Genomic DNA, 57,671 nt, shown 5'->3' on the forward strand with positions numbered 1-57,671 from the left:
AACTCACTGCCGGCGTTGAACACCTTGCCGAACACATCCTGCACGGTGCGGATATTGGCGCCGATGGCGAGCTGCCCGCCCAGCTTCTCTTTGAGATAGGGGGCAGCGGACAGATGGTCGGCATGGACATGGGTTTCCAGCACCCAGTCCACATCCAGCCCCTGCTCGGAGACATAGGCGATGATGGCGTCCGCGCTCTTGCGGCTGGTCCGGCCCGATTTGGGGTCATAATCGAGCACGGAATCGATAATGGCCGCTTTGCGGGTCGCCGGATCGGAGACCACGTAGCTGATTGTGAACGTGTCAGGATCAAAGAAGGCTTTGACTGCCGGGTTCTGAGATTTCGAAGACATCGTCATCACTGTTCGCTCCCCATGGAGCCCTTGGGACCAAACGCGATACAAAGCGCCGACACCAGCTTCTGGATCCGCTCGTCAGCGAGGCTGTAATAGACATGCTTGGCGTCGCGACGCGGCGCGACAAGGCCGGCGTCACGCATGCGCGCCAGATCCCGCGACAGGTTGGGTTGGCGCACGCCGGTGCGGGATTCGATTTCGGAGACCGAGCACTCCCCTTCCATCAGCTCACACGCCACAAGCAAGCGGCCCGGATGAGCCAGGATCTTCATCAGCGTTGCGACTTCGTCCGCCCGCCCTCTGAGTTCGGCCAGCTCAAGTTCGGCCATATCCGTTTCGGCGACCATCAGGACGCCTCCCTGTCAGATCAATAAGTTTCCAGTTTTGATAATTGAAATCTTCGGCTCCGCTGACAAGCCTTCCGCTCAGCAGACGCATCTGATTGTATGACCCGGCCCGCGTTGAGCACAGGTCGCAATCTCCTCTCCGGACAGATGGAGCCTTTTCGTCGCCATGAGCCTACTGGCCCTCTCAACCCTTAATCTCGAAGCTGTTCTTTTATTGTTTTCAGCCCTTTGGCTGATCGCTCAGCTGAACCGGGATCCCAGCTTTGTTGACGCCTTCTGGGCGCTCGGCATCGTGCTGATCGCCCTGATCGGGCATGCGATGACGGCGGGCGCGACATGGCGACACACGCTCATCCTCGGACTGGTTCTGCTCTGGGGAGTGCGGCTGGCGACGCATCTGTTTCTGCGCTGGCGCGCGGAGGGCGCGGACCGGCGCTATGTAAAACTGCTCAGCGATGTGCGTCAGAAGCGAGGCTGGAGCTATGCCCGCACCACCTTGCTGTTCATCTTCCTGCCGCAAGCGGCCCTGCTCTGGCTGACCAGCCTGCCGGTGCAGTTTGGCCAGGCCTTTGGCGCCGATGCCGGGCTGGGGCCGGTCGCCGCGTTCGGCGCGCTGCTGGCAGTGTTCGGGATCGGGTTTGAGACGGTTGCGGATCACCAGCTGCGCCGGTTCCGGCACGAGCCGGGCAATGAAGGCCGGGTGTTGGATGCCGGGCTGTGGGCGTGGAGCCGCCATCCCAATTATTTCGGGGAAGCGTGTGTCTGGTGGGGGCTCTGGCTGATCGCCGCTGAGACCGGCTGGGGCGCGCTGGCGCTGCCCGCTCCGGTCTTTGTCACCTTCACGCTCTTGAAGTTGTCCGGGATCAGCCTTCAGGAGGCTGATATTCAGTCACGCAGGCCCGAGTATGAAGCTTACCGGGCGCGCACGCCGGCGTTCATCCCCCGGCCGCCCCGTCATAGCTGATCAGCCGCGACGCATCGGAGCGGCGTCAAACCCGTCAGGCGCGCTGTCCAGGAACCGTTCGACAAAGCGAATGGCCTCTTCCGTCTGCGCCTTGCAGAGCCCCACTGACAGACCCGACGTCGCGAGGCCCGCAAATCCAAGGCTCAAAACGCCCACACCGAGCATAACCAAAACCAGTCGCATAGCGCCCTCCCCGGCGAATACGACGGAATCCTAACATTACGCGATGTTCATTAACAAGCGGAAAGGTTCGGACTAGAGCGAATCCTGCTCTTGCGCCTCGAACATGTCCGACGCCGTGGGCGAGGCCATGGCCGAGCCCGCCCGCCGCAGCGCCTCAAGCGCTTCCTGGATGCTCGTTTCCATCAGCGCCGCCGCACTTTCCACACGATGGCTGGCCGCATCATAGCGGTCCACATCAAGCTGGCCCACCGCCGCTTCAATCCGCTGCGCCGCGCCATCCACGCGCTGGCCCAGCTCACCGGACAGCGATTCAAGGCTCGACCGGAATTCAGACAGCGTATGATCCAGACCGCCGGATGGGATGGAGCGGGCGATGGCGCGCATTTCCTCGCGGAATGCATTCAGCTCAGCGGCGACATCGAGATTGCTGCCCAGCCGCGTCTCATGCAGGGCAGACGCCGCGATATCGTCGATATCGACCGTATCCACACCCTCATCCCAGATGCCCGGCTGTGCGGGACGCGAGTCCTCGGCGTCCAGATCGAACGTCTCAAGCTCAGGCTCGGGCTCAGCTTCCGGATCAACGGGGTCTGCAAACGCGTCCGCAGGCTCCGCCTCGTCAGCGAGAACCGCGTCCTCGGCTTCGGCTTCGGCTTCGGCTTCGGCTTCGGCTTCGGCTTCGGCTTCTAAATCGACATCAATTTCGGCATCGCTTTCAAACCCGATATCGAGATCCAGATCGTCGTCAGCCTGTTCTGTTTGCGGTTCGGCCTGACCCTCCGCGTCGAGGAAGGCGTCTACCTCCTCCTCGTGGGGCTCGTCAGGCGCATCAAGGGTCTCGGACGCTTCCCAGGCGCTGTCATCCTCGCCCAGCGCTTCCATCAGGTCTTCGGCCGACACATCGCCAACCGGCTCGTCTTCCACAACCATGACGACTTCATCGGCGAGCGGACGCTCAAGCTCCCAGTCATCCTGCTCTTCAGCCGGGGGCACGAAATCATCGAGGTCGATGGAATCCTCGTCCTCATCCAGCGCCGCGAGCGGGTCGGGCGCCTCGGCGCTCGTCTCCGCTTCCGCCTCCGGCTCCAGTTCGATCTCCGGGTCCTCGTCAGCATCGGAACTCATGGCGAAGTCCCATTCATGCTCTTCAAGGTCGGCCATGACCGATTCACCCTCTTCTTCAGAGAGAGACTGGTTCTGGATGCGGAAATCTTCCTGACGGGGATGGTCCGGCTGACGGGCGAGATGCACGGCCGGGCTGGCCGGGTCGCCGAACAGGGTCAGTGCAAGCGCGTCACAGGCGGCGTCCACTTCCTCCACGCTCTCTGACGGCGCACACAGCGCCCAGGTCAGAGCGCCCAGTGGCGTAAACCGCACATGCTCGGCTGTCGCGCGCTCCAGATACAGAGACGTGAAGCGCTCAAGCTCATGCGCCAGCGCGTCCGCGTGCGCCGTCTCCGGCGGGCGCAATTGCAGGATAAACGCCGCCTCCCCGTCACGGGGTTGAACAGCATCTGCGGTGGCCAGCTGCATACATCCCAGCCGAGGCGAATCACCCCGGTCCCTAAGTCATTTAGACTGACACCAGAGCGCACCGACCTTGCGAAGGTCTTAACATAGAGTGAAATGGATTATTCGAAGCCCAACACGTTAGGCGCGCCTTGTGCGCCCGGGGTCATCGCGACACCATCCGCATGGATGATCGCCGTCGTCCCCTGGCCCAGATAGGCGCCCAACATGGAGGGCGCATCATCAATGGCGTGCACGACGAGACCGGGCACATAGACCGGAGCGCCATTGAGCTCGGCGGGTGACAGCTCGGCGCGTGACACCTGCAACAAGGTCAGGTCAGACAGGGCGCGCACATCCACATCCATGCCCTCTCCCGCCTGCATCACCAGCCGGTCGGCATAGACCCGAAGGGGCGATTGCACGTTTGCGGGCGCGTTATTGATCGCCAGGAAGGGGCGGCCCACCGGCTCGGAGCGACCATTGTCGGTCGGCACGAAGCGATAGCTCAGAACCGTATCAGCCGGCGCAAACAGGGCCAGCGTTTCAGCCGCCACACGCGCCATCACCAGACGCTGCTGGGCGCTCATCATGTCCGGCAGACGCACTTCCAGGCCGTTGGCGAAGCTCTGCGGCAAGGCCGTGAAGCCTCGCTCGTTCCGGGCGCCGTCAAACAACAGCGCACTGTCGCTGGACAGCTGCACGGGATAGCGCTGCTGGGAAATCTCGCAGCCGCCATCATCGCGCTGACGCTGCAGCGCCACGGCGATCTCGTTCGTCAGCCCCTGGCCCTGAGCCGGCAGGTCGACGCGATAGCGCACCTGACCGGCGCCAGCGAGACGACGGGAGTCGATCAGCTGACCGTTCAGCGCCACATGGGCCACGGTGGTCACGCCCGACGGACCATCGGGCAGGCGGAAATCAAGGCCGACGCCATCGGCGACGCGGCCATGGGGCGCGTTCGCCAGCTCATAGTCAAAGCGCCATTCGCGACGGTCAGAGACCTGTTGCATGCTGGTGTCCACACCCAGCGCCTCAAGGGTCAGCACGGCGGGGCCCTGCGTGGACAGGAACTGCACCGGATCAACAGAGACCCCGCGGGCGATGGTGGACAGCTCGCTCGTCAGAAAGCGGATAGTGTCGATGCGCTCGGGATCGGTGACAGCGACCATGGTCGCGCCAGCCCGACGCCACAGACTCGCGCCCGCCGGGGCGCCATCGCCCACAGGCTGGAACCCGGCGCGTTGCAGATTCTCCCGCGATGCGGCCAGGATCACGCCTTCCAGACCCGCTTCGACCGCCAACGGCGCGTCCGCGATATCCATCATGGTCACGACAAAGCCGTTGCGGTTGAGACGCGCACCCAGCCGGGTCGCAATCTCGAACCAGTCATCCCCGTCATCCAGGGCGATCACCACATGACGCGGGGTCAGGGCCAGAACGTCGCGCACCGAGGTCAGTGGCCCATCCAGCTCGATCTCGACGCCGGAATTGGGATCCAGGCTCAGCACGGCGCCCATGGAGCGGTCCGAATGGCAAACCTCGGCGGATACATCGCCCGCCAGCTGAACGCCGACACGCGCCTCGGTGGAGCCATCCAGCTGATCGGTCAGATCGAACACCCAGTTGAAATCGCGTTGTCCGGGGGCGAGCACGCGCTCCATCACCCGGCGGCCATTCACCGTGACGCGCAGGGCGGTCACCGCCTCATTGCTGACATCCTGACGGCCATTGAGCACCAGACGCAGGGCGCGGGTTTTCTGGTCGCGGACCAGCGGCAGGGTCGCTGACGCATAGGAGGGGTAACCGGAGACCACCAGGCCATCTTCATGACCGGCATCCGCAAAGCTAACTTCATAGAGGCCGTCACGCCCCAGCGCCGCCTGCGCCGTCGTCAGCCGGTCAAAGACCTGACGCACGAACAGGCCGAACTCGCCATGCCCGGCATTGAGCTGTCCGGATACGAACAGGGTCGCGACGCTGGCGAGCGCGATCACTCCCAGCGAAGCGGAGAACCAGGGGAAGCGGCGTTTGTACTCGCGGTTCGTCTTCATATCCGTATCAACCCCGCTTCAAGATCGTCAGCCATATGCGCGATCCTGAAAGCCTGACCCGCCCGGAAGGCGTGATCACCCAGTGAATCCGTTGCGCTTGCGCGCGTGTGTGTCGTCCAGCTCAGAGCCTGAGCGAAAATCCGGCGCGGAACGTCGCGCCGTCATAGTCACGGGCCTGAATATTGGAGCTGTTGTCGAGATAGCCCGCCGCCACAAAGGCATTCACGTGCTCGGTCAGCTTGCGCTCATAGCGCGCCTCGATCTCGAAGCGCTCGTCCTCGCGCGCGAAGGGCTCCTGGGCCGAGAAAGCCGCGTCGTACTCGCGGTCACGGAAGTCCGCGAGCAGCGCGACCGAGCTGGCCTCATCAATATTCCAGATGACCTCGCCGCGCAGGCGCGTTTCATCAAAGGAGAAGCGGTCTTCATCCGCATCCGCTTGCTCGAAATAGGCGGACAGGCGCACTTGCAGCGCTTCATCCATCGGCCGGAAGAATTGCTCGACGCCTATGCGAACCCGTTCGGAATCCAGCCCCTGAAGATTGGCGCGTTCAAAGTCGTAGGCATTGGCGCGGATGCGGAACACCGTCTCCAGCGCACGACCACCCTCGGGGCGGTAGCGCAGCTGGGCTTCCGCTTCAGGACGGGTCCAGTGGGCATCGCCATCCCGGCTCATCGCGCTATAGCCCGCCGACAGGCGAAGCTGGAGTTTGTTGTCAGCGGTGGTGTTCCAGTACTGGACCCGCGGCGTGACCAGCACCGAGTTGAGTTCATCGCGATCCGAGTATCCCCGCAGGCGAAGCTGCCCTTCAAAGCGCAGGACCTGACGGCCGGAGAGCGGCTGGACACGACGCACCCAGGTGTTGGAATCCCAACCTGTCTCAAGATCGAACACCCCCGCGCCCAGCGCGGTCAGCTCTTCATCCGCCGAGAACGGATCAGCGCGGATCAGCATGTTCGTGGATTGAAGTTCGAAACGACCTTCAGCGTGCGCTAGCCCGGTCGTGGCCGCAGCCAGTCCAAGCGTACAGCAGCAGATGCGCATGTAGTCATTCATCGTGTCACCCCTGATCCATCCCGAACGCGAGATGGAATTGCCCTTCCGGAAACCAAGCTTTAATGCTTCGTTAAACCTGACATTTAATCCAGTACGCGGGCGAACCTGAACGCGTCATGAAGCGGTAAGGCGTCTCGCCCATGCTCAAGGACACAGACCAGACGGTTAGACCGAAGTCAGGCAATCCTTATGCCGCTGACGCCGTTGCGGATTCTGTTCAGAAACGGGACAGTCTGAAACCACGCCTCGACGGTCAGGGTCGTACGGCGGATTTTTTTCGGTCTGTGGATTCCGCTCCGGTTGGCGTCTCTGTCGCCCGCCCGAGATGGGTTCAGGACGTCGCGCTCGTCACTTTCACCTTCCTCGCGATCATCCTACTGGCGCTGCCCGAACTGGCGCGCGCCACACTGGATCTGGCGATACCGCGGGATTTTGTCGGCTTTACGGCTGACCGGATGAATGCGGTCCTGCCGGTCCGCACCTTCCTTCTGAGTTTCTTTCTGACCTATGCGGTGTTCGCTCACGGCACGTTTGGAAAGCGCACCGTGCTCGCCTTCAGCTTCATCGTGAAGTTCGCGATCGCCTGCATCCTGGTGGACCTTGCCGCCTGGGCCAGCTGGCGATGGGCCAGCGCTGTCTGGCCGGTTCACTTCCAGCAATTCCTGGTCGGCATGGCCGGGCTGGCCATCTTCCCGCACACGCTGATCAGTCAGGCGCGCCTTCCCATCTCGTCAGGCACGCCGGTGCTGCGCGGCGGCAAGCTGCATGAGTACGCCATTCTGTTCGTAACCGGGGCCATCGCCGCCCTGATCGCGGTTCTGGTGTCCACGGTCTATGCGCCCGAAGCGGAATATCTGCGCTCGATCGCGCTGCTGGGCGGCATGGGGCCGGGCGTGTTCCTGGCCCAGCAGGTCATGGGCGTTCAACTGGCGCTTATTGGCTGGATCCGGAACCAGCTCTCACGCCGTCGCGCCTTCGCCCCGCCGGTCGCCGTCATGATCCCGGCTCACAACGAGGCCCACCAGATCCGCGAGACCTTGCTGGCCGTGGACGCCGCCGCGGCGCGCTATAAAGGTGATGTTCGGGTGATCGTGATGGAGAACTGCTCCAGCGACGACACCGCCCAGCTAGCGGAGAACACGCTGGCGAAATGCGAGCATCTCGCCGGCTGGCGCGTGGACGCCAGCACGATTCCGGGCAAGGCCCGGGCGCTCAATCGCGGCCTTGATCTGATTGATGAGAGCTTTGTGGTGCGCATTGACGCTGACACGGTGATCGGGCGCGACGCCCTGCGGATCGGGATGCGCCATTTCGCCACTAACGCCGTGGGCGGGGTCGGCGGCCTGCCCCTGCCTCATGAAGGCGAAGGCCTGCTGTCCAAAGTCCGCGCCATCGAAGTGTTGCTCCGCCATGGGTTTGTTCAGGTGGGCTTCGGCGCCTTTGGCGGCGTGTTCGGCCTGCCCGGCATGTTCGTGATCTATCGCAAGACCGCGCTGGATGAGGCGGGCGGTTTCACCGAAGGCATGAATGGCGAGGACACCGACATCACCTTGCGCATGGCGTCGCTGGGCTATCGCATGGTCGCGGACCCCAAGGCGAAATTCTACACCGAGACGCCGGATTCCCTCGCCTTCCTGCGCGAGCAACGCACGCGCTGGTTCCGTTCGCTCTATCACGTGACGGCGCACAATCGCGACGTGCTGTTCCGCCACGGCTCGGTGATCGGCAATGTCTCCCTGCCCTTCACCCTTTTGAACGGCGCGCGGCGGGCGATGATGACCCCGCTCCTGATCTACGGCTTTGTGGTCTTCTTCCTGTTCGGCGGCGTTTACGGCCACCCGGGCTTCGCCACGGTGATCGCGGTGATCATGGGCATGCCCTTTGTGCTGGCGCTGTTCGTGCTGATCTTGTGGAGACGGCTCGATCTCATCCCGATCCTGCCGCTCTATATGGGCTTCCGCTTCCTGCGCTCGTACTACACGCTCGGCTCGACCCTCTCGCTGATCTATCCCGGCAAGGCGATCGAGCGCGCCTTCGACGCGCCCAAGCCTCGTCAGAAACCACCTTTCGCCAGCTAGGCGACGGCAGGCTTGTCCGCCACTTCGTCCGACTTGATGCGGAAGAACAGGGCGTAGAAGACCGGCGTCGCGATCATCGTCAGCACCGTCGCAAAGGCCAGGCCGCAGATGATGGTCACCGCCATGCCCTGGAAGAAGGCGTCAAAGATCAGCGGCGTCATGCCCAGGATCGTCGTGCCCGCCGCCAGCAGCACCGGCCGCAAACGACTGACCGAGCCTTTCACCAGGGAGTCAAAACGCGGCTGACCCTTATTGATGCGCTGATCCACCTCGTCCACCAGGACAATGGCGTTCTTGATCAGCATGCCCGACAGCGACAACAGGCCCAGAAGCGCGGTGAAGGAGAAGGCCACATTGGTGGCCAGCAGTCCCATGGACACCCCGCAAATCGACATCGGCACGATCAGCCAGATGATCAGCGGCTGACGCACGCTCTGGAACAACAGGAAGCTTGTCACCAGCATCACCAGGAAGCTGAGCGGCAGAACGCCCCCAAGGGATTCATTAGCCTCGCTGGAGGCTTCATGCTCCCCGCCCCATTCCAGCGAATAGCCATGGGGCAGCTCGATCTGGGTGACGATTTCAGCAAAGCGCGGGAAAGCCGAGGCCGCTGTGGTGTCTTCCGAACCCGGATTGCCCTGCACCGTCAGGGTGCGCACGCGGTTGCGACGCTGGATCAGGCTTTCATGGGCCTCAAGCTCGAACCCGCTGACAACCTGGCTGATCGGCACATAGGCGTTCTGGGACGGGCTCCAGATCAGACGGTCGGTCAGGCTGTCCGGCGTGGCGCGTTCGGCTTCGGGCGCACGCGCAATGATCGGGATCAGAAGGTCCCCTTCCCGGAAAACGCCCACGCGCGAGCCGGAGGTGGCGTAGCTGAGAGCCTCGGCGACATCGCCGCGCGTCACGCCAATGGTGCGGGCGCGCTCGGGCAGGATTTGCGGGACCAGCACCAGTTCGCGATTGCGCCAGTCGGTGCGCAGGTCGCGGAACTCGCCCGCCTCGTTGAGCCGTCGCATGGCTTCATCAGCCAGCGTGCGCAGCACCTCGGCGTCCGGCCCCATGAAGCGTGCTTCAAGCTGCGCGCCTGATGGCGGCCCGAAAACGATGCGCTCGGACCGGGCCTCAAGCTGGGGATAGGTGTTGGTGATATAGTCCATGATGGCGTCCGCCAGCGGCGGGATCTCGTCCAGCTCTCTCGTCTGCACGATCAGCTGGCCATAGGCCGGGTTCGGCTGCTCGCTCGCATAGGTCAGCATGAAGCGCGTCGCGCCGCGGCCCACAAAGGCGTCCACCGATCGGGCATGCTCCTGCTCGCCGGCGAAACGCGCCACATCGCGGACCACTGCATCCGTGTCCAGAATGTCTGCGCCCTGCGGCATGGTCATGTTCACATAGAACATGGGCGTGTTGGAGTTGGGGAAGAACGCCTGACGCACCGAGCCAAAGCCCATGATCGACGCGATGAAGATCACCACCAGGGCTGCGACCGTGAGAATGCGGTGCTTGAGCGCCAGGATCAGCATGTTGCGATAGGCGCCATACATGCCCCGGTCATGAGGGTCAGCGTCCGGATCCGCCTTTTCACCCTTGAACAAGTGATAGGCGATCATCGGCGCGACCGTGATGGCGAGCACCCAGCTGAGCATCAGGGAAATGCCGATCACCGCGAACAGGGAGAACAGGAACTCGCCGGTCGAGTCCGGCGACAGGCCAATCCCCGAGAACGCCATGATGCCAATGATCGTGGCTCCCAGAAGCGGCCATTCGGTGGAGGAGACGGCGTCCTCGGCCGCTTTCATCCGATCCTCGCCGCGCTGGACAGAGACCTGGATGCCTTCGGTGACCACAATGGCGTTATCGACCAGCATGCCCATGGCGATGATGAGAGCGCCCAGCGAGATGCGCTGCATGGTGATGTCAAAGGCGTTCATGAAGAACAGCGTGCCCAGCACGGTCAGCAGCAGCACGACGCCCACTGTCACGCCCGCGCGCCAGCCCATGAACAGGCACAAGACGCCGATGACGATGCCGACCGACATGGCGAGATTGACGAGGAAGCCGTTTGTCGCCTGGGCCACCACGGTGTGCTGTTCGTAGATCGGCTTGAGCTCGACGCCGACCGGCAGGTCCTGCTCCAGCTCCGCAAGCCGCGCTTCCACCGCTTCGCCCACATCCACGATATTGGCGTCCGCCAGGCCCGACACGCCCAGCGTGAAGGAGCGCTCGCCATTGTGGTAGATATAGTTGTCCGCCCGCTCGACAGGCGCACGGGTAACCGTGGCGATGTCAGACAGGCGCAGGGTCTGGCCCGCATCGCGCGGCGAGATCAACAGATTTTCGATCGATTCCACCCCGCCAATGGACTGGGGCATCTCGATCCGCAACAAGCGGTCGCCCGACGGCGCCTCGCCAGCGGAGACCACCGCGTTTTCGTTGGAGAGCGTGGAGAGCACGGCCTCGACGGGCAGGCCCAGGCGCGCCAGGTCTTCCTGGGAAATCTCGATATAGATGCGCTCTTCTGGAACGCCTGAGACCTGCACTTTGGAGACACCGTCCACGACCAGAAGCTCGCGCCGCAGATCATCGGAGATATCTCGGATTTCCCGGTCCGAATAGCCCGGCGCCACGACCGCATAGAGAATGCCGTACACATCGCCGAAATCATCGAGCACCACAGAATCCTGGACGCCCGGCGGCAGCGTGCTGGCGGCGTCGCGGATGCGTTTGCGCAACTCGTCCCAGATCTGGGGCAGCTCGGCGCCGTCAAACTCGTCGCGCATGCGCACATGGATTTCGCTGACCCCGGGCGAGCTTTCGGAGAACACCTCGTCAAGCTGGCTCATCTGCTGGATCGCGGTTTCCAGCCGTTCGGTGACTTCGTCCTCCACCTCTTCCGCTGTGGCGCCCGGATAGGGCGTCACCACAATGGCTTCCTTGATGGTGAAGGCAGGGTCCTCCAGACGACCGACCGAAGTGAAGCCCTGTATCCCGCCAAACAGGCAGAACAGGATCACCAGCCAGGTCAGGACCGGACGCTCGATGGACAGGCGGGCCAGATTGAACTTGCCGCTCGCGTCAGACTGTGTGCTCGCGCTCATGGATGTCGCTCCCGGACCGGATCAGTCAGCGATTGCCGGAATTGATGGGGCGCACCAGCATGCCCTCATGAAGAGCCGTAACGCCGGCTGTGACGATCTCCTCGCCCGGTTCGAGACCGGAATGGATGACCACCTCGCCGCCCTCGATCGGGCCGGCCAGCACATCACGACGGCTGACCGCGCCAGTCTGCTCATCATAGATCCAGACCGAGAAGGATCCGTCCGGATTCGAGCTGAGCGCAGACAGCGGCGCAACGACGCCCTGCTGCGCATTCATTGTCTGAGGCAGGTTCACCGTCACCGAGGCGGTCATGCCCGGCAGGATGTTCGCTGGCAGCTCCTCGGGCAGAGCAAAGAGCGCCGTATAGGTCTGGGACGCCTGATCGGGTTCCGCCACCAGCTCGCGATACTCAAGCGTGAAGGTCTGGTCAGGCAGGAAAGGGAAGCGCGCGATCATCTCGGGTTTGTCTTCCCGGTCGACCTGGGCGATCAGGCTTTCAGGCACCTGAATGGCGACCCGCAACTCGCTGATGTCCTGAATGCGCACCACCGGCTGGCCCGGCGAGACCGTCGTGTAATTGTCCACCAGACGGCGGCTGATCAGCCCGTCAAACGGCGCGGTAATGGTCGCGTATTCGAGGTTCTGGCGCGCATTGTCGAGCGCGACGGCGCGCAGGTCATACGCCGTCTGGGCGTCTTCCAGCGCGGCGTCTGACGCAATGCCGCGCTCATTGAGCGTGCTCTGACGGTCGAGATTCTGCCGGGCCTGCTGAAGCTGGACCTGAGCCTCGCGCCGGGCGCGCTCAAAATCCTGGGTCTCAAGCCGGGCGACAACCGCGCCCTGCTCGATCAGCTCGCCTTCGGAGACCGGGAATTCCGCCAGCCGCCCGCCCACCTGGAAGGACAGGTCCACCGTCAGGCGCGCCTCGACGCGCCCCACGAACTCGCGCTGGTTGGAAGTGGCCGCCGCCTCAACAGCTTCAATCCGGGCGGCGCGCGGCGGCGCCTGCTCTTCGGGCTCGGCGGGAGAACAGGCCGCAAGAACGCCCATGGCGCATGCAGCGAGGAGAACTGTACGGGCGATCATTGGGGAGACTCCGTCACGAGGGCGATAAGGCGGGCTTCTATGGCGCTGCGCTCATCGGGCGAAAAACATTCAAGACCCAGGATTTCAGCGAAGTGCAGGCCGTCTGCGGCCAGCATCGCGATGCGGGCGATATCGGCATTGGGCGCCTGGGTGAGCACTTCATCGCGAATCTGCATGTGGATGGTGCGGACCGGCTCGATCATTTCCGGGTTTTCAGCCAGAGCGGCGAGAAGGCCCATATAGACCTGCCTGTCCACCGCCTTGTCATCAAAGAAAGCGCGAAACATGGCGCGAAGCATCGGGGCGCCATCCGCTTGAGCGGCGGCCTTGGCCGCCTTGTGGCGCTCCAGGAACCGCCCCGTCATCCGCGCGATCATCCCTTCGATGAGCGCGGTCTTGGACGGAAAATTGTAAAGCACGCCGCCCTTGGAAAACCCGCTTTCCTTCACCACGGCGTCAATCGTCAGGTGTGCGCCGTCGCGCGCGACCACACGCTCGGCCGCATCCAGAATCAGATCGGACGTGCTGACTTTCTCAGCTGCAGCATTCTGGGTGTCTTCGGGTTTCAAACGACGCTCCATGCAAAAGATCCGGGCTTGCTGCACTGCATCTATACCGTCTGGACGGTTTTACAAGAGGCAAACCGTCCAGACGGTACACATAATGTTACACACGAGCGCGAGACAGCTTAGGCGAGCACCTCAAACCTGTTCCGAGGGGTCTTGATGTGACAGAATTTTGAAAAAGGCGGCTTTAACCGTTCCTTTGACTTCCCGCTTCGCTCCGCCCTTGCTATCGGGAGGCGCACGACGGGCAAACACGCTCCGTCAGAGGCCTAACAAACAGGATATGATCTCATGGCGGATCTTGGGCAGCTGGGCATTTTCGGCGTTCCGCTCTTTGGCCTGATAGGCTTTATGTTCGCCGCCTATGCGATCGTTGCGAACGACGTCATCCAGACTCTGGGGACGTTCCTGGCCTCCAACTCCAAACGACACTGGGTGGTGCTGTGGGCCTTCGCGGCCGGCATCATCGTCGCTGTCATGCTCTACGGGTATTTCGGCAATGACGGTGACATCGCCTTCGGGCGCCTGAACCGCATTCCCTATCCCGAGACGGGCATTCACTGGTGGCATGTGCTGCCGCCGCTGGTTCTCCTGATCCTCACGCGCTTCGGCATCCCGGTCTCCACCACCTTCCTCGTGCTCACCATCTTCACCCTGACCGGCGGCTCGGCCACCGCAGGCGTGCTGGGCAGCATGATGATCAAATCGGTGATCGGTTATCTGGTCGCCTTTGGCGCGGGCATGGTGCTGTTCATCTTGATCTCGCGCATGTTCGAGACCTGGGTGTTCAACACGGATGTGGAAGACCACGGCACGCCCAACTGGCACATCCCGATGGTGGGCGGCCTGACCGCGCTTCTGGTCTACCTGCTGGTCAATGGCCCGGTCCTGCCGGACCTGTCGCAGGCCAACTGGGTCGCCACCGGCATCGTCATCGTCGCCAGCGCCGTGGTCGCCCTCGCCACGCACCGCTTCAACACCTGGTATGTGCTGCAATGGCTGTCCACGGGCTTTTTGTGGTCGCAATGGCTGATGCAGGATCTGGCGAACATCTTCGTCTACCTGCCGCGTGAAACCGTGGTCGATCCGGTCAGCGGCGACGTCACTGTCACCTTCTCGATCGGCCTTCTGATCTTCTCCACCCTGCTGATGCTGGGCCTGCATGCGCTGATCTTCGCGGCGCGCGGCGGCGAGATCCAGAAGATCGTCCTGTCCAAGACCAACACTGTGGACGTGCGCGCTGCCACTGTCGTCGACTTCGCCTTCGGCATCATCCTGATGTACTTCAAGGAGATCAACGACATCCCGATGAGCACCACCTGGGTGTTCCTGGGCCTGCTGGCCGGCCGGGAGCTCGCCATCTCCGTGGTCGCCAAGCTGCGCGGCATCAAGGACGCCGCGCTGGACGTGACAACCGACATAATCCGCGCCCTGATCGGCCTGGTCATCTCGGTGGTGATGGCGCTCGGCCTGCCCTTCCTCGCCACGGGCCACCTGCCCAATATTGGCGAAGCGCTCGGCTTTGCCCAGGCGGAACCTGCGAGCGCGGAACAGACCGAGCTCGTTGAACTGCCGGGCGTGGAAGCCGCTTCGCGCTAGCACGTCCAGACGTCTGAAAATCAGACCCCGCCCTCACCGGCGGGGTTTTTTTGCAAGAAGTTCCCCTGAAAACTGTAAAAGTCGCCATTGTGTGATGGCCCCTTCGCTTCGCCGTGCTAAATCGCGTGTGGGCAGGCACTTGATTGAGGGGAAGGATGAGGCATGCAGACCTCCTCCCGGGACAACACGCAAACTGACAGCAAGAACGGCTGGGTGGGCTGGCTGCAAATCGGGGCGATCATCGCGGTCATCATCCTGGCGATGATCCTGACAGCGGTTCTGTCCTCAGGCGGAGACGCCCCCCGTCAGGCGGCGCCCGAGCAACCCGCAACGCCGGTGGAAATCGCGCGTCCGACCCCGCACGACCACCAGATCGAGATCGCCCTGACCGGCACGGTGTCCACGCCGTCCGACATCAGCCTGTCCCCGCAAGTCGGAGGCCGGGTCATCGAAGTGTCTGATGCGGTGCGCGCCGGCGCCTTCTTTGAGGCGGACGAGATTCTCTTTCGCATTGATCCTCGTGATTATCAGGTCGCCGTCTCCCGCGCGCAGGCTGGCCTTGCCGATGCCCGCAGCGCGCTTGATCAGCTCACTGCGGAGGCCGAAATCAACCAGGCCGAATGGCGGCGTGAATATCCCGGACGCGAGATTACCCCGCTGGCGGCGCGCGAACCGCAGCTGGCCGCCGCCCGCGCTGCGGTCGAAGCCGCCCAGGCCGACCTGGCGCAGGCCCGGCTCAATCTCGAACGCACCAATATCCGCTTCCCCTTCCGCGGCCGCGTCATTGAAAGCCGGATCGCCACGGGTCAGCTGGTCAGCGCGGGACAGAGCTATGGCTCGGTCTATGACATTGAAGCGCTTGAAGTGGTCGCTCCGATCCCCCCTGCCGATCTGGCGCGCCTTGATGGCGCTGTGGGTCGCGGGACCCGCCTCGTCATCTCGGAAACCGGACAGGCGCAAAGCGGCGAGATCGTGCGTGAAGGGGCGGACCTGAACGCCCGCACGCGCTTCATCGATCTGTTCATCACCCCAAGCTCGCCCGATCAGCTGCGTCCCGGTCAGTTTGTGGATGTGACTGTAACCGGCCCGGATCTCGACGCCGGACTGTTGATGCCCGGCTCCGCCCTCGCGGGTCTCAATCAGGTCCGTATCGTACGCAATGACCAGATCGAGGAAGTCGAGATCGACGTGCTTGACCGACAGGGCAATCAGGTCTTCGTGGCGCCGTTCGATTTCGCACAGGGCGTCATCCTGACGCCGGTGCCCGGGAACGCGCTCGGCCGCCGCGCCAATATCCTCAACGCGGACGAGGCCCGTCCGTGAGCGAGCCCGTGCTGCCCCCTTCCGCCCATGCCGGCTGGCCCGGCAAGGGGCTTATCGCCTGGTTCGTGAGCAATCCCGTCGCCGCGAACCTTCTGATGATCCTGTTCCTGCTGGGCGGCGCCATCACCGCTTTCACCATGCAGACCGAGGTCTTCCCGACCCTGCAGCCGCGCACGGTGCAGGTGGCGGTGATCTATCCCGGCGCGACGCCCGGTGATGTGGAGGATTCCATCACCCGCCGCATCGAGGAGGCGGTGATCGGGCTGGAAGGCGTGGACCGGGTCCGGTCTGTCGCGTCGGAAGGCCGTGGCACGGTGACGGTCGAATTGCAGGATTTCGCCGACGCGCAGGTCGTGAAGGACGATGTAGAAACCGCCGTCTCAGCCATCGCCGACTTCCCGCCCGCCGATGCCGAACAGCCCCAGATCCGCGTGCCCCAGCCGATCACGACCATCCTGACCTTCGCCCTGACCGGACCCGTGGATGAAACGGTTCTGCGTGACGCAGGCTCCCGGCTCGAACGCGACATGCTGGCTGAGAACGGTATCTCCACGGTGCGCCTGCGCGGCGTCCGCGCGCTGGAGATTTCCATTTCCGTCTCCGAGAATGCGCTGCGCCAGTACGGCCTGACCTTCACCGAAGTGGCGGACGCCGTGCGCGCCGCCTCGGTGGATCTGTCAGGCGGTGAGATCCGCACCCAGTCCGGCGACATTCTCCTGCGCACCAATGCCCGCCGTGAAACCGGTGACGAGTTCGCCAACATTATCCTGCGCTCCTCAGAAACCGGCGCTCGCGTCCGGCTCGGCGATGTGGCGCAGATCAATGACGGCTTTGAGGAAGACCCGCTGATCTCGCGCTTCAACGGCCAGCCCGCCGTCTTCATCGACGTGCAGACCCAGGGCTCGGAAGACCTTCTGGGCGTGCGCAACGCCGCCATGGATTTCGCAGACCGCGCCGAGCTACCGCCCGGCGTGCAGATGGAGCTGGTGGTCGATCAGTCCCAGATCTTCCGCGACCGGATCTCACTGCTGGCGCGCAACGCCATTATCGGCTTCACCCTTGTCTTCCTACTGCTGGTGCTGGTGCTCGACCTGCGACTGGCATTCTGGGTGTCCATGGGCGTGCCCATCTCTTTCCTTGGCGGGTTCGCCCTGTTCGGCATGGCGGGGGTGACGCTGAACTTCATCACCACTTTCGGCCTGATCGTCGTTCTGGGGATCGTGGTGGATGACGCCATCGTGGTAGGCGAGAACACCGATCGCGAACGCCAGAAAGGCCGCTCGGAAGAAGAAGCCGCCATCGCCGGGGTGACCGGCGTCGCAGCCCCGGTTCTGGTCGGCGTTCTGACCACCATGGCCGCATTTGGTCCGCTAATCTTCTCGGGCGGGACTTTTGGCGAGATCACCCGCCCCATCCCCATCGTCGTCATCTCGATCCTAGCGGTATCGCTGATCGAGGCGTTCTTCATCCTGCCCTCGCACCTGGCCCATGGCGGTCACTGGTCCCGCGGACCGCTGGCGCGCATTCAGGACAGGGTGTCCGCCCTGCTCACCGCTTTCTCCGATGGCGCGGTCAGCCGGTGGGCGCATTTCGCGGCGCGCATGCGCTGGCTAGTGGCTGCGGCGGGCGTCGCCATCCTGATCCTGGTGATGACGTTGGCCACGACCGGGATCGTCCGTTTCGTTTTCTTCCCGGCGATTGAATCTGAACAGATCACCGCCGACATCAGCCTGCCCGACGGCGCTCCCTTTGCCGCAACCCGGCATGCCGCCGAGCAGATGATCGCCGCGGCAGAATCCATCCAGCGCGAATACGCCGACAATGGCGAGCCGGTGTTCAAATCCATCGAAGCGACCATTGGCGGACGCACCAGCCTGTTTGGCGGGCCGGGCACCAGCTCGACCACGACCATCGCGTCCAACGCCGCCCAGATCCAGATCCAGCTGACCCCGTCCGCGGACCGCACCACCAGCTCCTCCGAGCTTGAAGCGCTCTGGCGTGAACGCACAGGCCAGCTGGCGGGGGTGGAGCAACTGTCCATCATCTCCTCCGCCGGGCCGCAGGATTCCGATATCGCCTATGAGCTGTCGCACCCCGAGAACGCGGCGCTGGAAGCCGCGGTTCGGCAGCTCGCGGACTGGCTCGCGGAGATCGACGGCGTGTCCGAGATCGAGGACGGGCTCGACATCGGCAAACGCCAGCTCAATTTCACCCTCACCCCGGCGGGGGAAGCGGCAGGCCTAACCCCGCGCGATGTGGCCCGTCAGGTCCGTCAGGCCTTCTTCGGCGAAGAAGTCCAGCGCATCCAGCGCAGCTCGGACGAATTGCGTGTCTTTGTGCGCTATCCTGAAGAGGAGCGTGTCGGCCTGTCAGACCTCAGTGATCTACGCATCCGCACGCGGGAAGGCGACAGCCTGCCGCTTAGCGTCGCCGCGACCATCACCGAAAGCCGCAGCTACACCCAGATCGAGCGCATTGACGGCCGCCGCATCGTGGAAGTGACCGCCGATGTGGATGAAGCCCGCCTGACGCCCGGCGAAGCCCGCGCACGGGTGGAAAGCGAGATGCTGCCGCAGCTGGTCGAGGCCTATCCTGAATTGCGCTGGACCCTCGCCGGCGCCGGTCGCGAACAGGCCGAGGACTTCGCCAGCCTGGGCCGCGGGCTGATCATCGCCATCGTGATCATGTACGCGCTGCTGGCGACCCAGCTTCGCAGTTATATCCAGCCCCTGATCATCCTGATCGCCATTCCGTTCGGCATTGGCGGGGCGATTCTGGGCCATTTCATTCTGGGCTATCCGCTGTCCTTCCCGTCCATCTTCGGCATGGTGGCGCTCTCGGGCGTGGTGGTGAACGCGTCCATCGTGCTGATCGACCGCTATAATCTGAACGTCAACGAACGGGAGATGAAACCCGAAGAGGCGATCGCCGAAGCTGCAGGACGGCGCTTCCGCCCCATCCTTGTAACCACACTGACAACGGCGCTCGGCCTGTTGCCGATCATCGCCGAGCAAAGCCCGCAGGCCCAGTTCCTGGTGCCCATGGCGGTCTCGCTGGGCGCAGGCCTGCTGTTCGCTTCCATCGCGATCCTGATGCTGCTGCCAGCGCTCGTCATGATCGTGGACGATGTGCGCGCGGCGCCGCTGACCAGCCTTGCCGTCCTTGCGGGCCTGGTCGCCGCCCTCATCCTGCTCAATGTCGCGGGCTTGATCGGTCTTGTGATCCTCTTGGCCGTTGGCGGCCTGATCGGCTGGCAGGTCTGGCGCCGACGCCAGGCCCTCGCCTGACCCCGACCTGACGCGCACAAACAAAAACGCCGGCCCAAGGGCCGGCGTTTTCATGTTTGAGCGTGCGCTATGCGCCTATTCGGGTTTGGGCAGGTCGGCGCGGCCTGACTGCTCTTTGGCGATACGCGCGATCAGGTCCTCGACCTTCATCGTGCCCATATCGCCATGGTCGCGGTGACGCACGGCCACTTCGCCGTTCTCCGCTTCCGCATCGCCCACCACCAGCATGTAGGGGATCTGGCGATGCTGGGCGTTGCGGATTTTCTTCTGCATCCGCTCGGACGCAAAATCGGTTTCGGTCCGGATGCCGGTGTTCACCGAATCCACCTCAGAGAAGAAGAGCTGGTCGCGGACCTTCTGGGCGTATTCCTCGTGGCGGTCCGCAATCGGGATCACCAACGCCTGGGTCGGGCTCAGCCAGGTCGGGAACTTGCCGGCATAGTGCTCGATCAGGAAGGCGGCGAAGCGCTCATGGCTGCCCATGGGCGCGCGGTGGATCACATAGACCGGCTGCTTGGAGCCATCCTCGGCGGTGTAGACGAGGTTGAAGCGCTTGGTCGCCATGAAGTCGAGCTGGTTGGTGGAGATGGCGTATTCGGTGCCGACGACCGATTTCACCATGAAGTCCACTTTCGGGCCATAGAAGGCGGCCTCGCCCTCGACTTCCTTGTACGGATAACCGGACTCGTCCATCGCCTGCTTCAGGATCGACAGAGCCGTCTTCCAGCCGTCTGAATCGTCAACATATTTGTCGAGATTTTCCATGTCCGGCAGGGACAGGCGCATCCAGAAGTCCTGAATGCCGAACAGGCGGTAGTAATCGGCATGCATGTGCATGACCGCCAGGAATTCGTCCTTGGCCTGGTCAGCGCGGCAATAGATGTGGGCGTCGTTCTGACAGAAGCCGCGCACCCGCATCAGACCGGACAGACCGCCTGACGCCTCGTAACGATAGACCTGACCGTATTCGGACAGACGCACCGGCAGATCGCGATAGGACCATTGGTCGTGCGCGTAGATCATGTGGTGGTGCGGGCAGTTCATCGGGCGCAGATAGTATTCCTGCTCGTCGATCATGATCGGCGCGTACATGTCTTCGGCATAGTACGGCAGGTGACCGGAGCGGTGATACAGATCACCCTTGGTGATGTGCGGGGTGGAGACGCGCTTGTAGCCGGCGCGGTGCTCGGTGATGCGGGCGAGCTTTTCCAGCTCGTCGCGGATCACATTGCCCGCCGGCAGCCACATGGGCAAGCCCGCGCCGACTTCCTCGACCAGCGTGAACAGGCCCAGCTCCTTGCCGATCTTGCGGTGATCGCGCTTGGCCTGCTCTTCCAGACGGGTGACTTCGGCTTCCAGCTCTTCCTTAGTCTCATAGGCCAGCGCGTGAATACGCTGAAGCTGGGCGTTGTTCGCATCGCCGCGCCAATAGGCGCCTGCGATAGAACGCAGCTTGAACTCGCCCACCTGGCCGGAATGGTCCACGTGCGGACCGCGGCACAGATCGACGAAATCGCCGGTGCGGTAGAAGGTGATCTCATCAAGGCCCTCGCCCGCGACGGATTCATCACCCGTCTCCTTGGCGATGGCGGTCGAGCCCTTGTCACGCAGCAGCTTGAGAAGCTCGACTTTGAAGTCCTGACCTTCCTTGGCCATGTACTCGATGGCTTCATCGATGCCGTGGGCTTCGCAGAAGAACTTCTTCTTTTTCTTGCGCAGCTCTTTCATGCGCTTCTCGATCTTGGGAAGGTCCTCGACCGTCAGCGGCTCTTCGAGCTGGATGTCATAGTAAAAGCCTGTGGCTGTCGCCGGACCCACGCCAAACTTGGCGTTCGGCCAGAGGTCCTTGATCGCCGCAGCCATTAAATGGGCTGCGGAGTGACGGCGCGTCTCTACCGGGAAGTTGTCCTGCGACATGGTGATTAGGCTTCTTTGACAAATAAGAGAGGTTGGGATGAGCGTAAGAACATTACGCTCATCGACGTTTAAATCCTCGCTTCGCGCCTGTCCACAAAGCCCGCTGCGCCGCAGCGCATCAATCGCTTAGACCGACACCGAATGGCGCGCTGCGCCGGTGGCGAGATAGCCGTCAAACGCCGCGGCCACCAATCGCGCCAGCGGGCGATAGGCCGGATTGACGATGATGACCCCGCCCTCAATGGCCACAACGCCCGAGCGGATCAGATCGTCGAGATCCGCTTGCGGCGTCGGCAGGCCATGACAGGCCGCGACCGCTTCAGGATCCACCTTCAGATACGTCATCACCTGTTCGATGATGGCGGCGCGCATGGCGTCCTCGCGGCTGACTTCGACGCCCTTGGCGATCGGCAGGCGGCCCGCCTCCACATCCTGCATCCAGCTGCGCACATCCGAGCGGTTCTGCACATAGCCCTGCGGCGTCCGACCAATGGCCGACGCGCCCAGCGCGATGAGGGTGTCCGCCTTGTCGGTGGTGTAGCCTTGGAAGTTCCGACGCAACGTGCCGGTTTCCAGAGCTTTCGTCATGGGGTCATCCGGGCGCGCATAATGGTCGATTCCGATCAGCGCATACCCGCATTCGGTCAGGGCGTGCTCCATGGCGTCCGCCTGCTCAAGGCGCGCTTTCGCGCCAGGCAGATCCTCATCCTTGATCAGACGCTGATGCGATTTCATGTGCGGCACATGTGCGTAGCCAAACACCGCCAGCCGATCCGGGTTCAGCGCCGCAGCCGCTTCCGCGCTGGCGCGGGCGCTGGCGGCTGATTGCAGCGGCAGGCCATACAGAAGATCGGCGTTGATCTTCATCACACCCGCTTCACGCAAGCGATTGAAGGACGCCTCCACCAGCTCATAGGGCTGGATGCGGTTGATGGCGCGCTGTACGGCCGGATCAAAGCTCTGCACCCCGGTCGAGGCGCGAGTAAAGCCGTTGCGCGCCAGCTCCTGCGCATCCTCTTTGGTGAAATGGCGAGGATCGATCTCGATCGCGATCTCCGCGCTGTCCACAAAGTCGAACCGATTACGGATCGCGGCCATCAGCCGGCCCATCTGATCAGGGCTCAGAATGGCGGGCGTACCGCCGCCCAACGCCAGGTGAGAGACTTTCATCCGACCCGGCAGGCGATCTGCGACCAGTTCCAGCTCCTTGAGCAGGACCTTCAGATAGGCCTCGATCGGGCCCTCAGAGGTGGTCGCGCGGGTATTGCAGCCACAATACCAGCACAGGGATTTGCAATAGGGCACATGGATGTAGAGCGAGATCGCCTTGCCGCGATCCAGCATATCCAGCCAGTCGCCATAAACCGCTCCCGTCACGCCTTCATGAAAATGCGGTGCGGTGGGATAGCTGGTGTAACGCGGGCTGCGTTGCTGGCCATAGCTCAGCAAGTTGGTGATCCGGGACGCCATGACGGGCTCCATTCCTCTGCAAGGACACCCCGATTAGCCCGGCTCTTGAGCGCACATCAGTTGACCACTCGCCGCAGCGGCGACCGGTCGCAGGTCTAGCTCAGCGTGCGACGCACCGCGTCATGCCAGCCCGCCATCTGACGCTGCCGCGCGGCTTCATCGAGCTGGGGTGTAAAAGCACGCTCGGCCTGCCAGAGCGTCGCGGCTTCAGACAGGTCAGAAAACATCCCGATCCCCAGCCCAGCCAGAAACGCCGCGCCCCAGGCGGTGGCTTCAGCATTCACAGGGCGCACGGTTTCAACGGCGCAAATATCAGCCAGACGCTGCATCAGCGCGTCATTGACCGCCATGCCGCCATCCACCTTCAAGGTGCGCACATCGACCCCGTCATTGGCGACGGCGGTCAGAAGATCCTGGGTCTGGTAGACGGTGGAATCGAGCGCCGCGCGGGCGATTTCGGCGCGGCCCGCACCCCGGCTCAGCCCGCAGATCAAACCGCGCGCATCCGGATCCCAGTGCGGCGCACCGAGCCCGGAAAAGGCGGGGACCAGATACACCCCGCATTCAGGATCCGCGCTTTGCGCCAGCGCCTCGATTTCAGACGAGCGCGCAATCATCCCCAGCCCGTCACGCAGCCATTGCACTGTAGCCCCCGCGGACAGGATTGAGCCTTCCAATGCAAAGGCGGACTGCCCGTTCAGACGCCAGGCCGTTGTCGCCAGCAGCCGGTTTTCCGACTGTACCGGCTGATCGCCCGTATTCACCAGCAGGAAGGCGCCTGTGCCATAGGTCGATTTCACCTCGCCCGGATGGAGGCAAGCCTGACCCAGAGCCGCCGCTTGCTGGTCCCCCGCCGCGCCACAAATGGGGATGGCGCGCCCAAGAATGGACGGGTCGGTGTCGCCATAGCGCCCGGCGCTATCGACAATTTCAGGCAGTACGGCGCGCGGCACGTTAAAGAGCTTGAGAAGTTCCTCATCCCAGTCCGCCGTCTTAAGCGCATACAGGCTGGTGCGGCTGGCGTTTGTGGCGTCGGTGACGTGAACCCGTCCGCCCGTCAGACGCCAGATCAGGAAGCTGTCCACCGTGCCGAAGGCCAGCTTGCCCGCCTCCGCCTTCGCCCGCGCGCCGGGCACGGCGTCGAGAATGAAGGCGAGCTTGGAAGCGGAAAAGTAAGGATCAAGCACCAGCCCGGCCTTGTCGCGCACCAGCGGTTCCGCGCCCTCGGCCTTCAGCGCCGCACAGGTTTTCGCCGTACGCCGGTCCTGCCAGACGATGGCGTTATGGATGGGCTGGCCCGTGGCGCGATCCCAGACCAGCGTCGTTTCACGCTGATTTGTGACGCCGAGCGCCTCGACCGTCCAGCCCTGCTCCTCGGCGGCGCTCATCGCCTTGCGGGCCGTGGACAGAACCGTCGCCCAGATCACTTCCGGGTCATGCTCCACCCAGCCCGGCCTGGGATAGCCTTGGGCGAATTCCTCCTGCGCAGCGGCGATCACACGCCCGGTCTCGTCAAACACCAAAGCGCGCGAAGAGGTGGTGCCTTGATCAAGCGCAAGCAGTGCAGGACGGGACATGGTGAAACGCTCCGGGCAGTCTTATGGTGTCGCCAAGCTAAGCGGTTCTGACCGGATGGAGAATGCCCCTATGGCGTTTGTTGCGGAAACTTTTCAAAGCCCCACGGGCGCAAGCCTGCGCCTGCATGTGCAGGAGGCCGAAGGCCAGCCGCTGGGCGTTGTCCAGATCCATCATGGTCTCGCCGAGCATTCAGCTCGCTATGCCCGCTTCGCCGCCTATCTTTCGAGCCGGGGCTTTCATGTGGCCGCCCATGACCATCGCGGCCATGGCGAAACGACCGCTGAAGACGCGCCGCGCGGCGTGTTTGGAGACCCCAAGGGCTGGAGCAAGGTGGTTGAGGACGCACTGGCTGTGGAGGACCATCTCAAGCAACGCTTCCCTGGCCTGCCCCATATCGTCTTTGGCCATTCCATGGGCGGGGTGGTGGCGATGAACCACGCCATGGAGCGCAAGGGCGAATTGTCCGGCTTGGCCATCTGGAATTCCAATCTGGCGCTTGGCAGCCGGGCGGGCCTGATGCGGGCCGTGCTGAATATCGAAAGCCTGTTCAAGAAACCGCAGCATGGCTCAACCTGGATCGAAGCCCTGACCTTCAAGGCCTGGGGCAAGGCCATCAAGGGTCATCGCACCGATTTTGACTGGCTGTCACGCATTCCCGAGGAAGTGGACGCCTATGTGAACGATCCCGATTGCGGCTGGCCGGCCTCGATCTCCATGTGGCGCGACCTGATTGATGGAACCGAGCTGGGTGAGAGCGAAACCCGGCTGCGGGCCATGCGCTCGGACATCGCCATCCATCTGGCCGCAGGCGGCGAAGACCCGGCGACCGACAAGGGGCAGGCCGCCAAGGTTCTGGCGTCACGGCTCTATAATGCACGCTTTTCCGACGTCACCATGCGACGTGACCCGCAAGCCAGGCACGAGACCCTCAACGATATCGGGTTTGAAACCGCACAATCAGATTTCGCGGACTGGGCCGAACGCGTCGCGCGACAACAGGGTTAGGACGCTTTGGCGGCGTTCACATCCGGATGTTCGGGGATCTGAGGCGTCGCGGCGGCGCTGGCCGTGTCGCGCAGCACTTCGCTGTCGATCCGGGCGGATTCAAACCGCGCCGCATGCAGGCTCGCCCCGTCAAAGCTGGGATGAAAGGCGCGTCCGGTGTTGCCGGTGAAAGCCCGCAGGTCCGCGCCTTCGAAACTGGCGTGATTGAGATTGCAGTCGCGGAAGTTCACGCCCTTCAGGTTCGCGCCCTTGAAATTCGCTCCGCGCAGATCCGCACCTTCAAAGCTCGCGCCGATAAAGGATGCGCCGGAGAAGTTGACGCCAACCGCGCAGACCCCGCGCATATTGGCGCCGATGAGCCCCTTGTCGAGGAATGCCGATCCCAGAACCCGCAAATCCGCGCCCTCAAAGGAGGCGCGCTTGCCCAGCTCCCCGCGCGAGCGCGTATAGAGATCGCTCTGCTGCAAGGTTTCCAGCAGGGCTTCGGTTCTGGATCGCGCTTCCGGACTGGGATCGCGCACCACATTGCGCATGTTCGCCCCATCAAGGCGCGTTCCCTGAAGATCGGCGCCCATCAGGATGGCGCCTTCGAAATTGGCCTCGCGCAGATCGGCATTGTTCAGTTGCGCGCTTTCCAGAACCGCGCCCGTAAAGTTCGCGCCCTTCAGCCGCGCCGAGCTCAGGCGGGCGCCGCGCAAGGAGCAATCACGAAAGTCCGCCGCTCCGTCACGGGCGTCGCCATCGTCAATAATCCAGTCCGCCTGGCGGAACTCGGCGTCCCGCTCATCCTTGTACAGGACCGCTTTGCGAATATCCGCCCCGTCCAGATTGGCGCGGTACAGATCCGCGCCCCTCAAGATCGCGCCACGCAGGTCCGAGCGCGAGAGATTGGCGCCGCGCATGTCGGCGCGCTTGAGGCTGGAGCAATAAAAAGATGCAGTCACCAGAGACGCCAGCGCAAAGTTCGAACCGGACAGATCACAGCCGATGAACTCGATCCCATCGAGTTTGCGCTGCATCAGCTCGCATGTCTTGAGGTCCTGGAATCGAAAGAATGCGCGGCATCCGCCGTTGCGCCCCGCGACGAACGCCTCGTGGGCTGCAATGACAGCCTTGTCGATTGGCATGCCGTCTCTCCCGCAAATTCCCCTTCAGCGTGCGCGTTTTGACCTTAAAATTCAGTGATGCACCTGTGTGTACACGCCCCCGCTATCGACGAAGTGCTTGTCAGTGCGGTGAAAACCGGAAAGTCTGGACCTGACGAGAGATGAAGGAGACCCGCGTGATTGAAACCATTGCCAAACAAGGCGCTCTCAGCCCGCGGCGGTTGCTGGCGCGCCACATGGCCCGTACGGCAGGCAAGACGGTGATGTCTCCTGAAAACCCGCGGCAGATCTCCCGCAAGCGCATGGATGCGGGTGCGGATCGCTTGCCCAAGCCAGATGGCATTGTGATCGAGAAAACGGAAATCTCGGGACTCTCGGCCCTCAGTTTCACGCCCGATGACCGGCGTCCGGGGCTGTTGCTGTTTTTACATGGCGGGGGCTACAGCCTCGGCTCCGCCAAGAGCCACCGCCCCCTTGTCACCCGCCTCGCCATGGCCCTGCGCATCAAGGCCGTCTCGGTCGATTACCGACTGGCGCCCGAGCACGTCTTCCCCTGCGCCGTGGATGACGGCGCGGCCGCGCTGAACTGGGCGATGGGACATAGCGACGGTCCGGTTCTGATTTCTGGAGACAGCGCCGGCGGCGGGCTATCGCTGGCCAGCCTTCTCCGCCAGCGCGATCAGGGCCGCCCCTTGCCTCAGGGCGCCTATCTGATCTCGCCCTGGACGGACCTCACAGGTAGCGGCGAGAGCACACGCAGCCGCGCCAAGGTCGACCCGATGCTCAAGCCGGACTGGCTGGCTATCGGCGCGCAGCTCTATCTCGAAGACACCCCGGCGGACACGCCGGAAGCCTCGCCCCTGTTCGCCGATCTGAGCGGTCTGCCGCCCATGTTCATCCAGACCGGCGATGATGAAATCCTGCGCGACGATTCCATCCGCTTCGCCCGCAAGCTCGAAGAGGCGGGCGTCCCGGTGCAATGCGAGATCTGGAAAGCGCTCTGGCATGACTTCCCGCTCTTTGCGCCGCTCCTGCCTGAAGCAGATGTAGCGCTGGAGCACGTGAAAGCCTGGGCCGAACCCATCCTGTCGGCGGACTAGTCCGCCTCCAGCACGAACGCGGCTTGATCCTGTCCCGCCACCGCCCAGGCATAGCGGCTGGCGGGGCCGGACCAGTTGTTGACGATGATCCCGTCCGGGCTCTTCTTGTACCAGGAGGGGCACTCTCCCGCCCAGACCGTGCCCGAAAGCCGCTTCTGAAGGTCGGCATTGAACGCCGACTGCGCCTCGGACCGAACTTCGAGACTCTTCGCGCCGCTGGACAGAAGTCGCGTAATCTGACGACGGACAAACTCGGTCTGTCGCTCGATCATGAAGATGATCGAATTGTGCCCCAGATTGGTGTTGGGGCCATACAGGGTGAAGAGGTTCGGATACCCCGCCATCGCCACGCCCTTATAGGCTACAGGACTATTCCCCCACGCCGCCTTCAGGGGCTGACCGCTTCGCCCGCGCACATCCAGGCTGGGCAGGAACTCGGTCGCCTTGAAACCGGTCGCAAGGATGATGAGATCGGCCGGGATGTGTTCGCCCATGCTGGTCACCACGCCTTCAGAGCTGAGGCGTTGAACACCGTCTGTGACCAGTCGAACATGAGGCTGATTGAGACTTGAGAAGAAGTCGTTGGAGAGAAGGATCCGCTTGCAGCCCGGGGCATAGTCCGGCAGCAGCTGGTCGAGCATCGCATCATCGGAGACCTCGGACTTGATGCGCCGGGTCAGCCGATGGCGGGTATAGGCCGCCGCCAGACCGCCTGAGCGGAAGGCTGGCCAGCGCGACTCATGCAACAGGAAACTGCCCATCCGGTAGAGCCCGTGATAGCCGGGCGCATGCCGGAACAGCCATTTCTCAACGCCCGTAAAGGCCCGGTCCGGCTTGGGAATGATCCAGTTGGGCGTGCGCTGGAAGACCGTCAGCTCGGACGCGGCGTTTGCAGCATGGGGCAAGACCTGTATCGCGCTGGCGGCGCTGCCGATCATCACCACACGCTGGCCGGTCATGTCGACATCGGGCGTCCATTCCGCTGTGTGTACGATACGGCCCTTGAACGCATCTTGCCCTTCAAAGGCGGGCGAGAAAGGTTCAGACAACTGCCCGACTGCGCTGATGACAGCGCGGGCTTCGAGCTCAGCCCCGTCTTCAAACCCGACCCGCCAGATCCCGCGACCCTCATCATAAATCAGTTCACGGACTGACCTGCGAAAACGCATATGCGGATCGAGCCCGAATTCAGTGCTGGCGCGCTCGAAATAGGCCTTGATCTCGGCCTGGGGCGCGAACTTCCGGCTCCAGTCCGGATTGGGAAAGAACGAATAGGAATACAGATGGCTGGGCACGTCACAGGCCGCACCGGGATAGGCGTTGGCGCGCCACACCCCGCCCGGCCCCTCAGCGCGCTCGGCGATGATGAAATCCTCAATTCCGGCCCGCTTGAGCTGACGGCCCATGGCGAGGCCGGACATGCCGGCCCCGATGATGAGGACATCCGTGCGCGCCGGCAGATCAGACCTCGTCATGGCCTTCGGCATACATCGCATCGACAAGCGCCTGATTGCGCGAGATCACCACATTGCGCCGCACTTTCAGGGTCGGCGTCAGCTCACCGGTCTCCACACTCAGAGGCGCATCCAGAACCCGGAATTTGCGAATGTTTTCCACCCGCGCATACCGCTTGTTCATGGCGTCGACCGCAGCCTGCAGCTCGTCGTGAAGCGCCTGGCTCTGACGGGCGTCCTCGGGGCTGAGACCCTGCTTGCGGGCGAACTCGGCAAGCCCGTCAGCACTCAGGGTGAGGAGCGCGCTGAGATAGGGGCGGGCGTCGCCCACCACCACCGCATGCTCCACCAGCGGTGCATTCATCAGGTCGGTTTCGAGGTTGGCCGGCGTGATGTTCTTGCCGCCCGAAGTGATGATGATGTCCTTGATCCGGCCCGTGATGAACACATAGCCATCCTCGTCGATCCGCACCACATCGCCGGTCTTCATCCAGCCATCGCGGGTAAAGGTGTTCTCGGTCGCCTCGTTATTGTTCATATATCCAACGAAGACGTTCGGGCCGCGCACCTGCAGCTCGCCCTCCTCGGACACCCGCGCTTCCATCCCCTCGATCATCTTGCCGACCGAGCCGATCCTGATCTGATCGGGCATGCTGAAAGCGGTGGGGGCGCTGGTTTCTGACTGGCCATAACCTTCGCAGATCAGAAGATCGAGGCCGGTAAAGAACCACAGGACTTCGGGGCTGATCGGCGCCGCTCCCGAGATCAGCATGCGGGAGTCATCAAGCCCCAGCGCTTCCTGCACCTTCTTGATCACCAGCGCATTGGCGATGGGTTTCTGCAAGGACAGGAGGGGATTGGGCGACCGGCCATTGAGCCTGGCTTCATACCATTTGCGGTTCACGCCCATGGCCCAGTGCGCAAGCTTCGCCTTTGTGCCGGTCGCTTCCGCCAAACGACCGCGAATGGTCTCGGACATCTTCTCCCAGACCCGCGGCACGCCAAAGAACACGTTCGGGCGGCAGGCCTTGAGGTCATCGGCGAGCGTTTCCATGGACTGGGCGAAGTGCATGATCGCCCCGCTCATGACATGGTTGTGGACGCTTGATTGCTGCTCGGCCACATGGGCGATGGGCAGATAGGACAGGGTCCGATCACCGGGGCGCGCCTTGAACATCTCGCTCAGTTTCGCTGCGCTCCATGAGATGTTGCCATGGCTGAGCATGACCGCCTTGGGCGGTCCGGTGGTGCCGGAGGTGTAGATCAGCGAGCCGATGCGGGTCTCGTTGATCGCCTTCATCCGCTCACTGACAGCGTCCTGGTGCTCGTGCACGCCGAGCGCCATGAATTGCGCCCAGCTCAGGACATCGGGGTGATCGCCCGCCCCGCCTTCCATGACGATAATGTGCTCAAGCTCGGGGCATTCGGCTTTCAGCTCGAGCGCCTGCTCCACATGCTCGGCGGTTTCCACCAGCAGCACGGGCGCCTTGGAGTGTTGCAGGATATAGGCGACTTCCGGCGGCGCACTGGTCCAGTACACCCCCGCCGGGCGACCGCCCGCCATCATCGCGGCGATCGCCATGATCGTCCATTCAGGCCGGTTATAGCCCAGAATTGCGACGGTCTCGTCGTCCTCGAGCCCCAGCGCAACAAGGGCGCGGGCCGCAGTCTGGACCTGTTCGGCGTATTCCGCCCATGACGTATAGGCCCAGCCCTCGCCTAACCGAACGGCGTAGGCGGGGTCCGGGCCGCGTGTCTGGGCCTTCTCCAGCAAACGGGCTGGCGTAGACGGATACCAGTTCTCCGCCCCGATACGGGGCAAATCACTCGCGCGCGCCTCCATGCGTCTCCTCCCTGTGAACCATTTCAGGCATGCGCGGTCTCCGCCGCGTTCAGGCCCATGATCTCGCGCGCCTCTTGCGGCGATGCGATCTCTCGCCCGGCATTGCGGGCGCATTGCGCCAGAGCCTCGATCAAGGCTCCGTTGCCCGTGGCGCGTTCGCCATCAGGCAGATAGAAGGTATCCTCAAGTCCGGTGCGAAGCATACCGCCCAGATCGGCGGTGGCCTGGTGAACCGGCCAGATTTCCTGACGCCCGATCAGGGTCGTCTGCCAGGGATCGCCTGCCCGCTTGTAATTAAGCAACAATTTCAAGAGCTCGGCGTCCACCGGCATGCCCGAGGCGACGCCCATCACGAAATTATAGTGGGCGGACGGCGCCATGCCGTTCTCGATATACATGTTCACGCAGCGCACGATGCCCACGTCAAAGCATTCAAACTCGGGGTGTGCGCCCACTTCAGCCATCGCATCGAGCATGGCCTGAACCTTCTCGACCGGGTTGTCGAACATCATCGGCGGCCAGGCCCATGATCCGTCGCGCTTGAGCTTGAGATAGTTGAGCGAGCCCGCATTACAGGCCGCGATTTCAGGTTTAACGCGCTTCACGCACGCCGCCGGACCGGACACGTCCGGGCCCACAACGCCAGTCGTCGAGTTGATGATCACGCCCGGACACGCATCACGGATCGCATCAATCAGGCTGGCTGCGACCTCGGGATCCCAGCTGGGGAAATGGCCATGATCATCATCCTGCATCCGGTAATGCACATGCATGACGCTGGCGCCCGCGTCGAAGGCTTCGCGTGCGCTCGCGGCCATCTGTTCAGGGGTCACCGGAACCGGATGGGTCTTGGGGTTGGTCAGCACGCCATTGAGCGCACATGTCAGAACGGCCTTATCCATCGGTCTACTCCTGTGAGTTGAGCGTTAGCTCGATCAGCACCGCGCCGTTCGCGGCCTGCGCGCCGGCTTGCGCATTGACCGAGGCGATTTCGCCGTTGGCTGCAGCGCTCAGGCGCATTTCCATTTTCATCGCTTCCATGACGACCAGCACATCGCCTGCCTTCACCTGATCGCCCGGCTTCACATTCACCGCCACCACGGCGCCCGAGACAGGCGCGATGATTTTTGACGGATCAGACGCGGCGTCCGCGCCCCAGGGCGACGCCTCGGCGATAGCATTGATCTGCTCGCCCAAAGCGATATGAAGCGCGCCGTCCTGGCTGCGCGCCACATGAGCGCGGCGATCCACGCCATCGATGCGAAACGCGATCTCGCCGGGCTCGTCCTCGTCCAGAAGTTGGACCTGGCGCGGCGCGGCTTCGCCCTCGATAGCGACCGACACAGCCTCAGGCCCGATCTGTTCGACCCGAACCGTCATGGCCTCGCCATTAACGACCAGCGGCAGATCAAAGCCACTCACCGAGCCCGAGCGGATCACCCCCGCCGGGGCCGCGCCCAGAAGGGCTGCCGCCAGCGCAATCGCGTTCGGGTCAGAGCCGGGTTTGGCAAAGGGGCCCGTCCCCTCTTCCGCCCAGAGATCGAGATCGGCGGTGCAGATCGCGCCCGTGCGGAAGGCTTCGCCATCCACCAGCGCCAGCAGGAAGTCGCGATTGGTCGTCACGCCCAGCAACGGATCAGACTTCAGAGCCGCCCGTAGTGAGGCGATAGCCTCGTCCCGGCTGGCGCCTGTTCCGATGACCTTGGAGACCATCGGGTCGTAATCGGTCCCGATCATATCGCCGGTTTCGACACCTGCATCCACGCGCCCGCCCGCGCTCGACACATCGCCGTCATAGGCCAGGATCAGGCCCGATTGCGGCGCGAAGCCATTGAACGGGTCTTCGGCGTAGAGCCGCGCTTCAATGGCCCAGCCCTCGATCGTCACATCCGACTGGCTCAAGGGCAGCGGCGCGCCAGAGGCGATCTCGAACTGCCATTGCACCAGATTGGTTCTGGTCACTTCCTCGGTCACCGGATGCTCGACCTGCAGCCGGGTATTCATTTCGAGGAAGTAGTAGGCCCCGCTCTCATCGAGCAGGAATTCCACCGTGCCCGCGCCCACATAGCCCACGGCCTTGGCCGCGGCGACCGCGTCCGCGCCCATCTTCTCACGCAGCTCGGGGTTCACCGCCGGAGATGGCGCTTCCTCGATCACCTTCTGACGGCGACGCTGGGCCGAACAATCACGCTCTCCCAGATGGATGGAGTTGCCCTCAAGATCCGCGAAGACCTGAATCTCCACATGGCGGCCGCGCTCGACGAATTTCTCGATCAGCACGGCGTCATCGCCAAAGGCCGATTTCGCTTCCCGGCGGGCCGAATTCAGCGCTTCAGCAAACTCGGCGGCGCTGCGCACAATCCGCATGCCGCGACCGCCACCACCCGCCACCGCCTTGATCAACAAGGGATAGCCAACCTTGTCCGCCTCGGCCTTGAGATTGGCGTCTGACTGGTCCTCGCCCTGCCAGCCCGGCAGGGTGGGCACGCCCGCCTTGATCATCAATTCCTTGGCGCGCGCCTTGTCCCCCATGGCGTCGATGGCTTCGGGAGGCGGGCCAATCCATACGAGCCCCGCCTCGATCACGGCGCGGGCAAAAGCGGCGTTCTCAGACAGGAAGCCATAGCCGGGATGGATCGCCTGAGCGCCGGTTTTCTTGGCCGCGTCCAGCACAGCGTCGATATTGAGATAACTTTCGCTGGCCAGCGCCGGGCCGATGCAAACCGACAGATCCGCCTGACGCACATGCAGGGCGCTCGCGTCCGCTTCAGAATAGACGGCGATCGCCGTGCGGCCGGAATCCCGCGCTTCATTCAGCACACGGACGGCGATCTCGCCGCGGTTGGCGACCAGTACGCTGGAGAATGACTTCGCACTCATACTCACCGCTCCTCGGCCCAGCGGGCGGGACGCTTTTCAAGGAACGCTGTCATGCCTTCCGCCCCTTCTTCAGAGCGCGCCGCCCTGGCGAAAGCCATGGCGGCGTCCTTAACAAGGCTCGCCGGTTCTTCCAGCCGCGCCCGGCGCATCAGCGCCTTGGTCGTCGCGATGGCGTTGGGCGCGCCCTTGCGGATCTGTTTGAGCTCGGCCTCGAGCGCCGCTTCCAGCGCGCCGGTCTCATGCACGGCATGGACAAGCCCGATCTTGAGCGCCGAACCTGCATCGAGCTTGCCGCCCGTAACCGCCAGGCGTCGCGCTTCGGAGTATCCCAAACGCTCCACCAGGAAGGGCGCGATCTGGGCGGGCACGATCCCCAGCCCGGTTTCGGGCAGACGGAATAACGCCGTTTCAGACGCCAGCACCACATCGGCCACACAGGCGAGACCAAAGCCGCCGCCCATCACCGCACCCTCAACCACCGCCACCACGGGCAGGCCGGTGCTGGCATAGGCGACGCACAATTCACCAAAGCGCGCATTGACGTTGGCGATCGGGTCAAAGCCCTCGCTGACGGGCTGGCCCTGAGCGGCGCCCATATCCTTGATGTCGCCGCCCGAGCAGAAATGCCCGCCCGCTCCGCGCAACACGATGGCGCGATCGCCCGCCTGTTCGGCGTCGGCCAGGGCGGCGATCAGCTCGTCCACCATCTCAAGCGACATGGCGTTGCGCATGTCGGGCCGGTTCAGCGTCACATGCAGAACCCGCGCGCAGCGCTCGACCAGAAGGGTCTGCGGAGCGGACATGATTATGTGTTGCCTTCAGGCTTGCGACGCTTGGGCAGCGTGCCTTCGAGCTTGGCGATGATGCCGAGCATGATCTCGTCCGCGCCGCCGCCAATGGAGATCAGGCGACCATCGCGGAAAGAGCGGCTGACAAGATTGTCCGCCGTATAGCCCATGCCGCCCCAGAACTGCAGGCAGCTATCGGACACTTCACGCGCCAGACGGCCGCATTTGAGCTTGGCCATGGAGGCGAGTTTGGTGATGTCCTTGCCTTCGACGAAGTCATCCACGCAGCGATAGACGAGCGAGCGCAGCAGCTCGACTTCAGTGCGAAGCTCGGCCAGACGAAAATGGATAGCCTGATTGTCCAGCAGCGGCTGACCAAAAGCGTGACGGTCGCGCGTGTACTCGATGGTCAGGTCGATCTGCTTGTCGAGGTTCTTCAGCGAAGACGCCGCGCCATAGATGCGCTCTTCCTGGAATTGCAGCATCTGATAGATGAAGCCTGCGCCTTCATCACCGATGCGATAACGCTTGGGCACGCGCACATCATCAAAGAACAGCTGGGCGGTGTCGGACGAGTGCATGCCGATCTTGTGGATCTTCTGCTTCTCGATCCCCGGCAGGTCCATCGGCACCATGATCAGCGACTTGCTCTCATGGGGTTTGCCATCTGACGTGTTCGCCAGAAGGCAGCACCAATCCGCCTTCAGACCATTGGTGATCCACATCTTCGTGCCGTTGATGATGTAATCATCGCCATCCGACTTTGCGGTGGTCTTCACCGCTGCAACGTCAGACCCGCCACCGGGTTCGGAGACGCCGAGACAGCCCACCATATCTCCCGCAATCGCCGGCGCGAGGAATTGCTTGCGCAGCTCGTCCGAGCCAAACCGGGCCAGCGCCGGGGTGCACATATCAGTCTGCACACCGATGGCCATCGGCACGCCGCCGCAATTGATCATGCCCAGCTCTTCGGCGAGGACGAGTGAATAGGTCATGTCGAGCCCGGCGCCGCCAAACTCCTCGGGATAGCGCAGGCCGAGAAGGCCCAGATCGCCCATCTTCTTGAAGACCTCATGAGAGGGGAACTGATCGGCGGCCTCCCATTCGTCCACATACGGGTTGATGTCATTGGCGACGAACTTGGCGACCGTGTCGCGAAGCTGCTCGTGGGTCTCGGTGAACTGCATTCTCGTCTCCTCCCGGCACGGGCCGCGTCTTTAGAACCGCGCGACTCCGAAGGTGTTGGGGTTGAGCTGGCGGGCGTCCGCTTCAGCACAGGTGTTCAGGCATTCGATCAGCACCGCGCGGGTGTCGCGCGGGTCGATAATTCCGTCATCCCAGAGCCGGGCTGTCGCAAAGAGCGCCTGGCTCTGCTCATCAAGGCTCTGGGTGATCATGGCGCTCATCTGGGCGAGCGCCTCTTCGTCCGTATCGATCCCGGCGCGCGCATTCTTGCCGCGGGTGACGATCTCCATCACTTTCGCGGCCTGCGCCCCGCCCATCACCGCGGTGCGGGCAGTGGGCCAGGCGAAGATGAACCGCGGATCAAAGCCGCGCCCGCACATGCCGTAATTGCCCGCGCCAAAGCTGCCGCCCAGAACAATGGTGATCTTGGGCACGCGGGCATTCGCCACCGCCTGGATCATCTTGGAGCCATGCTTGACCGCGCCTGCGCGCTCCGCCGCCGAGCCGACCATGTAGCCGGTGGTGTTCTGCAGGAAGACGATCGGCGTGCCGGACTGATCACACAGCTGGATGAACTGACCCGCCTTGGTCGAGCCTTCAGGCTGGATCGGGCCATTATTGCCAATGATTCCGACGATCTGACCGCCTATGCGGGCATGCCCGCACACGGTTTCAGAGCCATAGCGCGCCTTGAATTCGAGAAAATCCGAGCCGTCCACGACCCGCGCGATCACATCCTTGACGTCATAGGGTGTGCGATCATCGGCCGGCACCACGCCCATCAGCTCTTCGGCGTCATAGACGGGCGCATCTCCGCCGCCGGATGGCGTGGCCGGGGACCAGTTGAGCTTGTCCATGATCTCGCGCGCATAGGCGAGCGCCTGAGCGTCATCCTCGGCGACATACTCGCCAAGCCCGGTCACTTCACCATGTAGATCGGCGCCGCCCAGACTTTCATCATCAGCGTCCTCACCAATCGCGGCTTTGACCAGCGGCGGGCCCGCGAGGAAGATTTTCGACTTCTCGCGCACCAGTACGACGTAATCGCTCATCCCCGGCAGATAGGCGCCGCCCGCTGTCGAGCTGCCGTGCACAACCGCGATCTGGGGAATGCCCGCCGCGCTCAGACGCGCCTGATTGGCGAAGCTGCGGCCGCCATCCACAAAGATTTCCGCCTGATACAGAAGATTCGCGCCGCCTGATTCCACCAGATGGATCATGGGCAGCTTGTTCTGCAGGGCGATTTCCTGGGCCCGCAGGGATTTCTTCAATCCCATGGGCGCGACCGTGCCGCCCTTGATGGCGCTGTCAGACGCCGAGATCACGCAGCGCTTGCCCGCCACGACGCCAATACCGACAACCGCGCCGCCGCCAGAGGCGCCTCGCCCGCCATCATCGTCATGCATTTTAAGACCGGCCAGCGGCGCAATCTCGAGAAAGGGCGCATCCCGATCGACCAGACGCGCCACGCGTTCGCGCGGCAGAAGCTGGCCGCGCTCTTCAAAGCGGTCCTTTTTGGCGGCGGAATTGGCCCGTACCTGCTCTTCCGCAGCGCGCACGCTGGCGAGCTTTTCACTCATGGCGGCATGGGCGGCCTTGAATTCATCCGACCCCGGATTGAGACGGCTGGTCAGCACGCTCATGACTCAGCACCCTCGCCACGCAACACCGCCGGGTCGACCGCGCGGTGGAAGCCGTTGAAGACGTCCGAATTGTTGTGGGGCGTCAGTGGGTAGTGACGCTCGCCCAAAGGCGCGCCGCCATCTACCTGCATCTGGACGCCGGTGATGAAGGCCGCGCCCGGCGACAAGAGGAAAGTCACCGCCGCCGACACTTCGGCTTCAGAGCCCATACGCTGGGCGGGCAAATTCTGTTTCAGCATGGGAATGATCGCGCGAAAGGCGCCGCCATAGGTGTCCATGCCGGAACTGGCGATCCAGCCCGGAGACACGGCGTTCACACGCACGCCCTTGGGGGCCCATTCAAAAGCGAGGGTCTTAGTGAGGTTTTCCATCCCCGCCCGCGCCGCGCCCGAATGGGCCATGCCCGGCATGCCGTGATGCATGTCTGCGGTGATGTTGACGATGGCGCCGCCATGTTCGGCCATCGAGGCCTTGAACACTTCCCGGCTCATCAGGAATCCGCCCGTCAGATTGGTCGCGATCACCGCGTCCCAACCCTTCTTGGAGATGTCCTCGGCATTGGCGGGGAATTGCCCGCCTGCATTGTTCACGAGGCCATGGATGCGACCATGGCGCTTGGCCATGCCTGCGACCGCCGCTGAGACCGCGTCTTCATCGCGAATGTCAAACGATGCTGTTTCGCACGAGCCGCCATCCCCGGAGATTTCCTCCGCCACCGCAGCGAGCTTGTCGGGCTTGCGCCCTGTCAAAATGGCATGGGCGCCCAGAGCGGTCAGCTCATGGGCGATGCAGCGGCCAATTCCCGAACCGCCGCCCGTCACAATGATGACCTGTCCCTTGAACAGGTCATCGCGAAACACGCTGTCATAGCGGGCGTGCGTGGCGTTATCGCTCATCTTGCGCCCGTCTCCTCCCTGACTGGTCCGGTCTGTGTCCGCCGGTGTGATCAGAGCTTCGCAGGGCTTAACGTATACGTCAAGCACATCTTGTTTGCGGAAACGCAACAGCGTATGAAGGGGTGAACAAGGACAGGCTCATGACCCACGCCCCTGATACACAAAGCAACCGCGCCCTCTATGGCATCGCCGATCTGGCCGAGGCCTTTTCGATCACCACGCGGACCATTCGTTTTTATGAAGACAAGGGACTTCTGACGCCCCAACGCGTGGGCGGCCAGCGGGTCTACACCGAAGCGGACAAGAAACGTCTCGCCCTGATCCTGCGCGCCAAGACCATCGGCACCAAGCTCAGCGACATCAAGACCTTCCTTGAGCTCTATGGCCAGGAAGGCGAGGGCCGGGTGCGCCAGCTCGAATTCGTCATCGACATGACGGCGCAGGAAATCGCGCGGCTGGAAGAGAAAAAGGCCGAGATCGAAACCACGCTCAATGAATTGCGCGTGATCCACGAAGGCTCGAAGGCGCGCCTCGCCAAACGCCGCAATACGGCGGACTAGGCGCGCCCTGTCGCCTCGACTAGGCGACGCTTTTTGCGGCTTCGTCGAGCTTGAATGTGGCTTCGCGGGACATGTCCGAAGCCTGGGCGATTTCAGTGATGTTGGCGCTGACCGTCCGCACGCCCTCGGCCGCGGTCTGCATGTTCGAGGAGATATCCGCAGTCACCGCGCTTTGCTCCTCCACGGCCGTGGAAATGCCGGTCGAGATCTGATTGAGCTGATCAATCACGCGCTGGATGTCATCAATCGTGCTGACGGCCTGTCGTGTATTGCCCTGGACCGCCTCGATCTGGCGCGAAATCTGATCGGTCGCTTTCGCCGTCTGGCTGGCGAGCGACTTCACCTCACTGGCCACAACCGCAAAACCCTTGCCGGCCTCCCCGGCGCGGGCCGCCTCGATCGTGGCGTTCAGCGCCAGAAGATTGGTCTGCTCGGCGATGTCGGTGATCAGACGCAGCACTTCGCCAATCGCCTGAGCCGCGCCGTCGAGCTCGGAGATCACCGCCTGGGCCTGTCCTGATTTCTCGACGGCACGACTGGACACATTCGCCGCTTCTGCAACCTGGCGGCTGATCTCGGCGATCGAGGACGCCAGTTCTTCCGCCCCGGACGCCACCGCCTGCACATTCTCGGTCGCGGTCTCGGTCGCTGTGGCGGACTCATTGGCCAGCTGTGAGGTCTGTACCGCGGCGGCGGCGATCTCTGAAATCTGCTCCGCCATCACCGCCAGAACCGAAGTGCGGTGTTCACGCGCTTCCACCATCCCGGTGACATCAGTGGCGAATTTAACGACCTTGTAGACCTTCCCGTCCTCATCAAGGATCGGGCTATAGGTCGCCTGAATATAGATCGGCGCGCCGGACTTGGTGATGCGCTTGAACTCGGCGGTCTTGGCTTCGCCTGACGCCAGATCCGCCCAGAACTGCTTGTAGGCCTGCGTATTGCGCTCCTCATCAGCGACGAAGAGGGAATGGTGTCCGCCCTTGATCTCTTCCAGCCGGTACCCGAGAGCGTTGAGGAAATTGTCATTGGCGCCGAGAATTTCACCCGTCGGTGTGAACTCGATCACCGCCTGGGACCGACGGATCGCCTCAACCTGCCCGTTAAGATCGCGGTCTTTCAGGACTTTCTCGGTGATGTCGGTGGCGAGCTTGACCACCTTGATCACCTTGCCCCCCGCCCCACGCACAGGCGTATAGGTCGCCTGGATGTAGACATAGGCGCCGGACTTGGCGACGCGTCGGAACTGGCGCGTTTGCGCCTGACCGGCGCGCAAGGCGTCCCAGAACTGACGGTAGCCTTCGCCATCGCGCTCGGCCTGGGTGACGAACAGGCCGTGTCGCTGCCCGACAATCTCATCGAGCCTGTAGCCCATGACGGAAAGGAAGTTCTCGTTTGCGGTCAGGACCTTGCCCTGTGGATCAAACTCGATCACCGCCTGCGACGCATGAATGGCGTCAATGAGCGCCTGAGCGCCCTGTCCCCAACCTGCAAACATCTGCCGCTTACCCCCATGAATGTGCGACGAAAGTCGAATACTTTTCAACTTTCGGCGAGGAGGCAGCGCCGATGATTAACGGCTCTTTAATTTAGCCACATACGGCGTACGGTTTTCATAAAACATTACTTGAGAGCGAAAATCATGTGCGCAAGACGCGTATGAGCATTATTTTTTCAGGTCTTTTGCGTTTCGCGTCGGGTCAGCCAGCGCACCAGAGAGGCGGGCGCGAATCGCATCAGGATCAGTGTGCGCCGCATTGCGGCGCCTGTGACCACTTCGGTCGCGTCGCGATCATAGCCCTTGATGATGTCAGCAGCGACTTCCGCCGCCGTCGTCGCAGCAAAGCTCTCAAAGGTCCGCACGCCCCCCATACCCGCCCGCTCCTTGAAGGGCGTGTCGGAGATCGCCGAGGGGCACACAGTCATCACCCGCACGCGGCTGCCGCTGCGAGACAATTCCTGCTCTAGCGCCAGCGAGTAATGACGCACGAAGGCCTTGGTCGCGGCATAGACCGCAAGGCCCGGCGTCGGCACGAAAGCCGAGTTTGAGGCGAGGTTGATGATATAGCCGCCATCACGCGCTTCCAGGATCGGCAGGAAAGCGCGGGTCAGAGCATGAAGCGCTCGCAGATTGACGTCGATCATCGCCTGCTCAGCGGCAAGAGGGATGTCTTTGGACTCTCCGTATACGCCGAAGCCCGCATTATTGACCAGAACCTCGACCCCGCCTTCGCTTGTGGACCAATCCACAATGCGCTGAACGCTGTCTGGCGCGGCGAGGTCAAGCGCCATCCCCTTGATCCGTGTATGGGGATAGCGCTCAAGAAGACCCGCGCGCGCCCGCTCGATCTCCGCCTCATCAAGGGAGACCCACAAAAGCTCATAACCGCGTTTAAGCCAGAGCTCTGACAGGGCAAGGCCGATCCCGCTCGACCCGCCGGTGATCAGGACGGCCTCGCTCATTGCACAGCCTCGGGCATCTCATAAGCGTCCGCGCCATCGCGCTCGAGCCCGGCCACCCAGAGCATGCCCTGCCAGGGCGTCACGGTGGTCGCGCCGAAAGGCGCATCATCAGGGCCGTAAAGCACACGCACGGGCTCACCCTCGGCATTCACGCCCATGCCCATGACAGGCCGCGGCGGGAAGGGCGGCAGGCCCGCAATCTGGATCCAGCGCCAGGCAAGGCGCTTGAGGAAGGGATTGGAATGCAGACCCTCGATCTGTGGCGAGCGTTGGGATGGCAAGGCGATCCACACAAGCCCCGTGTCTTCGTCAAAGGCGAGATTGTCCGGATAGCCCGGCAGGCCGTCGATCAGAACGTCATAGGCGCCCGTTTCAGGATCAAGCGCGATGACCCGCGCAGACCAAGTCTCGTTCACATAGACCACGCCCGACATCGGATCATGATCGACGCCATTGATGAAGCCAAAGCCTTCAGCGAGCACCGTGAATTCATCCGGCCCCGTGACCTTGTAGATGACGCCCGTCTGCTCGCCTTCCAGAAGCGAGGTCATGTATTCGCCATAGCCATAGCGGCGCGAGGCGTCGGTCAGGATGACGCTGCCATCGTCCAGCACCGTCAGGTCATCAGTGAAGACCAGAGGCCCGCCCTCGCTCTCATCGGCGAGCCAGACATCAAACTCCCCCTCGGCATTCAGGCGCAGCAAGCCCTTCAGGGCGTCTGCAACAAACAGGGCGCCATCCGGGCCGAAGGACAGACCCAGAGGGCGTCCGTTGGTGTTGGCGAATTCCGACCAGCCGCCCGCAACTTCGCGCACCATGATGCGGCCATCCGCCAGGCTGGCGTAGAGCCGGCCATCAGGGCCAGGCTCGAGATCCTCGGCGCCATGCAGATCAGGAATCTCCCGGCGCACGGGCTGTTGCACCGTTTCAAACAGCGCCATGAGGTCGGGATCAGCCGGTGTCGGATGAAAGGGGCGCGCATCCAGCGCGCCCGGCCCGTAAGCGGCCAATCCGAGAATGATCAGCAAGGCGGCGACGCCGCCCAGAATCCAGCGCAGCATCACGCCCTCCCCTGAAGTGATTTGCGTCACATTGCGGGAGAAGCGTGAAACGGGCAAGCGCCTTCAGGTCACCGCTTTTCTGGCGAGAAACTCGGGCGCATCCCAGGCGCGGGTCTCGATCACGTCCGCCAGCGCCTCGGCGGCGTCAAAGACATCCGCATAGGAATTGTAGAGCGGATTGAAGCCGAACCGCATCAGATCCGGGGCCCGGAAATCGCCAATGATGCCGCGCGCGATCAGCGCTTGCACAATGGCGTAGCCCTGCTCATGACGCAGCACCACATGGCCGCCGCGCCGCTGTCCCCTGCCCGGACAGGCGTGCTCAAGACCCAGCGCCTCGGCCTTCTCCAGCAGGATATCGCCCAGCGCGATGGCTTTTTTCTCCACCTGCGCCATGTCCACGCCGTCATAGGCGCTGACCGCGCCATCAAGGGCGGAGAGCGCCAGAATGGAGGGCGAGCTGGTGCGCCAGCGCACGATGCTGTCGTCCGGTTCATAAGCGTCTTCAAAACCGAAGGGGCGTTTATGGCCCAGCCAGCCCGACACCGGATGCTCCAGCGTTCCGATCTGGTCTTCCGCGCAGTAGAGAAACGCCGGGGCGCCCGGACCACCGGACAGGAATTTATACCCGCAGCCGACGGCGTATCGCGCACCCCAGGCCTTGAGCTTGAGGTCCACCAGCCCGGTGGCGTGGCTGAGATCCCAGATGATGTTGAGCCCCCGCGCCTTCGCCTCGGCTTCATAGCCTTCAAAGTCGGCGATCTCGGCGGATTTGTAGTGCACGGCGGATTTGATGAAGACCGTCACGCCCTCGGGCAAATCCGCCGGGCGCGTATTGGGCGCGACGCGATGCATGGGCGCGCCGGTGATCCGGGCGACACCCTCCATCACATGGTTGTCGGTGGGAAACTCGCCCGCTTCTGTGGCGATGGCGCCGCCGTCACGGGCCAGCAGGGCCGTGGCGAGCTTGAAGAGGTTGATCGTGACCGTATCGACTGCGATCACCTCTTGCGGTTCGACGCCGACAAGCCGGGCGAGCTTGGCCCCCAAGGTCAGCGGCAAGTCCATCCAACCCGCATCATTCCACGAGCGGATCAGCCCCTTCGCCCATTCGGTTTCGGCAGCGTGCTGCAAACGCGCGAGCGCCGCCTTGGGCGGCACGCCCAGCGAATTGCCGTCTAGATAGATCTCGCCGTCAGGCAGCGCGAACAGATCGCGTTTGTCTTTCAGCGGATCGTTCCGGTCCAGCGCCTCGCAGGCCTCGCGCGTCAGCATGAAGTTCTCTCTCCTACAGCGGACCACGCTCGGTGATGCCGCCATCCACGACGAATTTCTGGCCCGTCATATAGCTTGATGCGTCGCTGGCGAGGAAGTGGATCGCAGCGGCCATGTCTTCAGGCTGGCCGACGCGCTTGATGGAGAAGTTGCGCTTCATCATGTCTTCAAGGTTCGGATCGGACGTCAGCGCCGAGGCGAGCTTGGTCTCGGTCAGACCCGGGCACAGCGCATTCACGCGAATCCCCAGATGGCCGCATTCCTGGGCCAGAACCTGCGTCAGCGAAATCACGGCGGCTTTCGAGATCGAATACGCGCCCTGGAAATAGCCCGGACGGATGCCGTTGATCGAGGCGACATTGATGATCGAACCCCGGCCCTGATCCTTCATGAAGGTGTTGATGGCCAGATTGGACAGGAAGAACGGGCCTTTGACGTTCACGTCGAAGGTCTTGTCCCAGGCCTCGTCCGGGGTGTCCTTGGCTTCACCGAAATACGGGCTGGTCGCGCCATTGTTGACCAGCACGTCGAGACGGCCTTCGTTTTCCTTGATGCTGGCCATGGCCGCTTCGCGATGTTCGGCCTCGCCCAGATGCAGCACCATGGCGCGGGCTTTGCCGCCCTCGGCCTTGATCTCTTCAGCAACACGCTCGCAATCGCCGATCTTGCGGCTCGAGCAGATCACCATGGCGCCATTGCGCGCCATGCGCTTGGCGGCGGCTTCGCCAATGCCGCGGCTCGCGCCGGCGACGAGAACCACACGGCCTTCCAGCGACAGGTCTTTCTCGGACATGATTTTCCTCCCGTTCACGTCACTTAATGCGTTAAGCGGCACGTTAGCGGCGGATTGCTGCGATGGCGAGGGGGCGCCTGCAACGAAAAAGGGAGGCGTTTCCGCCTCCCTTCTCACACCGCTTATTCAGCGTCTTCAAGTCCCAGCCGTTCGGCCAGATCGAGCTCCGGCGCGGGCGGTTCGCCGCCTTCGCCTTGCAGGTAATGGGTCATCCAGCGCTGCACGCGCAGACCATAGTCATACTGGGCGGCGGCGCGGCGATTGCCATGGCCTTCGCCCGGATAGGTGACAAGGCGCACCGGCGCGTTCGAAGTCGCCTTCATGATCCGGTACAGGATGAAGGACTGACTGGTGTCCACACGCGTATCGGCTTCGCCATGCAGGATCAGCGTCGGCGTGGTCGAGCCCGGCGCGTTATAGGTCGGGCTGTGCTCGAGATAATTCATCCAGTCATCCCAGGGCGCCTGCATGAAGTGCACATCCACCATCTCGATCGGGATTTCGGTGGTGCCCAGGAAGCTGATGAGGTCGGTCAGCGCCACGAAAGGCGCAGAGGCGGCGAAGTGCTCGCTGGCCACCGTCGCGCCCCAGGCCGAAGCGAAGCCGCCATAGGAGCCGCCGGTGATGCCGACGCGGTCCGCATCCACGATCCCGGCCTCAGACAGGGCGCCGATGGCGTCCACCAGATCCCAGAATTCCTCACCCGGACCATCCAGATGATCAAGCTTGGCGAAGCGTTCACCGCGGCCCGTCGAGCCGCGATAATTGGGGTAGAAAACCGCAAAGCCCTGACCCGCGCCGATATGGCCCAGATTGGAATAACCGTTCACCCAGCCATTGCTGTCATGGGCTTCAGGACCGCCATGCACGGTCATGATCATCGGCCAGCCGCCTTCGGGCGCTGCGCCTTGCGGGGTCACCAGAACGCCCTCGATCCGCTCGCCGTCGCGCGCTTCGAACTCGAAGACGCGCTGATCGCCCCAGGCGATGCTCTCAAGCTGCGGGTTGTGATCGGTCCACTGGCGCATACGACGACGGTCGCCCACGAACAGTTCACGCGGATGGGTGGCGGCGTGGATGGTCGTCGCCAGCACGCGATCGTCGCGATCATAATCCATGGCCGAGATCACACCCGCTTCAGTCGGCGTGCGACGCTCCTCACGGCCATTGACGTTGTATTCGACAAGCGCGGTGCCCGTGCCGACGCTGGCGACGGTGAGGATGGAATCGCGGTCGATCCAGGCCAGCTGGCTCACATGCTGCTCGGCGTCGCGCGCAATTGCGCGGAACGCGCCGCTGTCGACATCCGCCACATGCAGCGTGCCCGCCGTCGGATCGGCGCGATCCGCAGCCGCAATGAAGGCCAGACGCGAACCGTCCGGCGAGAAATCGGCCATGCCGATCTTGCCTTCGGTGTCGATGGTGGAGATCACCGATCCGTCCGCCGCGCTCACCACACTCCACTGACGCTCCATCAGGGAATCATCCACCAGCGTCGTCGGGGCCAGCGCCACAGCGAGACGAGAACCATCTTCGCTCAGCGCCAGCGAAGACGCGTGACCGGGCAGATCAAAGCGCACCGGCTCGGCGTCCGCGTCCGACAGGTCCGCGCGCCAGACATGAGAGAAGATGTCGTTCTCTTCAAAGACATTGGCCATGAAGCCGCGATCATGCAGCGCTTCGCTGACCCGATCGGCTTTCTCACGCGCAATGAAGAAGACCGTCTCGCCATCCGGCGCGATCACATAGGACTGGATCGAGGCGTTATGGGCGAAGATCCGGCGCGCTTCGCCGCCATTGACCGGAATCTCGTACAGCGCCGATCCCGTATCGCCATCGCGATGGGTCAGGAAGGTTAGCGCCTCGCCATCCGGAGACCAGTCCGCGCCGCTGATATAGCTTTCACCGCTCAGATAGAGCCGCGCCGCATCCGGACCCGAAGCCACATAGAGCTCGGTCTTGGGCGTGCCGTCTTCGGCGCCCTCGACCACATTGCGGGGAATGGACAGGGTGAAAGCAACCTGCTCGCCATCAGGCGAGATATCCACGCCAGACACCTGGCGGATTTCGAAGAGGTCTTCCAGCGTCAGGGGGTCCTGCGCCTGGGTCTGCGCGCCAAGCGCGACCGCAGCAGCGAGCCCCAGAGCGCCAGTGAACAGTGGACGGTTCATGACGATACTCCTTGGTGAACTGTGCGCGCAGCCTATAGGCAAGATCACCCGCGCGTCGAGGCGATGTCGGCAGGGCGCGCCATCACGAATGCTGCGGCAAACAGCACTCGCGTGCTGCGAAGTTTAACACAATCCTAATCGCGGCTCGGCGCCTTGGAGAACTCGGCGTATTTGTTCTTTTTCTCGCGAACGTCTTCAGCGCCTTCGATCACCACGACCGCCTCGCCCTTGGGCGCATCGGTCAGTCGGGCCTCAAGCTCGGACAAGGTCCCGCGCCAGACCCGCTCAAAGCGTTTGGTCAGCTCAAGGGTCAGGGCCGCCCGGCGATCCCCCAGCACTTCCCGCGCGTCCGCCAGCGTTTCAGACAGCCTTTGGGGGCTTTCCATCAGTATCAGGCTGGCGGGCAGGCCGGCATAGGTTTCAAAGAGCGCCTTGCGCTTGCCCGACTTGCGCGGCGGAAAACCGATGAAGGTGAAACGATCGGTCGGCAGCCCCGAGATAGATAGCGCCATGATCACCGAAGACACCCCCGGCGCGGCGCTGACCTCCAGCCCGGCCTCCACCGCCGCCTGCACGACCCGGTAGCCGGGATCGGAGATGGCCGGCGTGCCGGCATCACTGACCAGCGCCACCGTCGCGCCGTCCGTGATGAGTTTGACGATGCCCGCCGCACTCGCCTGCTCGTTATGGTCATGGCACGCGATCAGGCGCTTGTCGGTGATCCCGCCCTGATCCAGCAAACGCCGGGTGACGCGGGTATCCTCGCACGCAATCGCGTCCGCGGTGCGCAGCACCTCCCAGGCGCGCGCGGTCATATCGCCCATATTGCCAATGGGCGTGGTCACCAGCACCAGGCGCGGCCCGGTTTCCGGCGGCGCATCAAGGTCGGCAGTCTGTGCGGAATCATTCATGCGCCCATCCTACTCCCGAGCGCTCAACTGACCAGCGCTGCAGGCTGCGCTCTACCATGAACCCGAACGCCAGGCGCGCATCAGGTCTGACCAGCTCGCCGCCCCCGACAGCGTCCGCATCACCCCGTCCGCGGGCGCATCATACAGCAATGTGTGCAGGCCTTCCGCCGCCTGCCGCCGGCTGCGGGCGATCATCGCCTCGATCCGTGCGGCGGACAGGCGCGCCGGGTGGGGCGGCGGCGGCGGCGCATAAAGGCTCAACCCATAGGACAGACGCCGCGCCTGGGTCTGGGCCCAGCGATGCAGGCGCAACGCCGCCATGCCAGGCGCAAAGCGCAGGCCATAGGCGTCGGCAGGCGCCAGGATCACACGCCCGCCCCCTCGCTTTACGGGACGATAGGCCAGCGGCCAGACGCCATGCGCGTGTCGCAGGGCATCCGTCGGCACGCCCCAGTCTGAAAGCCGGTCGGTCTGCAGCAAGGCTTCGGGCACACGCGGCGGGGCCAGCGTGAAGCTGGCCTGCTCCTGCACGGCGTGATCGCGGCTGAGAATCCATTGTTCGAGCAAGGGCGCATCGGCGCTGGCGAGCTTGATCCGCACCCGTTCGATGGACCCGTCCTCAAGGCGGGTGGAAACCAGATGGGACAATTGCACGCCTCGCCCCGCCGGCATGCCCACATCCTCAAGCGGTCGCGTATCCACAAGCCAGCTGGCCCTGACGCTTCCCAGGCTGGTGTCCAGCACGACGCGAGCGCGAGAACGGTGGATCTGATCGATCCGGACCCCGGTCTCCAGCGCCATGCGCGGCTCGGAGGCGATACGGTCGAGCGCCGCATCCTGAACGCTTTGAGCGGGAACGCGCGCCAGAACGAGCTGATCCAACGGCCTGTGCAGCACAGCCCCGTTCAGGCTTTCCACCTCAAAGCCGGAAAGCCGCCCCGCCTCGAATCGCCGGAGGACATGGGTCGGCACCGTGGGGAAGACCCATTGACGCAGATTGGGAGCAATCTGACGCGGCTCCACGATCAAGGTGCGCATGCGACGACTTGCCTGCGCCATGGCGGCCCCCAGGGCCAACCCGGACAGCCCGGCTCCGATTATAACAAGATCAAAGCGTTCACTCATGGCGTCCCACTCGCATGCATGCCATCAAGGGGCGAATTTTATGTGCATAATTTCAAAGCGCACACCTTGCTTGGCTGCGTTACATTAACAGGCTTTAATGTAACGCCCCCATTCGGTGGCCAATATCTGAGACGAATACGAGAACGAGACAGGCGATCCAATGAACCTGCCAACCACCAAACGCGCGCAACGCAAGGCGGCGACCCGCGCGGCTGTGCTGCGAGCGGCTCGGGAAGAGTTTCACTCCCAGGGCTATGACCGGGCGAAAATCGTCGATATCGCGCGGGCGGCTGATGTCTCGCCCGGCACAGTCCTGAACGCAGCGCCCACCAAGATCGCCCTGCTGTGCGAAGTGATGGCGGATGATTTCAACCGTCTCGGCGCCGAGACCGCCAGCCTTGCCGCTTGCCAGGAAGGCGATCTGACAACCTGCCTGAAGGCGCTGCTGGACCTGCACCTGATCCGCCACATCGAGGATCTGGAGCTGTTCCGCGCCGCCATCGGCCATAACTGGCTCACCAATGAGACAGACTTCAAGACCCTGCATCTGAGTTTTGAAGTCGCCTGGTCGCCCGTGCGTGAAATGCTGCAGCAAGCCGCCAAGGATCCGCGCAACGGCCTTCTTGAAGACCCTGATCTTCTGACCGAGAGCCTGCTCGATCTCTATCTGGGCGTCTTGCGTCGATGCGTGATCCACGCCTGGAGCCCTGACGTGGCGCGCCAGCAACTGCACCGCCGGCTGGATCTGGTCTTTCATGACTGCCAGCAGAGCGCGGCATTGCGTTCGGCATAAAAAAGCGGCCGACACGAGGGGCGAGCCGGCCGCTGAAGGACGCGCTGGTTGATGTCTGGCGCCAGCGCAGGGGAGCCCCCTGATGAGAGGTGGCGCGCCCCACCTGACAGCGGGGCGCACATCATCAGAAGGGATACTTTGTGGACAGGGTGGCGCGCGTGATCGTGCCGCTCTGCCCGTTTTCAAGCTCGCGCTCGCCAAACATCAGCTCGGCGCCCACGGTCACAGGGCCCACCGGGAAGAGATAGGCGCCAAAGGCCGACCAGGTGCTCTTGGTCACGCCCGTGCCGGTGAGGGTGATGTCATTGTCCGCTTCAAGCCTGGAATAGCCGACCGACAGACGACGGCCTTCGCCCAGTGACTGACGCCAGGCCACAAGCCCGCCATAGACCGGGATCGCTTCAAGATCGCCAGAGGCGTCCACAACCGCGCCATTGACCGAGTTCAGACCGATATAGCGGCCTATGCCTTCACCGCCGGTCAGCGAGAAGCGCAGATCAGAGCCTTCGCCGATATTGAGCTTGCCGGACCAGTTCACGCCCCAGCCGAACGCATTCCCGTCCACGCCGCCGGCCTCATAGGCGAGATTGCGGCCCAGAGCCGAGACGGTCATGGAGCCGTAATCGCCGCTCCAGTTATAGCGGGCGACCACATCGGGAAGCGCGCCGTCGCCGCCATCGATCCGCGCGCCGCCGCCAAAGGGCGTCACAGTGGTGTCGGGGTTTTCAAGCGCGAACTGGAAGCCGCCATTGGTGTAGCGTATCTGCGCCTGACGACCGAACAGCATGCCGTCCGAGCCCACCAGGAAGCTGGCGCTTTCGGGGATCACCGCCGTGTTGGTGAAGGTCGACCAGTCCTGACCCACGCGCCAGTTGCCGAGCTGCATCCAGGCGACGCGCAGGCGCGGATTGTAGGAGTTCGACACCCGCTCATCGCCGCTGGCGGAGCCCAGGAAGTCAAACTCGATCCGGCCGGTCACCGTGCCATAGTCAGATTCAGTGGAGGTGGCGAAGAAGAAGCGGCTCGATTTGGCGGTGAAATCGAAATCGGTTTCCCCATCTCCGGACCCGCCTACAGGCGTCGCGCCGGAAATGTAGAAGTCTCGCGCGATGGAGGTCGCGCCAAAATCACCATCGCTGAGATCGGTGACATGGGCGTCCAGATCCACATACCCGCCATAGGTCACCTGGGTATTGCCCATGGAAAACCCGCGGTCGGACGAGGCGGCGGGCGCCGGAGCAGCCGGCGCAGACGCCGTTCGTTGTTCGATTTCAATGACCCGGTCGGTCGCCGCGTCCGCCTGGGCGCGCGCGTCCTGCAGTTCTCCCCGCAGCTCGGCCACCATGGCCTCCAGAGCGGCGAGTCGCTCTTCCAGCTCCGTTACATCCTGTGCCTGTGAGGCGGCCGACAGCACCAGCGCAGACGCTGTTGCTGCGAGTACACTTCGAATAGCAAGCGTAGTCATAAGGTTGTCCCTCCCAAGGATAGCCGTGTGGCTCGTGCCGATTTTTCGGCTTTATTGTGAAAGTATCGTTGTGCAGTGGGACGGGCGGTATGGGACGTTCGTCGAAAGTTAGCGTTTAACGTGTGCTACTTTTTGCCGAGACGACGACGCCCACCGGAGCGCATTATGGTCACGGTCCAGATTAGGAGACGTGTGTGACGGCACAGAGCACGCAAGGCCGGGTCATCCTGGCCGATGATCACCCCCTGTTTCGCGGCGCCCTGAGCACGGCGGTCAGCAAGGCGGCGCCAGGCCGCACCCTGGTGGAAACCAGCACGCTGGAGGAAACGCTGAAAGCGCTTGAAGGCGGGCGGGCCGATCTTGTCTGTCTGGACCTGCACATGGCGGACAGCTCGGGCTTTATTGGTCTGGCGGAGCTTCGCAAAACCCATCCCAGCGCACCCGTCGTGGTCATCTCCGCCAGCCAGTCACCGGGCGTCGCCGCGCGAGCGCTGGAGTTTGGCGCCTCAGGGTTCATTCCCAAGACCGCCAGCATGAGCCAGCTGGTCGAAGCGCTGACGGCGGTTCTGAATGGCGATGTCTGGGCGCCCGATGAAAGCGGCGACCCGCAGGCGCAGGAAGCGGCGGAGGCCGCAGCCCGCATCGCCCAGCTCACCCCGGCCCAGATGCGGGTGCTGCACGGTCTTGCCGCCGGGCGACTGAACAAGCAGATCGCCTTTGACATGGGTATTTCCGAAGCCACGGTGAAAGCGCATGTGACCGCGATTTTCAGAAAGCTTGATGTGATCAACCGCACCCAGGCGGTGCTGGTGGCCCAGGCGCTGAATGTGGAGCCCCCCGCCGAGCAATCGGTCTAGAGCGTTTCCAGCCGGCGCTTGAGTGAGCTCAGACTGGCCCGCAGCACGGCGGGCGAAGCCGGCTTTCGCACCAGCTCCAGCCCGGATTTATGGGCGTCTTCCTCGACCGCGCCGCTCCGCTCCGCCGTCACCAGAAGCCCCGGCGGACGCCTGCCCCATTCTTCACACAGCGCGTCATAGACCTCCGGCCCCGTCACGTCGTGCTCCAGCTGGAAGTCGAGAATGACGAGATCGGGTCCCAGCTCGGGGAAGGCCGCCCGCGCCGTCTCCATGTCTGCCCCGCCCCGGACCTCGCAACCCCAGCGCTCCAGCAGCGTGCGTAACGCCTGCAGCACATCCGGATCATCATCCACGCACAGGACGGACAGGCCCTGAAGGTCACCCGGACGTCGCCGCGTCTGTTGCGCCGGCGAGCTGTCGCGTGACGCCGCGCGCGGCATGACGACCTCAAACCGGGCGCCTTCGCCCAGCGCGCTCTTGAGCGAGATCTTGTGGCCCAGCGAGGCGCAGATCCGGTCCACCACGGCCAGACCCAGCCCAAGCCCCTGATCCTCGCCCTGCCCGACGGCGCCGCGGTGAAACTCACGGAAGATGGCGGACTGGCGGTCCGGTTCGATCCCGGGGCCCGTATCGATCACCTGCAAACGGACCTGATCCCCGGCCCGGCGCACGCCGACCAGCACCTTGCCGCTCTGGGTATAGCGCACGGCGTTGGCGATCAGGTTCTGCACCACGCTGGTCATCAGGCCGCGATCCGAGAACACGGCCAGACGGCTTTTCACCACCCGCAGCTCCAGCCCCTTGGCCTGGGCCCGCCCCTGAAACTGGGCGGCGGTTTCCTCGATCAGCTCGTCAATGGCGAAGACGCTCGGGCGCGGCGACACCCCGCCCGCATCCAGCCTGGAAATATCCAAAAGCGCGCGCAGCAGCCGGTCCGCATGGTCAATGGCGCGCTCGATCTGGTGGGCGAGATTGCGGTTCTCCTTGGAGCCGCTTTCTCCCAGCGCGCCCTCCAGCGCTCCGGCGTAAAGCCGCGCCGCAGACAAGGGTTGCAGCAGATCGTGGCTCGCCGCCGCCAGGAAGCGCGTCTTGGACTGGGTCGCCGCTTCCGCTTCGCGACGCGCACCTTCAAGGTCCTGAGCCAGCTGGAGCCGCGCCTCGCTCTCTTCCTTAAGAGCTGCAGTGCGTTCCTCGACCCGGCTTTCCAGAAGGTCATAGGCGCGCTTGAGAGCCTGTTCGGCTTCGCGCCGGGCGGTGTTGTCCTGATAGACGCCGAAATAGCCCACCACTTCGCCATCTTCCATGCGCGGCTGGTAGACCACCTGCCAGGAACGGGCGCGACCGCCGCCCTTGCTGCGGGAAATGTCAAAGACCTGCCGCTCGCCATTGAGCGCCGCCTCCATGTGAGGGCGGCGCAGGGCGTATTCCTCCTCGGTCATGAAATCCGCAAGCGGCTTGCCGATGGCGGAAGGCTCAAGGTCGAAAAAGTCGAGATAACCACGATTGGCGAAGCGCAAGCGATAATCCCGGTCCGCGTAACTCAGAAGAACGGGCAGGTTATCGGTGTAAAAACGGATCGAGCGCTCGCTCTCCTTCAGTCGGTCCTCGGAGCTGCGCAATTGCTCGGCGGTTTCGTCGATCAGCTTGACCACATCGCCGGGGCTCACCCGGGCGCCGCGCAGCACGCGGGTCATCAGGATGCGGGCCGAGGCCGCGCCCACGGCGCGCGCCAGTCGCGCTTCCGCCAGCCCGGCCACCGCCGCCGTCAGGACATCGCCATGGCGCAGGGGACGCGCGACAGCACGGGACAGGTCGTCCAGCGCCCGTTCGGCCTGTGTCGCGCCCAGAACCCGGATCAGCACTGTTTCAAGATCCGAAATCCGGGCGCCTGCGGCCGGAGCCGTCTCCAGCGGCCGGGCGCCCGTGAAGGCGTCAGCCTGCAATTCATCCACCAACCCGGTCGAGGAAAAGGCGACCGCCACGATGAAGGCGATGATGTTGGCGCACAGGCAGGCAATGGAGGCGAAGGCGAACGGGTCCACGCCCGCCGGCGCGGGCGGCAAGGCCCCGGCATAGCTGGGGATGAGGATAAGGATGACCCAGAGCCCCAGCCCCGCGCCCATCCCCGCCAGCGCGCCAGCGCGGTTCGCCTTGCGCCAGTACAGACCGAACAGAAGCGCCGGGGCGAGCTGGGCGACCCCTGCGAAGGCCACAAGTCCGATCCCGGCCAGAGCGGCGGAGCGGTCAAGCCCCAGATGGAACAGATAGGCCAGCCCCACCAGGCCCAGCACCGAGGCGCGTCGCCACATCAGGAAGCGCTTGGCGAGGCCGCTGCGCCGCGCTTCGGCCAGAAAGAGCGGACCCACCAGATTGTTCACCAGCATGGTGGACATGGCGAGCGCGGTGATCGTCACCATGCCTGCTGCCGCGGAGAAGCCGCCCAGAAACACCAGCACCGCCAGCCAGCGCGCATCCAGCTCCAGTGGCAAGGCGAGCACATAGGCGTCAGGATTGGAGCCGTCGAGCAGGGTGGACCCTGCCCAGGCGATGGGCGGGACGAGGATCGCAACCAGCGCCAGATAGGCTGGAAACCCCCAGCGCGAGAGCCCGGCGTCCTTGGGGTTGGACACCTCCACCACCATCATGTGGAACTGGCGCGGCAGGCAGAGCGCGGCGAACGCCCCCAACAGAGTGAGAACGAGAAAGCGGAAGTCCACGCCCGGCAGGGTGAGCGGCGACTGGGCCAGCGCCGCCATGCGGTTTTCCTGCGGCACGTGAACCCACACCTCCACCGCCAGCCAGCCCACCGCCAGCATGGCCAGCAGCTTGATGATGGATTCAAACCCGACCGCCAGCACCAGCCCGCGGTGGCTGGCGGCGGTGTCGGTATGGCGCTGGCCAAACACCATGGCGAAGGCGGCGAGACTGATCGCCACCGGAAGCCCCCAGCCCCGCCCCAAAGGCCCGCCCGTCAGAAGGTCGAGCGAGGCGGCGGCGCTTTTGAGCTGGAGCGCGATATAGGGGATCAGCGCCATGATCAGCGCCAGCGTCGCCAGAGCGCCAACCGCAGCGGACTTGCCATAGCGCAGCGACAGGAAGTCGGCGATCGAGCTGGTGTCATGCTCGCGTCCGAGCGCCACCAGACGCTTGACGATGGGAAAGCCGATCAGAAAGACCAGCGCGGGGCCCAGATAGATCGGCAGATAATCCCAGCCCGCTCGCGCGGCTTCACCCACAGCGCCATAGAAGGTCCAGCTGGTACAGTAGACCGCCAGCCCCAGCGTGTAGAGCACGGCGCGGCGACGCGAAGAGCGGTCAAAGCGTACTGCCCGTGCATCGCCCCAAGCGGCGATGACGAACAGCAAGGCCACATAGGCGCCAAGCACCCCAAGCGCGAGACTGAGCGGCACGGAGCCTCCTCCCCTGAGCGTCCGGTTTTGTGATTATTCCGGACGTAGTCTGACGATAGCCGGTCTGACGCCCGCCTGACCAGAGCTCCGTCCTGCAAACGAAACGCGGCGGCCCGAAGGCCGCCGCGCTGTAAGCTGAGCGTGCAGGCGGATTATTCCGCCGGCGTTGCTCCGGGATGGCTGACATGAGCCGCCTGGGATGGCAGTCGGATCTCTTCGACCATGTTCTGCACATCCTGAGGCGGAGCCTTGGTCGCCAGCGACACGACAATCGACACCACAAAGCTGATGACCATGCCGATGGCGCCGAAGCCCTCGGGCGAGACGCCCAGGAACCATTGGTCGCCCGTGCCGATCGCGAAGTCCGGCAAGACACCGAAGACGCCCGCCAGGAAGATCAGTCCGAAGACGATCGCCCCGATCAGCATGGCGCGGGTGTCGCCCTGCTCCTTGAGGCCGAAGTGCATGATCAGCAGCACGATGCCGACGATCAGCGCCACGACGCCCAGCACGACCGAGCTGAAGCCGATCTTGAAGTGCACGATATAGGCGGCCGTGATGATCAGACCGATCAACATGCCGGAAATCGCGCCTTCCTTGTTCATCCGCTTCCAGAAGATGCCCAGGAAGATCACCGGGAAGAAGCTGGCGGCGGCGAGACCGAAGGCGAACGCCACCACAGCGGCCACAAAGCCCGGCGGGTTGATGCCGGCGTAAATCGCCACCAGCACCGCGCCCACTGCAGCCAGACGCGCCACAAGCAGCTCCTGGGTGTCTGACATGTTCTTGAACAGCACCTTGCGGCACAGATCGTGAGACACGGCCGAGCTGATCACCATCAGAAGACCCGCAGCGGTGGACAGCGCTGCGGCCAGGCCGCCCGCCACCACCAGACCGATCACCCAGCCCGGCAAGCCGCCGATCTCGGGATTGGCCAGCACGAAGATGTCCCGGTCAAGCCGCGTCATCTCGTTGGTTTCAGGGTCCGCACGATACTGGATGCGACCGTCGCCATTCTTGTCGGTGAATTCGAGAAGCCCCGTATTCTCCCAGTTGTAGAACCATTGCGGGGTCGCGCCCTCGCCCATTTCGGACGCCCTGGCGTCGCCACGCGCGACTTCTTCGGAATAGACGCTTTCATTGACCGTCTCGATGAAGTTCGAGCGGGCGAACACCGCAACCGCCGGCGCGGTGGTGTACAAAAGCGCGATGAAGACCAGCGCCCAGCCTGCCGAACGACGCGCGTCCGACGCCTTGGGCACGGTGAAGAAGCGGATGATCACGTGCGGCAGACCGGCGGTGCCGACCATCAGCGCCACAGTGATGGCGAAGACGTCGATCATCGATTTCTGACCGTCGAGATAGGACGAGAAGCCCAGCTCTGACAGCGTTCGATCGAGATTGACCAGAAGGGGCGTGCCGTCAGCCGTATTGCCGATGAAACCCAGCTGGGGCAGCGGCGTGCCGGTGATGGACAGGCTCAGGAAGATCGCCGGAACCGTATAGGCGAAGATCAGCACGCAGTACTGGGCCACCTGGGTGTAGGTGATGCCCTTCATGCCGCCAAGCACGGCGTAGAACAGAACGATGATCGCCCCGATGATCACCCCGATGGTGATATCGACGCCCAGGAAGTTGGAGAAGGCGATGCCCACCCCGCGCATCTGGCCGGCGATATAGGTGAAGGAGATGAACAGGGCGCAGATCACTGCCACGATGCGGGCGGCCTGGCTGTAATACCGGTCCCCCACAAAGTCGGGCACGGTGAACTTTCCGAACTTGCGCAGATAAGGCGCCAGCAACAACGCCAGCAGCACGTAGCCGCCTGTCCAGCCCATCAGATAGACCGAACCGTCATAGCCCGAGAACGCCACAATGCCCGCCATGGACAGGAAGGAGGCGGCGCTCATCCAGTCGGCGGCGGTGGCCATGCCGTTGAAGACCGGGTGCACATCGTGCCCGGCCACATAGAAATCATCGGTCGAACCGGCCCGCGCCCAAACGGCGATGCCGATATAGAGCCCGAAAGTGCCGATGACGAAAAAGGCCGTCCAGAACAGGGTCGACGGCAGACCCATTACGGTCGCTTCCATGATCGCCTCCCCTATCCCTCGTCATCATCGACGTCGAACTTCTGCTCGATGCGATGCATCATTGCGGAATAGACGAAGATCAGAACGACAAAGACATAGATCGCGCCCTGTTGCGCGAACCAGAAGCCCAGCGGCGCGCCGCCGATGGAGAAATTGTCCAGAACGTCACGGAACAGAATTCCGAAGCCGTAGGACACGATGAACCAGATCGCGAGCAGAACCCCCATCAGGTTCAGGTTCGCGCGCCAGTATTTCTGGAATTTCGACTCGGTAATCATGTGATCATCGGGCGGCCCTTTCGGCGGCACGCCTCCGGTGGGA

General features: G+C 63.5%; 43 protein-coding genes (2 of these 43 cut by a window edge). 10 read left to right on the forward strand and 33 right to left on the reverse strand.

From position 1 onward, the window contains the following. Both ACFELO_RS12345 and ACFELO_RS12350 read right to left on the reverse strand, forming a co-directional pair. Nucleotides 1–353: the beginning of an MBL fold metallo-hydrolase gene (locus tag ACFELO_RS12345; protein ID WP_440958067.1), read on the reverse strand. Its footprint begins 526 nt before the window's first position; 353 of the gene's 879 nt are visible here — the first part of the coding sequence; its start codon is at nt 351–353; the stop codon falls past the left edge of the window. Nucleotides 354–358: 5 nt separating this feature from the next. Beyond that, the gene (locus ACFELO_RS12350; protein ID WP_440958068.1) at nt 359–703 is read right to left on the reverse strand and encodes an ArsR/SmtB family transcription factor; all 345 of its coding nucleotides are present in this window, start codon (nt 701–703) and stop codon (nt 359–361) included. Between the two features lie 166 nt (nt 704–869). On the opposite strand from ACFELO_RS12350, the gene ACFELO_RS12355 reads away from it, so the two are divergent. Beyond that, entirely contained in the window at nt 870–1,667 is a 798-nt protein-coding gene (locus tag ACFELO_RS12355; RefSeq protein WP_440958069.1) for a DUF1295 domain-containing protein, read from the forward strand. Here ACFELO_RS12355 and ACFELO_RS12360 read toward each other — a convergent pair whose 3' ends face one another. From ACFELO_RS12360 to ACFELO_RS12375, 4 genes are all read right to left on the reverse strand, one after another. Further along, a complete protein-coding gene (locus ACFELO_RS12360; RefSeq protein ID WP_440958070.1) occupies nt 1,668–1,850 on the reverse strand; it encodes a hypothetical protein in 183 nt (60 codons plus the stop codon). It lies immediately after the preceding gene. Nucleotides 1,851–1,922: 72 nt separating this feature from the next. Then, the gene (locus ACFELO_RS12365) at nt 1,923–3,383 is read right to left on the reverse strand and encodes a hypothetical protein (protein WP_440958071.1); all 1,461 of its coding nucleotides are present in this window, start codon (nt 3,381–3,383) and stop codon (nt 1,923–1,925) included. Nucleotides 3,384–3,481: 98 nt separating this feature from the next. Further along, complete coding sequence (locus ACFELO_RS12370) at nt 3,482–5,413, reverse strand: hypothetical protein (protein ID WP_440958072.1); 1,932 nt, start codon at nt 5,411–5,413, stop codon at nt 3,482–3,484. A gap of 121 nt (nt 5,414–5,534) precedes the next feature. Continuing rightward, the gene (locus ACFELO_RS12375) at nt 5,535–6,467 is read right to left on the reverse strand and encodes a hypothetical protein (RefSeq protein ID WP_440958073.1); all 933 of its coding nucleotides are present in this window, start codon (nt 6,465–6,467) and stop codon (nt 5,535–5,537) included. 140 nt (nt 6,468–6,607) lie between these two features. Here ACFELO_RS12375 and ACFELO_RS12380 point away from each other — a divergent pair, with 140 nt between their 5' ends. Beyond that, nucleotides 6,608–8,545: a glycosyltransferase gene (locus ACFELO_RS12380; protein ID WP_440958074.1), complete on the forward strand. Its 1,938-nt coding sequence runs from the start codon at nt 6,608–6,610 to the stop codon at nt 8,543–8,545. On the opposite strand, the gene ACFELO_RS12385 is transcribed toward ACFELO_RS12380, so the two are convergent. From ACFELO_RS12385 to ACFELO_RS12395, 3 genes are read right to left on the reverse strand one after another with little or no spacing between them, the layout of a single operon-like run. Then, nucleotides 8,542–11,646, reverse strand: coding sequence for an efflux RND transporter permease subunit (locus tag ACFELO_RS12385; protein WP_440958075.1), 3,105 nt, complete (start codon nt 11,644–11,646; stop codon nt 8,542–8,544). The two genes, ACFELO_RS12380 and ACFELO_RS12385, sit on opposite strands and share 4 nt — an antisense overlap. A 25-nt stretch (nt 11,647–11,671) precedes the next feature. Beyond that, nucleotides 11,672–12,733, reverse strand: coding sequence for an efflux RND transporter periplasmic adaptor subunit (locus tag ACFELO_RS12390; protein ID WP_440958076.1), 1,062 nt, complete (start codon nt 12,731–12,733; stop codon nt 11,672–11,674). Next, nucleotides 12,730–13,314, reverse strand: a complete 585-nt coding sequence (locus ACFELO_RS12395) for a TetR/AcrR family transcriptional regulator (protein WP_440958077.1) — start codon at nt 13,312–13,314, stop codon at nt 12,730–12,732. Before ACFELO_RS12395 ends, ACFELO_RS12390 begins: the two co-directional genes overlap by 4 nt. A gap of 276 nt (nt 13,315–13,590) precedes the next feature. Between ACFELO_RS12395 and ACFELO_RS12400 the strand changes: the two genes are divergently transcribed. The 3 genes from ACFELO_RS12400 to ACFELO_RS12410 all read left to right on the forward strand — a co-directional run bounded on the left by ACFELO_RS12400 (nt 13,591) and on the right by ACFELO_RS12410 (nt 19,508). After that, nucleotides 13,591–14,898 carry a hypothetical protein gene (locus tag ACFELO_RS12400; RefSeq protein WP_440958078.1) on the forward strand — a complete coding sequence of 436 codons (1,308 nt, stop codon included), beginning with the start codon at nt 13,591–13,593 and terminating at the stop codon, nt 14,896–14,898. 162 nt (nt 14,899–15,060) lie between these two features. Beyond that, entirely contained in the window at nt 15,061–16,221 is a 1,161-nt protein-coding gene (locus ACFELO_RS12405; RefSeq protein WP_440958079.1) for an efflux RND transporter periplasmic adaptor subunit, read from the forward strand. Next, nucleotides 16,218–19,508: an efflux RND transporter permease subunit gene (locus tag ACFELO_RS12410; RefSeq protein WP_440958080.1), complete on the forward strand. Its 3,291-nt coding sequence runs from the start codon at nt 16,218–16,220 to the stop codon at nt 19,506–19,508. The genes ACFELO_RS12405 and ACFELO_RS12410 overlap by 4 nt, the downstream gene beginning before the upstream one ends. Nucleotides 19,509–19,583: 75 nt before the next feature. Here the strand turns inward: ACFELO_RS12410 and thrS are convergent, their stop codons facing one another. From thrS to glpK, 3 genes are all read right to left on the reverse strand, one after another. After that, complete coding sequence (thrS, locus tag ACFELO_RS12415; protein ID WP_440958081.1) at nt 19,584–21,425, reverse strand: threonine--tRNA ligase; 1,842 nt, start codon at nt 21,423–21,425, stop codon at nt 19,584–19,586. Between the two features lie 126 nt (nt 21,426–21,551). Continuing rightward, complete coding sequence (gene hemN / locus ACFELO_RS12420) at nt 21,552–22,895, reverse strand: oxygen-independent coproporphyrinogen III oxidase (RefSeq protein ID WP_440958082.1); 1,344 nt, start codon at nt 22,893–22,895, stop codon at nt 21,552–21,554. A gap of 95 nt (nt 22,896–22,990) precedes the next feature. Next, complete coding sequence (gene glpK, locus ACFELO_RS12425) at nt 22,991–24,472, reverse strand: glycerol kinase GlpK (protein WP_440958083.1); 1,482 nt, start codon at nt 24,470–24,472, stop codon at nt 22,991–22,993. Nucleotides 24,473–24,542: 70 nt separating this feature from the next. On the opposite strand from glpK, the gene ACFELO_RS12430 reads away from it, so the two are divergent. Then, nucleotides 24,543–25,478, forward strand: a complete 936-nt coding sequence (locus tag ACFELO_RS12430) for an alpha/beta fold hydrolase (RefSeq protein WP_440958084.1) — start codon at nt 24,543–24,545, stop codon at nt 25,476–25,478. On the opposite strand, the gene ACFELO_RS12435 is transcribed toward ACFELO_RS12430, so the two are convergent. Then, on the reverse strand, nt 25,475–26,605 hold the full coding sequence (locus tag ACFELO_RS12435) for a pentapeptide repeat-containing protein (protein WP_440958085.1): 1,131 nt from the start codon (nt 26,603–26,605) through the stop codon (nt 25,475–25,477). The genes ACFELO_RS12430 and ACFELO_RS12435 overlap by 4 nt on opposite strands. A 155-nt stretch (nt 26,606–26,760) precedes the next feature. Between ACFELO_RS12435 and ACFELO_RS12440 the strand changes: the two genes are divergently transcribed. After that, the gene (locus ACFELO_RS12440) at nt 26,761–27,684 is read left to right on the forward strand and encodes an alpha/beta hydrolase (protein WP_440958086.1); all 924 of its coding nucleotides are present in this window, start codon (nt 26,761–26,763) and stop codon (nt 27,682–27,684) included. Here the strand turns inward: ACFELO_RS12440 and ACFELO_RS12445 are convergent. From ACFELO_RS12445 to ACFELO_RS12480, 8 genes are read right to left on the reverse strand one after another with little or no spacing between them, the layout of a single operon-like run. Beyond that, nucleotides 27,681–29,159 carry a flavin-containing monooxygenase gene (locus ACFELO_RS12445; RefSeq protein WP_440958087.1) on the reverse strand — a complete coding sequence of 493 codons (1,479 nt, stop codon included), beginning with the start codon at nt 29,157–29,159 and terminating at the stop codon, nt 27,681–27,683. The two genes, ACFELO_RS12440 and ACFELO_RS12445, sit on opposite strands and share 4 nt — an antisense overlap. Then, nucleotides 29,146–30,981, reverse strand: a complete 1,836-nt coding sequence (locus ACFELO_RS12450) for an AMP-dependent synthetase/ligase (protein WP_440958088.1) — start codon at nt 30,979–30,981, stop codon at nt 29,146–29,148. The genes ACFELO_RS12445 and ACFELO_RS12450 overlap by 14 nt, the downstream gene beginning before the upstream one ends. A gap of 23 nt (nt 30,982–31,004) precedes the next feature. Beyond that, complete coding sequence (locus tag ACFELO_RS12455; RefSeq protein WP_440958089.1) at nt 31,005–31,883, reverse strand: 3-keto-5-aminohexanoate cleavage protein; 879 nt, start codon at nt 31,881–31,883, stop codon at nt 31,005–31,007. A gap of 4 nt (nt 31,884–31,887) precedes the next feature. Continuing rightward, complete coding sequence (locus ACFELO_RS12460; RefSeq protein ID WP_440958090.1) at nt 31,888–33,861, reverse strand: ATP-binding protein; 1,974 nt, start codon at nt 33,859–33,861, stop codon at nt 31,888–31,890. A 2-nt stretch (nt 33,862–33,863) separates the two neighbouring features. Next, a complete protein-coding gene (locus tag ACFELO_RS12465; RefSeq protein WP_440958091.1) occupies nt 33,864–34,664 on the reverse strand; it encodes an enoyl-CoA hydratase/isomerase family protein in 801 nt (266 codons plus the stop codon). A 2-nt stretch (nt 34,665–34,666) separates the two neighbouring features. Then, nucleotides 34,667–35,836: an acyl-CoA dehydrogenase family protein gene (locus ACFELO_RS12470; RefSeq protein WP_440958092.1), complete on the reverse strand. Its 1,170-nt coding sequence runs from the start codon at nt 35,834–35,836 to the stop codon at nt 34,667–34,669. 30 nt (nt 35,837–35,866) lie between these two features. Then, entirely contained in the window at nt 35,867–37,477 is a 1,611-nt protein-coding gene (locus ACFELO_RS12475; protein WP_440958093.1) for an acyl-CoA carboxylase subunit beta, read from the reverse strand. After that, complete coding sequence (locus tag ACFELO_RS12480; RefSeq protein WP_440958094.1) at nt 37,474–38,373, reverse strand: SDR family oxidoreductase; 900 nt, start codon at nt 38,371–38,373, stop codon at nt 37,474–37,476. Before ACFELO_RS12480 ends, ACFELO_RS12475 begins: the two co-directional genes overlap by 4 nt. Before the next feature lie 140 nt (nt 38,374–38,513). Here ACFELO_RS12480 and ACFELO_RS12485 point away from each other — a divergent pair, with 140 nt between their 5' ends. After that, a complete protein-coding gene (locus ACFELO_RS12485) occupies nt 38,514–38,933 on the forward strand; it encodes a MerR family transcriptional regulator (RefSeq protein ID WP_440958095.1) in 420 nt (139 codons plus the stop codon). Between the two features lie 19 nt (nt 38,934–38,952). On the opposite strand, the gene ACFELO_RS12490 is transcribed toward ACFELO_RS12485, so the two are convergent. The 8 genes from ACFELO_RS12490 to ACFELO_RS12525 all read right to left on the reverse strand — a co-directional run bounded on the left by ACFELO_RS12490 (nt 38,953) and on the right by ACFELO_RS12525 (nt 48,732). Beyond that, a complete protein-coding gene (locus ACFELO_RS12490; RefSeq protein ID WP_440958096.1) occupies nt 38,953–40,431 on the reverse strand; it encodes a methyl-accepting chemotaxis protein in 1,479 nt (492 codons plus the stop codon). Nucleotides 40,432–40,607: 176 nt separating this feature from the next. Continuing rightward, nucleotides 40,608–41,396, reverse strand: a complete 789-nt coding sequence (locus ACFELO_RS12495; RefSeq protein WP_440958097.1) for an SDR family NAD(P)-dependent oxidoreductase — start codon at nt 41,394–41,396, stop codon at nt 40,608–40,610. Next, nucleotides 41,393–42,457 carry an SMP-30/gluconolactonase/LRE family protein gene (locus tag ACFELO_RS12500; RefSeq protein ID WP_440958098.1) on the reverse strand — a complete coding sequence of 355 codons (1,065 nt, stop codon included), beginning with the start codon at nt 42,455–42,457 and terminating at the stop codon, nt 41,393–41,395. The genes ACFELO_RS12495 and ACFELO_RS12500 overlap by 4 nt, the downstream gene beginning before the upstream one ends. 63 nt (nt 42,458–42,520) lie before the next feature. Continuing rightward, nucleotides 42,521–43,732 carry a kynureninase gene (locus ACFELO_RS12505; protein WP_440958099.1) on the reverse strand — a complete coding sequence of 404 codons (1,212 nt, stop codon included), beginning with the start codon at nt 43,730–43,732 and terminating at the stop codon, nt 42,521–42,523. A 13-nt stretch (nt 43,733–43,745) separates the two neighbouring features. Beyond that, on the reverse strand, nt 43,746–44,525 hold the full coding sequence (locus tag ACFELO_RS12510; protein WP_440958100.1) for a glucose 1-dehydrogenase: 780 nt from the start codon (nt 44,523–44,525) through the stop codon (nt 43,746–43,748). Between the two features lie 122 nt (nt 44,526–44,647). Beyond that, nucleotides 44,648–46,696 carry a prolyl oligopeptidase family serine peptidase gene (locus ACFELO_RS12515; RefSeq protein WP_440958101.1) on the reverse strand — a complete coding sequence of 683 codons (2,049 nt, stop codon included), beginning with the start codon at nt 46,694–46,696 and terminating at the stop codon, nt 44,648–44,650. A gap of 134 nt (nt 46,697–46,830) precedes the next feature. Continuing rightward, nucleotides 46,831–47,607 carry a 16S rRNA (cytidine(1402)-2'-O)-methyltransferase gene (rsmI, locus tag ACFELO_RS12520; RefSeq protein ID WP_440958102.1) on the reverse strand — a complete coding sequence of 259 codons (777 nt, stop codon included), beginning with the start codon at nt 47,605–47,607 and terminating at the stop codon, nt 46,831–46,833. A 51-nt stretch (nt 47,608–47,658) separates the two neighbouring features. Continuing rightward, nucleotides 47,659–48,732 carry a lycopene cyclase family protein gene (locus ACFELO_RS12525; RefSeq protein ID WP_440958103.1) on the reverse strand — a complete coding sequence of 358 codons (1,074 nt, stop codon included), beginning with the start codon at nt 48,730–48,732 and terminating at the stop codon, nt 47,659–47,661. 160 nt (nt 48,733–48,892) lie between these two features. Between ACFELO_RS12525 and ACFELO_RS12530 the strand changes: the two genes are divergently transcribed. Beyond that, nucleotides 48,893–49,525: a TetR/AcrR family transcriptional regulator gene (locus tag ACFELO_RS12530; RefSeq protein ID WP_440958104.1), complete on the forward strand. Its 633-nt coding sequence runs from the start codon at nt 48,893–48,895 to the stop codon at nt 49,523–49,525. 124 nt (nt 49,526–49,649) lie between these two features. Here the strand turns inward: ACFELO_RS12530 and ACFELO_RS12535 are convergent, their stop codons facing one another. After that, on the reverse strand, nt 49,650–50,990 hold the full coding sequence (locus tag ACFELO_RS12535) for a DcaP family trimeric outer membrane transporter (protein ID WP_440958105.1): 1,341 nt from the start codon (nt 50,988–50,990) through the stop codon (nt 49,650–49,652). Between the two features lie 194 nt (nt 50,991–51,184). Between ACFELO_RS12535 and ACFELO_RS12540 the strand changes: the two genes are divergently transcribed. Further along, nucleotides 51,185–51,847 carry a response regulator transcription factor gene (locus tag ACFELO_RS12540; RefSeq protein WP_440958106.1) on the forward strand — a complete coding sequence of 221 codons (663 nt, stop codon included), beginning with the start codon at nt 51,185–51,187 and terminating at the stop codon, nt 51,845–51,847. Here ACFELO_RS12540 and ACFELO_RS12545 read toward each other — a convergent pair. The 3 genes from ACFELO_RS12545 to ACFELO_RS12555 all read right to left on the reverse strand — a co-directional run. Next, nucleotides 51,844–55,257 (reverse strand): ATP-binding protein, encoded by a 3,414-nt coding sequence (locus ACFELO_RS12545; RefSeq protein ID WP_440958107.1) that lies wholly within the window; start codon nt 55,255–55,257, stop codon nt 51,844–51,846. The two genes, ACFELO_RS12540 and ACFELO_RS12545, sit on opposite strands and share 4 nt — an antisense overlap. A 152-nt stretch (nt 55,258–55,409) precedes the next feature. Next, a complete protein-coding gene (locus tag ACFELO_RS12550; protein WP_440958108.1) occupies nt 55,410–57,350 on the reverse strand; it encodes a sodium:solute symporter family protein in 1,941 nt (646 codons plus the stop codon). A gap of 11 nt (nt 57,351–57,361) precedes the next feature. Then, on the reverse strand, nt 57,362–57,671 hold the 3' portion of the coding sequence (locus ACFELO_RS12555; RefSeq protein ID WP_440958109.1) for a DUF4212 domain-containing protein. Its footprint extends 17 nt past the window's final position; 310 of the gene's 327 nt are visible here — the last part of the coding sequence; the start codon falls outside the window, past its right edge — the gene reads right to left on this strand; the stop codon is at nt 57,362–57,364.

Source organism: Oceanicaulis sp. LC35 (assembly GCF_052055585.1).
Lineage (GTDB): Bacteria > Pseudomonadota > Alphaproteobacteria > Caulobacterales > Maricaulaceae > Oceanicaulis.

What these genes read in the sequence shown, in the direction of transcription:
- ACFELO_RS12350 (WP_440958068.1), bottom strand. Translation starts at nt 703, where the DNA reads ATGGTCGCCGAAACGGATATGGCCGAACTTGAGCTGGCCGAACTCAGA.
- ACFELO_RS12355 (WP_440958069.1), top strand. Translation starts at nt 870, where the DNA reads ATGAGCCTACTGGCCCTCTCAACCCTTAATCTCGAAGCTGTTCTTTTA.
- ACFELO_RS12360 (WP_440958070.1), bottom strand. Translation starts at nt 1,850, where the DNA reads ATGCGACTGGTTTTGGTTATGCTCGGTGTGGGCGTTTTGAGCCTTGGA.
- ACFELO_RS12365 (WP_440958071.1), bottom strand. Translation starts at nt 3,383, where the DNA reads ATGCAGCTGGCCACCGCAGATGCTGTTCAACCCCGTGACGGGGAGGCG.
- ACFELO_RS12370 (WP_440958072.1), bottom strand. Translation starts at nt 5,413, where the DNA reads ATGAAGACGAACCGCGAGTACAAACGCCGCTTCCCCTGGTTCTCCGCT.
- ACFELO_RS12375 (WP_440958073.1), bottom strand. Translation starts at nt 6,467, where the DNA reads ATGAATGACTACATGCGCATCTGCTGCTGTACGCTTGGACTGGCTGCG.
- ACFELO_RS12380 (WP_440958074.1), top strand. Translation starts at nt 6,608, where the DNA reads ATGCTCAAGGACACAGACCAGACGGTTAGACCGAAGTCAGGCAATCCT.
- ACFELO_RS12385 (WP_440958075.1), bottom strand. Translation starts at nt 11,646, where the DNA reads ATGAGCGCGAGCACACAGTCTGACGCGAGCGGCAAGTTCAATCTGGCC.
- ACFELO_RS12390 (WP_440958076.1), bottom strand. Translation starts at nt 12,733, where the DNA reads ATGATCGCCCGTACAGTTCTCCTCGCTGCATGCGCCATGGGCGTTCTT.
- ACFELO_RS12395 (WP_440958077.1), bottom strand. Translation starts at nt 13,314, where the DNA reads ATGGAGCGTCGTTTGAAACCCGAAGACACCCAGAATGCTGCAGCTGAG.
- ACFELO_RS12400 (WP_440958078.1), top strand. Translation starts at nt 13,591, where the DNA reads ATGGCGGATCTTGGGCAGCTGGGCATTTTCGGCGTTCCGCTCTTTGGC.
- ACFELO_RS12405 (WP_440958079.1), top strand. Translation starts at nt 15,061, where the DNA reads ATGCAGACCTCCTCCCGGGACAACACGCAAACTGACAGCAAGAACGGC.
- thrS (WP_440958081.1), bottom strand. Translation starts at nt 21,425, where the DNA reads ATGTCGCAGGACAACTTCCCGGTAGAGACGCGCCGTCACTCCGCAGCC.
- hemN (WP_440958082.1), bottom strand. Translation starts at nt 22,895, where the DNA reads ATGGCGTCCCGGATCACCAACTTGCTGAGCTATGGCCAGCAACGCAGC.
- glpK (WP_440958083.1), bottom strand. Translation starts at nt 24,472, where the DNA reads ATGTCCCGTCCTGCACTGCTTGCGCTTGATCAAGGCACCACCTCTTCG.
- ACFELO_RS12430 (WP_440958084.1), top strand. Translation starts at nt 24,543, where the DNA reads ATGGCGTTTGTTGCGGAAACTTTTCAAAGCCCCACGGGCGCAAGCCTG.
- ACFELO_RS12435 (WP_440958085.1), bottom strand. Translation starts at nt 26,605, where the DNA reads ATGCCAATCGACAAGGCTGTCATTGCAGCCCACGAGGCGTTCGTCGCG.
- ACFELO_RS12445 (WP_440958087.1), bottom strand. Translation starts at nt 29,159, where the DNA reads ATGACGAGGTCTGATCTGCCGGCGCGCACGGATGTCCTCATCATCGGG.
- ACFELO_RS12450 (WP_440958088.1), bottom strand. Translation starts at nt 30,981, where the DNA reads ATGGAGGCGCGCGCGAGTGATTTGCCCCGTATCGGGGCGGAGAACTGG.
- ACFELO_RS12455 (WP_440958089.1), bottom strand. Translation starts at nt 31,883, where the DNA reads ATGGATAAGGCCGTTCTGACATGTGCGCTCAATGGCGTGCTGACCAAC.
- ACFELO_RS12460 (WP_440958090.1), bottom strand. Translation starts at nt 33,861, where the DNA reads ATGAGTGCGAAGTCATTCTCCAGCGTACTGGTCGCCAACCGCGGCGAG.
- ACFELO_RS12465 (WP_440958091.1), bottom strand. Translation starts at nt 34,664, where the DNA reads ATGTCCGCTCCGCAGACCCTTCTGGTCGAGCGCTGCGCGCGGGTTCTG.
- ACFELO_RS12470 (WP_440958092.1), bottom strand. Translation starts at nt 35,836, where the DNA reads ATGCAGTTCACCGAGACCCACGAGCAGCTTCGCGACACGGTCGCCAAG.
- ACFELO_RS12475 (WP_440958093.1), bottom strand. Translation starts at nt 37,477, where the DNA reads ATGAGCGTGCTGACCAGCCGTCTCAATCCGGGGTCGGATGAATTCAAG.
- ACFELO_RS12480 (WP_440958094.1), bottom strand. Translation starts at nt 38,373, where the DNA reads ATGAGCGATAACGCCACGCACGCCCGCTATGACAGCGTGTTTCGCGAT.
- ACFELO_RS12485 (WP_440958095.1), top strand. Translation starts at nt 38,514, where the DNA reads ATGACCCACGCCCCTGATACACAAAGCAACCGCGCCCTCTATGGCATC.
- ACFELO_RS12490 (WP_440958096.1), bottom strand. Translation starts at nt 40,431, where the DNA reads ATGTTTGCAGGTTGGGGACAGGGCGCTCAGGCGCTCATTGACGCCATT.
- ACFELO_RS12495 (WP_440958097.1), bottom strand. Translation starts at nt 41,396, where the DNA reads ATGAGCGAGGCCGTCCTGATCACCGGCGGGTCGAGCGGGATCGGCCTT.
- ACFELO_RS12500 (WP_440958098.1), bottom strand. Translation starts at nt 42,457, where the DNA reads ATGCTGCGCTGGATTCTGGGCGGCGTCGCCGCCTTGCTGATCATTCTC.
- ACFELO_RS12505 (WP_440958099.1), bottom strand. Translation starts at nt 43,732, where the DNA reads ATGCTGACGCGCGAGGCCTGCGAGGCGCTGGACCGGAACGATCCGCTG.
- ACFELO_RS12510 (WP_440958100.1), bottom strand. Translation starts at nt 44,525, where the DNA reads ATGTCCGAGAAAGACCTGTCGCTGGAAGGCCGTGTGGTTCTCGTCGCC.
- ACFELO_RS12515 (WP_440958101.1), bottom strand. Translation starts at nt 46,696, where the DNA reads ATGAACCGTCCACTGTTCACTGGCGCTCTGGGGCTCGCTGCTGCGGTC.
- rsmI (WP_440958102.1), bottom strand. Translation starts at nt 47,607, where the DNA reads ATGAATGATTCCGCACAGACTGCCGACCTTGATGCGCCGCCGGAAACC.
- ACFELO_RS12525 (WP_440958103.1), bottom strand. Translation starts at nt 48,732, where the DNA reads ATGAGTGAACGCTTTGATCTTGTTATAATCGGAGCCGGGCTGTCCGGG.
- ACFELO_RS12530 (WP_440958104.1), top strand. Translation starts at nt 48,893, where the DNA reads ATGAACCTGCCAACCACCAAACGCGCGCAACGCAAGGCGGCGACCCGC.
- ACFELO_RS12535 (WP_440958105.1), bottom strand. Translation starts at nt 50,990, where the DNA reads ATGACTACGCTTGCTATTCGAAGTGTACTCGCAGCAACAGCGTCTGCG.
- ACFELO_RS12550 (WP_440958108.1), bottom strand. Translation starts at nt 57,350, where the DNA reads ATGGAAGCGACCGTAATGGGTCTGCCGTCGACCCTGTTCTGGACGGCC.